Genomic DNA, 56841 nt, shown 5'->3' with positions numbered 1-56841 from the left:
ACGATGATGTACACGGCGTCGTACGAGAACGGCGCATACACCTGCATCGGCTGGTGGTAACGCGCTTCGTAGCGCTTCGCGAACGCCGCGCCGCCCGGCATCTTCTCGAGCGCGATGCCGGCCTCGGAGCACACGACGTTGTCGGACGCGGGGCCCGCGAGCTTCGGCAGGTCGGTCGAGCACACGCCGTCGCCGGCGAGGATCTTCGCGCGCATGCCGAGCTGGCGCGCCTGCTTCGCGAGCGGCCCGCCCGTCGCGTCCATCCCGCCGTACATGATCGCGTCCGGGTTCGCGCCCTTGATCTTCGTGAGGATCGCGCGGAAGTCGATCGCCTTGTCGTTGGTCGCATCGCGCGACACGACCTTCATTCCGGCGGCCTTCGCGGCCTTCTCGAACTCGGTCGCGAGACCCTGGCCGTACGCGGTCGAATCGTCGACCACCGCCACCGTCTTGATGTCCAGGTTCTTCGCCGCATACATCGCGAGCGCCGGCCCCTGCTGCGCGTCGGTCGCCACCACGCGATAGGTCGTCTTGAAGCCCTGCTGCGTGTACGTCGGGTTGGTCGCGGCCTGCGAGATCTGCACGACGCCACCATCGCGATAGACCCGCGACGCCGGAATCGACGTGCCCGAGTTGTGATGGCCGACGACGCCGACGACCTTGTCGTCGACGAGCCGCTGCGCGACCTGCGTCGCGGTGCGCGGATCACCCGCGTCGTCCTGCGCGTCGAGTTGCAGCGTGACCTGCTTGCCGCCGATCGTCAGGCCCTTCGCATTGATTTCCTCGACCGCGAGGCGCGCGCCGTTCTCGCTGTCCTTGCCGAGGTGCGCGATCGCGCCGGTCAGCGGTGCGACGTGGCCGATGCGCACGATCTCGTCCGCGTGTGCGGACAGCGCGCACGTGAGCGCCGCCGCTGCCGCGAATGCCGTCATGGAATGTCGAAGCATGTCTGTCTCCTGGTCAGTCTTGTGGGCCCCGTTCAACGCGGGACGGGTTGTGGTTCGGATGACGAATCGGTTTCGGTCAGTGATGCAGCGCGTCCCGCACCGCGGGCCGCATCCCCGTCGGCGGCACGGCTGCGGCGCCGCGCGTTACGCGCGCCCTTCGAATCCCAGCAGCACGTTGACCGCGTTGATGCCGATCTCGTCGACCATGTAGCCGCCTTCCATCACGAACAGCGTCGGTACGTCCAGGCGCGCGAGCGCCGCGCCGATGCGCAGGTAGTCGGGCGAACGCAGCCGGAAATGGCTGATCGGGTCGTGCTCGAACGTATCGACGCCGAGCGACACGACGAGCGCGTCGGGCGCATGCGCGGCGATCGCGGCGGCCGCGTGGTCGAGCGCCGCCGAGTAGGTGTCCCACAGCGTGCCCTTCGGCAGCGGCAGGTTCAGGTTGAACCCTTCGCCCGCGCCGATGCCGCGCTCGTCCGCGTAGCCGGAGAAGTACGGGTACGACACCGGCGGCTCGCCGTGGATCGACGCGAACAGCACATCCGCGCGGTCGTAGAAGATGTCCTGCGTGCCGTTGCCGTGATGGAAATCGACATCGAGCACCGCGACGCGCGCGGCGCCCTGTGCGACGCAGTGCTGCGCCGCGATCGCCGCGTTGTTCAGGTAGCAATAACCGCCCATATACTCGCGGCCCGCATGATGGCCGGGCGGGCGGCACAGCGCGAACGCCGCGCGCGCCGCGCCGCTCGACAGCAGGTCGGCGCCGGTGAGCGCCGAGTTCGCGCTCCCGCTCACGGCATCCCACGTGCCGGCGTTGATCGGCGCGCCCGCGTCCATCGCGTAGAAGCCGAGCTTGCCGTCGATGAACGCGGGCGCGGTGGCTGCGGCCGGCATCGCGCGCACCGGCCACACGAGCGGCAGCGCCTGGCAGGTGCGGCCCGTGGCGGCCCACTCGTCCCATGCGCCGGCGAGGAAATCGACGTAGCGGGCGCTGTGCGCGGCCGCGTAGTGGGCGCGGTCGAACGGCTTCGGCGCGATCACGTCGCCGAGGCCGGCGGCACGCACCTGCGCAAGCACCGTTTCGGCGCGAAGGGGGTTTTCGAACGAATCGGTGATCGCGCCGTCCTTCAGTTCGACGCCGCGATGCAGTTGGTGATCGCTGCTGTAGACCGTGAGCATGGTTGAGCGTTGCAGTGAGGGTGGCAACAGTTTATTGACGGCAATCGGCAATAGCTTTGCTTTCGACCCGCGCGTTTCGTACAATTTTGAGAAAACCGCCTACGGATTCCCGGAAATGAGCAAAAATCGCGCTTCGGCCGAACTGGATGGCGTCGACCGCGCCATGCTGCGCCTGCTGCAGGACGACGGCGCGCTGTCGAACGCGACGCTCGGCGAGAAGCTGTCGCTGAGCGTCACGCCGTGCTGGCGCCGCCGCAAGCGGCTCGAGGACGAAGGCGTGATCACCGGCTACCAGGCGAACCTCGACCGGCGCGCGCTCGGCATGAACGTGTTCGCGTTCGTGCAGGTGACGTTCAACATGCATTCCGGCCAGGATTCCGATCACTTCGAGGACGTGATGCGGCGTCACGACGAAGTGACGTCCTGCCACAAGATCACCGGCGCGGCCGACTACATCCTGCAGGTCGTCGCGGCCGATCTCGACGCGTACGCGGAATTCGTCGAGCACGTGCTGCGCAAGCAGGCCGGGGTGTCGTCGATCCAGTCGAGCCTCGCGTTGCGCGAAGTGAAGTTCTCGTCGCGCGTGCCGGTGCCAGGCGACTGACCGTTCATGCTGTTCCGCGCCCGTGCCCGGGCATCCGTTGTCGATCGTCATCCCATGGAGCGCTACCTGATGAAACGTCTTCTTCCGTCTGCTTCGCTGGCCGCCGCCATGGCCTGCGCGCTCGCGTTGAGCGCCTGTGCGGCGCAACCCACCGAGCCGGCCGCCGCGTCGGCGCCGGCCGAGGCTGCCGCGCCGCCCCCGCCGCCGATGCCCGGCAGCGATCGCGATCCGCACGGCTGCATCCCGTCGGCCGGCTATTCGTGGTGCGAACAAACGCAGCAATGCGAGCGCCCCTGGGAACTCGCGAAGCAGAAGGGCTTCGCGAATTCGGCGCAGGCGTACGAGCAGTTCTGCCGGAACACTTTCGCGAAGTGACGCAACATGGCATGACGTGATCGGGACGCGGTGCGACGCCGCGCCCGACACCCCCGATCCCGCGCAGTTATCCCCAGCTTTCCCGCTTCCCGCGACCGTCATTCCGGAAACCCGGACACACAAAAAACCCCACAAAAACAACGGCTTTTTTCGTTTGTGACACAGCAAACGAGTTCGGTTACATTACGCGCCCCTTGCCACCCCGCCTCCGCAAAACGCGTCGCGCGCGGCCTCATTCCACGCAGCCTGAAGCGTCTTCCGCTCAGGCTTGCCGCAAGGGCCCGGGCGCGTTGTGCGCCACTGTGACGCAGGCGCTTGCCTGCCCGCAGGCAGCCGATCCGAAGGTGTCCTTCCCGACGGCTTCGCGTGCGCAAATGCAACGGCGTGCGGCGTCGATCCGGAATTCCGGATTCGCGTGTCCGGATCTCCGGATCCGTGTTTCACCGCGATCGACACCCGCGCCGGGCGGCTTGGCAAACCGATGCATTCAAGTTGAAAAAGGGATCTGCTGTGATCAAAACGTTACGGGTAATACTGTCGGCGCTCGCGCTGTGCGTCGCGACATCGTCCGCGCATGCCGCCGATACGAAGAAGGTCGACGTCCTGCTGGTGGGCGGCGGCATCATGAGCTCGACGCTCGGCGTCTGGCTGCACGAGCTTCAACCTGACTGGTCGATGACGATGGTCGAGCGCCTCGACGGCGTCGCGCTGGAAAGCTCGAACGGCTGGAACAACGCCGGCACCGGCCACTCGGCGCTCGCCGAGCTGAACTACACGCCGGAGAAGGCGGACGGCAAGATCGACATCTCGAAAGCGATCGAGATCAACGAGTCGTTCCAGATCTCGCGCCAGTTCTGGGCGTGGCAGGTCAAGCAGGGCGTGCTGAAGAACCCGCACTCGTTCATCAACTCGACGCCGCACATGAGCTTCGTGTGGGGCGACGACAACGTCCGCTTCCTGAAGAAGCGCTACGAAGCACTGCAGGCGAGCCCGCTGTTCCGCGGCATGCAGTATTCGGAAGACTACGACCAGATCAAGCAGTGGGTGCCGCTGATGATGGAAGGCCGCGACCGCAACCAGAAGGTCGCGGCGACGTGGACGCCGATCGGCACCGACGTGAACTTCGGCGAGATCACGCGCCAGTTCGTCGGCTACCTGAAGACGCAGCCGAACTTCACGCTGTCGCTGTCGAGCGAAGTGCGCGAGATCTCGCGTAATGCCGACGGCACGTGGCACGTGAGCTGGGTCAAGCTGCACTCGGATGAACCGGCGCAGTCGGTCGACGCGAAGTTCGTGTTCATCGGCGCGGGCGGCGGTGCGCTGCACCTGCTGCAGGCATCGGGCATCCCCGAGGCGAAGGACTACGGCGCGTTCCCGGTCGGCGGCTCGTTCCTCGTGACGGACAACCCCGACGTCGTGAAGCAGCACTTGGCGAAGGCCTACGGCAAGGCGTCGGTCGGCTCGCCGCCGATGTCGGTGCCGCACCTCGACACGCGCATCATCGACGGCAAGAAGATCATCCTGTTCGGGCCGTTCGCGACGTTCTCGACCAAGTTCCTGAAGAACGGTTCGTACTTCGACCTCGCGAAGAGCACCAACCTGCACAACGTCGCGCCGATGATGCGCGTGGGCGTGGACGAATTCCCGCTGGTCCAGTACCTCGCCGGCCAGCTGATGCTGTCCGACGACGACCGCTTCAACGCGCTGAAGGAGTACTTCCCGAACGCGAAGAAGGAAGACTGGCGCCTGTGGCAAGCCGGCCAGCGCGTGCAGATCATCAAGCGCGACCCGGTCAAGGGCGGCGTGCTGAAGCTCGGCACCGAGATCGTCGCGTCGCAGGACGGCAGCATCGCGGGCCTGCTCGGCGCATCGCCGGGCGCGTCGACGGCCGCGCCGATCATGCTGAACCTGATGAAGAAGGTGTTCAAGGACAAGGTCGCGACGCCCGAGTGGCAGCAGAAGATCCGCCAGATCGTGCCGAGCTACGGCACGAAGCTGAACGACAGCCCGGCGAAGGTCGTCGAGGAATGGACGACCACCAGCGACGTGCTGCAGCTGTCGCCGCCGCCGAAGATCGACCTCGGCACGCCGTCGCAGGCCACCGGCACCGCGCCGGCCCGCCCGGCGAAGGCGGCGACCGACATGGCGCTGTAACGCGCCGAGCGCCGCGCGACACTCTCGCGCCGCACGACACGGCCGCCCTCCGGGGCGGCCGTTTTTCTTGGCGGGTCGCGGGCGAAACCGCCCGGCGGCCCGCCCGCTTCCGCTAGAATTGCGGCACGCGCGACCCTGTCGCCGCCCGATCCATCATCCGCATCGACGCAATCCAAGCGACGCCCGGTGCGGCCCGCGCCCAAGCCGCGCGAGCGCCGCCCGCCGTTGCCGCGCCCGCCCGGGCGCGCCATCAACCGAATTCAGCTGGAGAAAGACCGTGTTTACCTGCCGAAACCAGAGCTGCGGCACGCCGTGGGAGCAGTCCGACGTCGTCATCAAGGACGAAGGCCAGGGGCTGCTGTTCCGCTGCCCGCTGTGCGGCGCGCGCAACTACCTCGAACGCTTCGAGGACGACGAAGGCAAGGTCGTCTACGAGCAGATGGAAGGCCGCCCCTACCTCGGAGACCTGGAATGACCCAGCCGACCGCCACGCCGTTCAGCGCGCTGTCGTTGACGCCCGCCACGCTCGCCAACCTCGCGCAGCTCGGCTATGTCGACATGACGCCGATCCAGGCCGCGAGCCTGCCGGTCGCGCTGGCCGGCCAGGACCTGATCGCGCAGGCGAAGACGGGCAGCGGCAAGACCGCCGCGTTCTCGCTCGCGCTGCTGGCGCGCCTCGACGCGCGCCGCTTCGACGTGCAGGCGATGATCCTGTGCCCGACGCGCGAACTCGCCGACCAGGTCGCGCAGGAAGTGCGCCGCCTCGCGCGCGCCGAAGAGAACGTGAAGGTGCTGACGCTGTGCGGCGGCACGCCGATGCGCCCGCAGGCGCAGAGCCTCGAGCACGGCGCGCACATCGTCGTCGGCACGCCGGGCCGCATCATGGATCACCTCGATCGCGGCAACCTGAAGCTCGACGCGCTGAACACGCTGGTGCTCGACGAAGCCGACCGGATGCTCGACATGGGCTTCTTCGACGACATCGCCAAGGTCGCGCGGATGTGCCCGACCACGCGCCAGACGCTGCTGTTCTCCGCGACCTATCCGGACGGCATCGCGAAGCTGAGCCAGCAGTTCCTGCGCAACCCGAAGGAAATCAAGCTCGAAGAGCGCCACGACAACAGCAAGATCCGCCAGCGCTTCTACGAAGTGACGGAAGACGAGCGGCTGCATGCGGTGGGCCAGTTGCTGAACCACTACCGGCCGGTGAGCACGATCGCGTTCTGCAACACGAAGCAGCAGTGCCGCGACCTGCTCGACGTGCTGCACGCGCAGGGCTTCCACGCGCTCGCGCTGCACGGCGAGCTCGACCAGCGCGAACGCGACCAGGTGCTGATCCAGTTCGCGAACCGCAGCTGCTCGGTGCTGGTGGCCACCGACGTCGCCGCGCGCGGGCTCGACATCGCGCAGCTCGAAGCGGTGATCAACGTCGACGTGACGCCCGACCCCGAAGTGCACGTGCACCGTATCGGCCGCACCGGCCGCGCGGATCAGGACGGCTGGGCGCTGAGCCTGGCGAGCATGGACGAGATGGGCCGCGTCGGTGCGATCGAGCAGGCGCAGAAGCGCGACGTCGAATGGCATCCGCTCGCGGAACTGACGCCGGCCGACGACGGCGTGCTGACGCCGCCGATGGAAACGCTGCAGATCCTCGGCGGGCGCAAGGACAAGATCCGCCCGGGCGACGTGCTCGGCGCGCTGACCGGCGATGCCGGGTTCGACGGCAAGCAGATCGGCAAGATCAACGTGACCGAGTTCTCGACCTATGTCGCGCTCGAGCGCGGCGTGGCGCGCGATGCGCTGCGCAAGCTCAATGCCGGGAAAATCAAGGGCAAGCGGGTCAAGGTTCGGTTGATGGACGAAGAATAAGCGGTAACGTGGAGGCGTCGCGGCGGCATCGCCGCGCCGTGGCGCCTAAGCCGAACCTGAATCTGTCCCTGACCTTGCATCGCCCCGGACAACCTGCGGCCGTCGCCCCGCTTTCGGCAATCGGCCGCCGCCCCGTCAAGCCGCCCGCATCGCCTGCTTGCTACGCGAGCGCGGGATACCCATGCGCAGCAGCCTCCTGCTCGAACCGCGCAATCGCGTCATAGTCATCCGGCGACAGCCGTTCGAACCCTCTCAGCCGCAGCACGCGCGCCCGTTCCACATCGGTCGCCACCGCGCGGTCGAGCGCATCTCGCAAAGCAGCGACCTGCGGATCTTCGAGTGTTCGCGATGCGATGAGCGGCAAACCCGGCGCAGAGGCCGTCATCCCGACGATCCGGATGCCCTCCAGCAATTCGGGCAACGCGTCGCGCACATACGCTAACGTCACGCAGTCGATCGCCGCGCAATCGGCTTCCGCCGAAGCCAGCGCACGCAGCACGTTCAGGTGCGAGCCGAGCGCTGCAACCGATCCGAAGAATCGTCCGTCGCGCGCATGCGGCGCCACCGCATGCCGGAGCGCGTTCATCCCGCTGTGCGAATCCCGGCCGTTGAATGCGGCCCGCAGCCCGCGGCATGCGGCGAGCGTCGTCGCGCCGCCCGCATGCGCGCGTGCCGATACGACCAGCACGCTGCTGTAGTGTGCGCCGTGGCAACCGTCCGCATCGAACACGGGGGTTGCAATCAGTCGCACGACATCGCGCAAGCCCAGCATCCGGTACGGGTAGCCGCAGGTCTGCGACAGCAACAGATCGTCGCGCCGCCACAGCGCGTGCAGGTCGGCGAAGGGTTCGTCGGGAAGCGTGACATCGGCGGGCCCGCCCGCGTTCGCGAACGCATCGAGCGCGTCGCGCAGCAGTGCGCGCCACAGCGCATCGTGGCGCGGCGTCACGTTGTACATCGGCAGGGCAGCGATCCAGGGGCTCATGCGGGCATTCTACGCATCGACGCTCGCACAACGGAACCCGGTTCGATCTCTGTAAAACGGGGGCTGATCGTCGCGCAGCACGCCCGAAGCTTATCGGCCGCTCGACGATAAGCAAATGCGAATCGATTGGTTGGCCGCGCGGTGCGATCCCGGTACCGTCCTGATGCCTGCCCGAGCATCGCTACCGCACGTGATAACGGACAGGCCGACCGTGATCCGCGAGACACCTGCGCACCCGGGCCGAGCGCACCGGTTCAACCGCTCGTTCCCCGCACTGCCCGTTCAATCCGCCTCAACGCCATGGCCGAATACTTCGACGTCGACCACGCGCGTGCGATCGCCGCGCTCGACACCCGCTTCACCGCCCGCACCGAGTGGCCGACCTGGCTGCTGGTCGTCGCGATCTACGGCGGCTGGCTCGCCGTGCTGCTGCTCGTGCGCGACGGCACCCTGTCGCTCGCGGCCGGGACGCTGCCGCTGATCCTGCTCGGTGCGTGGCACCTGTCGCTACAGCACGAGCTGCTGCACGGCCACCCGACACGCTCCGCCCTCGTGAACAAGCTGCTCGGTTATCCGCCGCTGACGGTCTGGTATCCGTACACGCTGTATCGCGACACGCATCTCGACCATCACCGCGACGAAGACCTGACCGTGCCGGGCGTCGATCCCGAAACGAACTACGTCACGCGCGAACGCTGGGCGCAGCTGCCGCGCTGGCGCCGCGTGCTGACGGTTGCCCGCAAGACTTTCATCGGACGCTTCATCGCCGGGCCGCCGTTGAGCATCTTTGCGATGTGCATCGATGCATTCGCCGCGTTTCGTCGCGGCGACTTTCGCTATCTGCCGATGTGGGCGATGCATATCGCCTGCGTGGTTGCGCTGCTCGCGTGGCTGCAATGGGCGATCGGCGTGCCGTGGTGGTATTACCTGCTCGTGGTCACGTGGCCCGCGCTGTCGATCGCGATGATCCGCTCGCTGTACGAGCACCGCGCCGCGCCGCATCCGAAGGCGCGCATCGCGATCAATGAAGCCGGCTTCGCGATGCGGCTGCTGTACCTGAACAACAACTATCACCTCGTCCATCACGACCTGCCGAAGCTGCCGTGGTACGACCTGCCGCGTGCATACCGGATGCGCCGCGATGCGTATGCGCGGAAGTGCGGCGGCTTCGTGATTCGCGGCGGGTATCGCGAACTGCTCGCGCGCCATGCGTGGACGCCGACCGATACGCCCGTGCATCCGTTCGATCAGGGCACGGCGTCGTTGTCGACGGGGAGCGGTGTGAAGGTGGCGGTGGTCGACAAGGTGCTGCAGATCAGCACGTGACGTGCGGCGGAGCCGACGATTCGTCCGCCCCGCCGCGCATTCCTTACGAAACGCCAACATTCTTGCTCCCGCCCGCGCATTGCCAATTGCGTCGGCAATGCCCAGAATGGCGGCTCGTCCGGGGCTTCCAACAATCATTCGCCCCGGCTCTGCTCCCGGCCGCGCGCCGCATGCCCCCACGACGATGCAACCGAACACCCCGCCCGGCGCAATCCGCGCGATCGGCAACGACTGGTCCGTTTCCGCGATTACCGCGGGTTTTCTCGCGGTACTGATTTCCTACGCGGGCCCGCTCGCGATCTTCTTCCAGGCCGCGCAGGCCGCCCATGCGTCGAATGCGATGGTGTCGTCGTGGGTCTGGGCGATCTCGATCGGCGCGGGCATTTCGGGCCTGTTCGCGAGCTGGAAGCTGAAGGTGCCGGTCATCACCGCGTGGTCGGCGCCCGGCACCGCGCTGCTCGTCGGCCTGTTTCCGCAACTGACGCTCAACCAGGCCGTCGGCGCGTACATCACGGCCGCGCTGATCATCCTGCTGATCGGCGTGACCGGCTATTTCGACCGGCTGGTGCGCCACATTCCGCGCGGCATCGCGTGCGGGATGATGGCCGGCATCCTGCTGCCGTTCGGCACGCATGCGTTCGCCGCCGCGTCGGAGCAGCCCGCGCTCGCGTTCGGGATGATCGCGGCCTACGTGATCTTCAAGCGCCTGCTGCCGCGCTACAGCATCGTGCTCGTGCTGCTGACGGGCGCCGCGCTCGCGACGCTGCTCGGGATGACGCATCTCGGCAACGTGTCGGCGAGCCTCGCGCACCCGATCTTCATCGCGCCCGAATGGACGCTCGGCACGACGCTCAGCCTCGCGCTGCCGCTCGTGGTCGTCAGCCTCACCGGCCAGTTCCTGCCGGGCATGACGATCCTGCGCGTGTCCGGCTATCACACGCCCGCGCGGCCGATCATCACCGCAACCAGCGTGATGTCGCTCGCGGTCGCGTGCTTCGGCGGGATCACGATCGTCGTCGCGGCGATCACGGCCGCGCTCTGCACCGGCAAGGACGCGCACGAAGACCGGGACCGGCGCTACATCGCCGGGCTTGCGAACGGGGCGATCTACCTGATCGGCGGGCTCTTCGCGGGCACGATCGTCACGGTGTTCTTCGCGCTGCCGAAGGCGTTCGTCGCGATCCTCGCGGGGCTCGCGCTGATCGGCGCGATCGGCGCGAACGTGCACGGGATCTTCGAGGACGAGAACCACCGCGAGGCGTCGCTGATCACGTTCCTAGCAACCGCGTCGGGCATGACGTGGCTCGGGCTCGGCGCCGCGTTCTGGGGGATCGTGATCGGGTCGATTTCGTATGCGGTACTGAACAAGGTGCGGCGGCGGGCGTGATGGGTAACGCGCGTCGCTGCCTCGGCTAATCAGATGTGCAATATGCGCACGCACAGAAACGCCAAGAGCCAATGGGCAGCGACCACGCCAATGAGATATCCAGCAATGACAAGCGGCGCGCGCCGTCGCGCAAACAAGTAAAAACCGAGCACCGCAAAGAGAACCATCGGACCAAAGACGTATGAGAACAGTTTGATTGTGCTCTGTATGGTGATGGCGCAAGCATCCACGCCGCCGCCGCATTCGCCCACGCGCGGGACGCAGAGGCTCGAAAAGACTGAGCACAAATAGCTATCAATCAACGTCCATATGACGACACTAGCGACGCCAGCGAACCCGAATCCTGCGGTCCCCAAAAAACGGCGCATTACTTGATTTCCCAAAAGAGTATCTGCTTGGAATTGCGCAGGTCTGACCAACCGAAATCCGTGTCGGGAAGAAGTTCGTGCAGGCCAAAAGCCCTGCCGAACGTTGATATCACTCCAGGTACGCTGCTGACTGTCATTCGCGAGCCGTTCCACAAATCTATGTGACCACCACTCGCATTCGCGCTCGATTCGCCGCTGCGCGTCCAGTACCTGGAGAACTGTATGATACCGGTGCGTCCCTTGACCTTCGATTCCCAGTCCGCCCCAGTGATGTCCTCTGCTCTGGGAAGACCGGCGAAGGGCTGAAGCTGTAGCCATTTGCCCATCTCTTCGGCACGTGTTGCGGTCGGCTTGTCATCGAGCATGATTCGGCCGATGGTCTTTGCGCCCGACACGGGCTTTACCGTCTTCGAGTTGAATGACTTCATGCCGACGCCGACACGATGCAACGTGACGCTCATTCGAATGGCGCATTGATTTGTGTAGGCGGGGTTGTCATATGGCTTGCCCGACGGAAAGTTATCCCAAAGTTCCTTAAACGTGACGCCGGAAAGGGGGACTTCCTTCTCTGAACCTTGCGTGTTGTTCGAACGGATTTTGATGGGCGTAGGGTGTGGCACGCGTCATTCTCCGTGTTGTTTTACGAGAGCGTCGTCGCCCCAATAGATCGTGTAGTCGTCGGAGTTGTCGCCGGTGTGGATGCGGGGAAGACGGCCGCTCGCATCAAGACGCCCGTAATGCACGCGGCCATCCGAAGTTTCGATGTAGTACGGCATGCCTTCCGTCGCATGCTCGGTTGCCCTCACGCGTTCATCGTATGCGCCTTTTTTGACCGATGCGACACCACCGGTTGCCGTGCGGCTCGAAACGACCTCCCCGAAACCCTTTAGTCCATCACTGCACCATGCTTCACCGGCAAGTGAAGCCATGATGCGCGGTGGCATCGAGCAACTGCACAGCACGATGTCTTGGTCTAGTGCGACCTCACCTCGAAACTTGAGCCGATACGGACCACCCGCCTTTGCGATGATGCCAGTGTTTTTGCACGCATCGCAAAATGCGCTTCCGCCAATCAGGGCTGCTTGATGCCCACGTACAAGGAACGGTGGTCCGCTGTATGGCTGAATTGTCCCACCACTTGAAAGACTATCGCCTACAACTGCAATGCGTCGATTCATTGACTGATCCTCTCGAAAAGACCAATCCTAATCGCATCATGTATAGGTTCATCTCAATAACATTCGGACTACAGAGAACGTCGGCGATCCGCACCGGAGAGTAGCAGACGCAGTCCTGTACCTGCGACCGTGCCAGCAGCAGCGCATGACCCACATGCCGCCTGCAGACGGTTACTTCATTGCTGCGGCAACCGATCATGTGCTGTCGCCCGAGTCGTCCCGCTGGCTCACCGACACGATGCCGATAAGGTCATACACGGTGATCGCCACCACTGTTACCGCGCGTGCTGGCGCACCAGTTGCGCGAGCGCATCGGTCAGCGTCGTCGTGCCATACAGCCGTTCCGACACCCCCTCCTCGACGTCGATCTGCCCCGCGTTGTGCACATCGTAGAGATCGACGATCAACTGCGCATGGCGCTCGCTGAGGCCCGCGCGCAGCAGCGTCGCATTCCACGTCTCGCGCGGCAGCTCATGCGCGACGATGGCCCGGCCGGCCGCCGCGCCAAGCGTATCGGCGATCGCCGTCACGCTCACCCGCCGCGGCCCTTCGACGCTGACGATGCGCGGACCGTTGCCGCCTTCCGGCGCATCGAGCAGCAACCGCGCCGCGACGACGCCCACGTCGGGCGCCCAGACCGTCGGGAACACCTTGCCGACCGGATGGTGAAAGCTCGGCAGCACGCCGGTACCGAGCGCGACCGGCAGGATGCGCGTCCAGTTCTGCATATGCTCGGCCGAACGCAGCAGCGTCACGTGCGTCGGGATCGCCTTCAGCCGCTCTTCCAAGTGATGAAACAGACGCGTGATGCCCGTATTGCCGTCGCGCTCCGCACCGTAGTCCGACAGCGCGAGCAGCACCGGCGGCGGGTTGGCGGCGAGCGCGGCAGCCGCGACGTCGATCGTCCGCGTCATCGTCGCGGCCGGATCGGGGTCGGCGACCGGCACCGGGCACAGGATCTGCACGGCCCGCGCGCCGTCGATTGCCGATGCGACCGCGTTTGCGTCGGTCAGCTCGGCGATCACGACGTCGCAGCCAAGCTGCGCGAAACGTTCACGATGGCGTGCGTCGCGCAATACCGCGCGCACGGGATGGCCGGCGTTGCGTAGGGCCGTCACGGTCGACTGGCCGACGTTGCCGGATGCACCGAAGATCACGAACACGATTCGCTCCTTGGGGGAAGAAAGTGTAGTGATTGTCAGGTTGGGCGGCGGGAGCGGCGCGCAGGGAGAGATGAATACAGCAGGAAAGGATGACGGACTAGGTGGCGACTGCCACGCGAGTTGTCCGACGCATCGCCCGTCGTTTTGAGTCGTATAGTCTGCCGATCACATGCAGCAACACACCCGTAATCGATGAGCCGCTCACGTCCAAGGCATTGCGCTTCTGCAAGCCCATCAAAACGATGGGCGGCAAGGAGGCTTCCAGATGAGAACGAACGCGGCGATTGTCCAACAACCTGTTGGACAATCGCCGTGGGATCTGACGGGAGACCAGCCAAGCCCCCAAACCATTGCCATGTTTCATCGCCCCTCCCACTCAGGCCCGACCATCGATAGGAAGCCTCAGTGCTGCCCGAGCAAATGCGATACCGCGACGCACCACTGAACGATCGCGATTAACACATTGGCAGACGCCGCAATTCAGAAATAGAACTTGGCCGGAACACGATGGATGTGCGCACAACGGTCGAAGCGCTAGCAGATCGCGGAATTCGGATTCATTGCCTTGCACTTGGCGGTGTCGACCTGACGAGCGCGGCCGGCTGCGCTAACCAAGCAACAGCAGGACGAAGTGCGCCGGCAATTGAGTGGAGGGGCAAGCGTGGCAAGCCTCGCGAAACGCTACGGCACGCGCCGCCAAACGATCATGCGGGTTCGCGATTCGATCACGTCGCCCGCAATTTAGTGGTCCGGGCCTCAAATCACCTGGTCAAGCTGGACCAGACCAAGCAGACAGCATCAGATCGTCCAGAGGCGCCAATCCTTCCCTGGCCAGGGAAAATCAACAACCGGCAAGCTACGAGTTCGCGTCGCGGTGCTGGCTGTCGAAACTCCGCCTCGCTTCGCGGAAGCGGTCCGCATTCTCGACGATCCAGGTCCACAGCGGCACCATGCGAACGAGCAGGTCCATTCCCGTGTCGGATAACTCGTATTCGACTCTAGGGGACACCTCTTCGAAATCGTGACGGAGCACCAGGCCGTCACGTTCGAGTTGTCGTAACGTACGCGTCAACATCCGCTGCGTCACCCCGTGCATGCGCCTGCCGATTTCGGCGTGGCGCAGCCTGCCGTACACGCCGAGCGTGTGGATGACACCGAGCGACCAACGACTTCCGGCGTGCGCGAGCACCTCCCGCCGCAGCCCGTCATCGTCGTCTCGCAGGCCGTCGCACACGGTCTGCGAATATCGGAGAAGTTCGTCTCGATCCAACTATCTGGCTCCCAGTATCACGCATGTACCTTCTTTCATACACGTCCATGCACCGCTAGACTGCGTGCAACGCAATCCTCAGCAGGCTAGACGATGAACCAGACAGATCCTAACGCTACGTCTCAAAACATTCTCGTGCTCGGTGCCGGCGAACTCGGCCTCCCGGTGCTACGTAATCTTGCGCGTCGAGCGAAGGACGTCGCAGGCGCGAAGATCAGCGTACTGCTACGCGCGAGCGCCGTCGAGTCCAGTGCACCCGCCAAGCGGCATGATATCGCGGAGATTCGAGATTTCGGGATCGAGATCGTCGTTGGCGATTTCGTGAAGAGTTCCATCGATGAGCTCGCCGCCTTGTTCGCGCGATATGACACGGTAATCGGTTGCGCGGGCATTACAGCCGGAATCGACACGCCGATGAAGTTGGCGCGGGCTGCCTTGCAGGCACGCATCCCGCGGTACTTCCCATGGCAGTTCGGGGTCGATTTCGACGTGATCGGCCGCGGCAGTCCGCAGGACATCTTCGACGCACAGCTGGACGTGCGCGAATTTCTGCGCAGTCAGCACGAGACCGAGTGGGTCATCATCTCGACCGGCATGTTCATGAGCTACCTGTTCGAGCCGGAATTCGGTGTCGTCGACCTGCAAAACAACGCAGTCCACGCGCTGGGGAGCCTCGACACCGCCGTGACGCTGACGACGCCCGATGATATCGGTGCGCTGACCGCCGCGATCGTGTTCGCCCAGCCCCGTATCCGGAACGAGATCGTGTATCTGGCCGGCGACACCGTGACTTATGGGGACGTTGCCGACAAGCTGGAAGGGGGCCTGGGCCGGCAGTTCAGCCGTTCGGTGTGGAGCGAGCAGTATTTGCTGGATGAGCTGGCGCACGACCCGAACAACATGATGCGGAAGTATCGTGCGGCCTTTGCTCAGGGGCGGGGCGTCGCTTGGGACAAGCGTGGGACCTTCAATCAACGCCACGCCATTCCGGTCACTGACGTGGCATCGTGGATCAACTCGAACCTTACTTCGCGCCGCGGCGAGTAATCTCGAGTCCGACTATCTAGGCAGCCGGCATGAGGACAGGTTCACCGAACAGAAAACCGACGCCCGTGAGGGGGCAAACCAACTTTGCGACTCCCCTTTTCAACTCTGTCGCGGCGGCCGGTAGGTGGCGGGGCCGGGGAAATTCTTTGCGCGGAGCGTTCCAGATGCCGGTCAGTTCGGAGCGAACGGTATTGTTTTCGACCAACCGCTATCTCCAACGTTATCTCCAAGAAATTTGATGTTCCGGAGATAAGGTGGGAGATAGTCGAAGCCTTGCCAGATAAGCCTGACAAGCGAAAGAACGTACTTGTCTCCAACTCTCCAGAATTTTTTGCTTCTGGCGGCAACACGGGGAGACGCACGGCGCTCCCTCGACGTGTCCGGCCTATGCACCGTTGCCTGTTGGTATTTCTGTTGATATCTCTTGTAATTCTTAGCCGGCAATCACCGCATAGTCTAGAGAGATGAATTCTGTCGGGACACCCCGCATCCCCGGTGGGGCCATCGCACCGCTATGCCCCACACCCGCTACCTTCGCCGTCATACGCGAGCCGCAGCCCGCCCCGCGCCCCCGACCGCGCAATCTCGGTCGGCGTCGCGCCCAGCACGCGATTCATCCAGTTCGCCATGTGGCTCTGATGCGCAAACCCGGCCTCGAGCGCGATCTGGCTGATGCTGAGCCGGCCTTCGAGCAGCAACGCCTTCGCGCGCTCGACCCGGCGCCGCACGACGTACTGGTGCACCGGCATCCCGAGCGTTTCGCGGAACAGCACCTTGAAATGCGGCACGCTGATCGACACGAGCGCCGCGAGTTCGGCCAGCGTCATGCGCCGCTCCAGGTTCGCTTCGACGTAGTCGATCACGCGCGCGGCCGCCTTCGGCGCGAGCGTGCGGCGGCGCTCGCGGAATGCAGGCTGGCCGTCGACCAGCCGCGCGACGAGCGCCGTGCACAGGCTTTCCGCATAGAGCGGATCCGACGCGTCTTCCGCTTCGAGTTCGGCGGCCATCGCCCACGCGATGTGCTGCAGGCGCGGGTCACGCACCTGCAGCCGGCGGCGGATCTGCCCCTGCGACGGCTTCAGTTCGAGCTGTTCGACGGTTCGCCGCACGAAGGTGTCGCTGAGCGCGATATGGAGGATCTGGCAGTCGGCGCTGTCGGTCCACTGGCCGGGCAGGCCGGCCGGAATCACGTCGACGTCGCCATGCGCCTGGATGCGCGACACGCGCTCGCCGTCGCACACGCAATCCGCGCGAACGGGCGACCCGATATGCACGCCGATCCGGTGATGCTCGGCCGCCGGAATCCGGTAGGTGCCCGCGCGGATGGCCAGCAGCGACGCGCCGAAGCCCTGCCAGCCGAGCCCGCGGCTCGAGCGCAGGCTGACCGGGACGCCGTTGTCCGTCGGCGCCGCGAGAATCGCATCGCTCATGGCCTTCCTCCAGTGGATCGGGATGTCGAACGCGCATTGTGACGCGTTTTCGGGCGGTCTGCCGGGCCTGCCAGCGGCCCGCCCGGGTCGAGCAGAAAAAGATCATCCGTTCCTGCTCAGGGCCATCCTTGCGTGCGCGCCGGCGGGCGCCGCGCCGCTTACGATGGCCCCATCCGACACCTACGGAGACCGTCATGCCCCATCAGTGCCTCGTGCAACGCGCCGCGTTCACCGCGCGCTCGCCTTCCGCCGCCAATCGCCCCTCGTCCGGCCCCCGCAACGACCGCACCGCCTTCGCCACCGTCATCGCCTGGTGCCTGCGCATCGTCGGCTGGACCCGGCTCGAACGGCTGCTCGCATCGATCCCCGACAGCAACGACGACTTCGGGCTCGTCTGACCGGCCGGTCAACGCATCCGCCTACTTGCGCCGCCGCTCGTGCGGCGCCACCGTCGCGCCGTCGATCACCGGCGCGCCCTGCTTGATCAGGAAATCGCGGAACAGCCCCGTGACCTGCGAAATGCGCCGGTCGGCGAGCGTAACCACATACCACTCGCGCTCGATCGGGTTGCCGGGGAACGGCAGTTGCCCGAGCAGCCCGGTGCGCAGTTCGAGTGCACACGCGTGCAACGACAGGAACGCCACGCCGAGCCCCGCTTCGGCCATCTGCTTGATCGCCTCGTTGCTCGACAGTTCGGAGCCCACATGGAACCGGTAACCCGCGTTCTTGAACAGGCTCTCGACCGTCGAGCGCGTCCCCGCGCCGCGTTCGCGCACGAGCAGGTGCGCGGATTCGAGATCCTTCAGCGCGACGCGCTTGCGCTGCATCAGCGGATGGCCAGGCGCCGCGACGAACACCATCGGATGCTTCGCGAACTCGACCGCATGCGTGCGCAGTTCCTTCGGCGCGCTGCCCATCACCGCGAGATCGATTTCATGCGTGGCGAGCATGCGGATGATGTCGTCGCGATTACCCACCTTGAAATAAGTCTTCACATGCGGACGCGTCGCGGTGAATTTCACGAGCAGCGGCGGAATCAGGTACTCGGCCGTCGTGATCGCGCCGATCCGCAGCGTGCCGCCGAGATCGCCCGTCAGCGCGGCCACTTCGTCGCCGGCCTCGCTCCACAGATGCAGGATCTCGCGCGCATAGCGCGACACGATCTCGCCGGCGGCGGTCAGCTGCACGCCGCGCCCCACCCGCTGCAGCAACGCGGCACCCACCGCCTCCTCGAGCAGGCGCACCTGCAGCGACACGGCCGGCTGCGTCAGGTTCAGTTCCTCGGCCGCCCGCGACACGCTGCCGAGCCGCGCAATCATGTCCAGCGCCTTCAGCTGCCGGAACGTCGCGGTCTTTCCTATAAGTGAATACATATGAGTCGCTTATAAACATTAAATTGTTCGAGTGGGTTCGAAACTATATCGTCGGTTCTTGAGCAATGTCATCCGAATCGTCATTAAAGCGGGAGCCCTACATGGACAACACCACGCCCAACCTTGCAACGGACCGCGCCCCGCGCCTGCCGCGCATCGTGATCGTCGGCGGCGGCGCCGGCGGCCTGCACCTCGCCACGCGTCTCGGCGATACGGTCGGACGCCGCGGGCAAGCCGAAGTCGTGCTTGTCGACCGCTATCCGACGCACTTCTGGAAGCCGCTGCTGCACGAAGCCGCATCGGGCCATCGCGACCCGGCCTCGCACACGATCGAATACGCGGCGCAAGCGAAGCGCCACGGGTTCCGCTTCGTGCAGGGCGCGCTGCAACAGGTCGACCGCGCGGCACGCACGGCGACGATCGCGGCCGTGCACGACGTGGACGGCACGGAAATCCTGCCGCAGCGCGAGCTCGGCTATGACGATCTCGTGCTCGCCGTCGGCAGCGTGACGAACTTCTTCAATGTGCCGGGTGCGGCGCGCCACGCGCTGCCGCTAGAAAACCTCGACCAGGCCGAGGATTTCCGCCGGAAGTTCCTCGCGGCCTGCACGAAGGCGAATCACCTGGCCGAGCAGCAGCCCGCGCGGCGCGCGGCGCCGATCTGCATCAACGTGATCGGTGCGGGCGCGACGGGCGTCGAGCTGGCAGCGGCATTGCGCGATGCGATCCAGCAACTGACGACGTACCGCTTCAAGGCGCTGGTGTCCGCGCGCGACGTGCACATCCGGTTGATCGAAGGCGGCCCGCGCATCCTGCCGGCGCTCGACGAGCGGCTGTCCGGCAAGATGCATGCGCAGCTTCGCGCGCTGAACGTCGACGTGCTGACCGATACCCGCGTGGCGGAAGTCGGCGCGGATGCCGTGACGACCTCGACCGGCGAACGGCTCGCGAGCGACATCACGATCTGGGCGGCCGGCGTGGCGGGCCCCGCGTTCCTGCGGCAGATCGGCGACATCGCGCTCAACCGCTCGAACCAGGTGATCGTGACCGATACGCTGCAGACGCCGGACGATCCGCACGTGTATGCGTTCGGCGACTGCGCCGCCTGCCCGACGGGCGTCGCGAACGGCTTCCTGCCGCCGCGCGCGCAGGTCGCTTATCAGCAGGCCGTGTACCTGGTCAACGCGTTCGCGCGCCGCGTCGCCGGCAAGCCGGTGGACGGCTTCACGTTCCGCGATGCGGGCACCGTCGTGTCGCTCGGGCATGCGGGCGCCGTGTACCAGGCCGACATCAGCGTGCGTTCGCGCTCGCTGATCGTCGACGGGCTGGCCGCGATCGGGCTGTACAAGTTCCTGTATCGCAAGCACCTGTTCAGCGTGGTCGGCGTGAAGCGTGCGCTGTTCCAGTCGCTGAGCCACTGGCTGCAAAGCCGCAATCAGCCGTCGATCAAGCTGCACTGATCACGCCTGTTCATACGCGGGATCGGAAGACGGCATATCGGGCGTGCATCGCTCGATATGCCGTTTTTTCATATGCACATGCGCGGTGCATTCACCACGTGCGCGAATCTGGTGCATCACATCGAAGGCCGTCGATACGATGCGATGCGCGCGGAACAGACCGTGCGAAACGCATCCCGCGCCCACATTGGGTCGACGCCCCATTCATTAGTCGAATCGTATGGGTCGGCTATAAATATTAATTGGTCGCGTTTTCCGGAACGACGCTAAGGTGTGTGGCATTCCCGTCGGCGAACGGATCATCACGTCTCTGAAGAGGAATCACCGTGGTCATCGAAGCCATCGTCACCCGTCTCGACGCAGCATTCGCGCAAATCGAAGCAACACCGGATTCGCATGAATCGCGCCATCAACGCGACGCGATCATCCAGTGGCTCGACCGAGCATCGGAAGAAGGATATCGACTCGGTCTCGTCACGACGCTGCCGGCCGCACGGCTCAGCGACATGTTCGAAGGCCAGTTCGGCCGCGCGAACCTCGACCGCTTCTCGGTCGTCGTCACGGACGCCAATCAGCAGGACTCCGGATCAAACCAGCATCCCTTCGACGTCGCGCTGCAGGCACTCGGCGTGCCGCCCGAACGCGCGGTGGCGATTGCGAGCAGCGAACCGGAGCGCCGCGAAGCCGAGCATTTCGGCCTGTCGCGCTGCGTGAACATCACCGACACCGTGCGCTCGATCGCATCGGCCGGCCTGCACTGAACGCCGGCACACGGGCCGGCGGTGGCCGGCCATCCACGATCCCGCGGCAATCCGACGATTGCCCGACCGAATCCTGACATTCTACTGTCAAAGTCGCTTGCAACACTTCCGGGCTTGACCGATCACTCCCGGAGACGGGACGACGCGAACCTGCCTCGTCCCGCCCGTTGCACGCCACGATGACACGCCCGATCCGCACCGCCACCGCCCTCGCGATTACCTGCCTGCTGCTCGCTGCCTGCGGCGGGGACGACTCGACACCACCCGCGGCCTCTGCCGACAACAGCGGTTCGACGCCCGCACCGCAACCGCAGCCACAGCCCAAGCCGACACCCGCGACTTACTACCAGACGAAGACGCCGTACCGCCCGCAGCAGGACGCCGCGACGTACGAAGCGCCGCCCGCCGGCTACGCGCCCGTCTATACGGAACTCGTCGCGCGCCACGGCTCGCGTGGATTGTCAGGCTTCAAGTACGACGGCGCGATCTACGCGATGCTGGTCAAGGCCGAGGCCGACGGCGCACTGACCACGCTCGGCGCGCAGCTCAAGGCCGACACCTACGCGATGATGAAGGCCAATGCGCTGCTCGGCTATGGCGTGGCGGGCATCTCGACGCCCGGGTACGGCAATCTCACGCAAACCGGCATCCGCGAACACCAGCAACTCGCCGCGCGGCTCGCGCAGCGGCTGCCCGCCTTGTTCGCGGCCGGCAACCGGCAGGTCGTCGTCGTCAACTCGGGCCAGGATCGCGCGGTCGACAGCTCGACGTATTTCTCCGCGTCGCTCGTGGCCGCGCGGCCGGCGCTGGCCACGGCGATCACGCTGCCGGCCGCGCCGTCCGGCTATCCCGCGAACGCGCCAGTCGCGCAGCCGGCCGGCACCAACCGCTTCCTGCTGTATTTCCACGCGCTGAAGCCGGCCACCGATCTCGTGACCGACACCGGCAATCCGTACTACGCGACCTACCAGGCAAGCCAGGCATACCAGGCCTATGCGAACGACGCGACGGTGGCCGCGAAGCTCAACGCGATCAAGGCCGCGCCACAGGCGGCCGACGTCGCGCAGACGGTGCTGTCCGCGCTCGTGTCGCAGGCCTTCATCGCGAAGCTCGGCGCCGACGGCTACACGTTCGCGAACACGGGCACCTACGCATTCACGTCGGCGGACGGCAAGTTCACCAACACGCTGAAGGGCGACGGCAAGACGAAGATCGCAACGGCCGTCGATGCGGTGAACGTGCTGTACAACCTGCTGCAGGTCGCGCCCGCGATGACCGCGGAAACCGGCGGCGTCACGATGGAAAAGTACATCGGCGCGGAGCAGGCGCAGTATCTCGCGTATCTGCAGGATGCCGAGGACTACTACCAGAAGGGGCCCGGCATCCAGGAAGCGAACCCCGTCACGTACCGGATGGCGAAGGTCCTGCAGGACGATTTCTTCGGCGAAGTCGATGCGATCGCGCGCGGCGACCTGACCCGCGCCGCGAAGCTGCGCTTCACGCACGCGGAGATCGTGATTCCGTTCGCGTCGCTCATGAACCTGAAGAACGTGTTCGTGCCGACGCCGCAGGCGCAGACTTACACGTACGCGAGCAATCCGTGGCGCGGTGATCAGGTGTCACCGATGGCTGCGAACATGCAGTGGGATGTCTACCGCAACGGCTCGCGACTCATCGTGAAGATGCTGTACAACGAGCGCGAAACGGATTTCCAGGCCGCGTGCGACGGCGCGAAGATCGCGCCGGGCAGCCACTTCTATGACTACGCGGGGTTGAAGCAGTGTTACGGGTATCAGTGAGGTGACGCGGGCAGCGGATGACGCAACCCGCTCACCCCGCTACCCGCCGGCGCTCTCCGGCTCGACCAGCATCACCTCGATGCGCTCCTTGCCTTTCCCGGTATTCCTGCGCTTGAGCGTCAGCATGCCGATCTCGCCGGTCGACGCCGGATGCGTGCCGCCGCACGCCATCGTCGCGAAGCCGTCGACACGCCAGAACCGGCGTTGCGCATCGACATCGCTGAAATCGGTCACGATGCGCAGGTCGCGCTTCGACAGGTCGGCTGCAGCCGATTCGATCTCGGGAAACAGCGGCGCCACGCTCGTGTCGCTCGCGAAATCGATGCGCGCCTTGTCCGGCCCGATATGCGCGCCGATGCGCGCGATGCCGGGCCTGAGCCGATAGACCAGCTGCAGCACCATTTCAGCCGCGAAGTGCAGACGCATCAGCCGGTACCGCCGCGTCCAGTCGATGCGCCAGGTCACGCGATCGCCGACGCTCAGCGCATGATCGTGCGGCAGCGTATAGACGATGTCGAGGGCCTGCTTGTCGGCCTGGATGACCGGATAGCCGCCCAGTGACCCCGCGTCGCTTTCCTGCCCACCGGAAAACGCAAAGAAGATGGTGGCGTCCACCCGCACGCGATCGCCGTCGACGTGGCTGACGACGGTATCCAGCGTCGTCCGGTAGGGATCGTCCCAGAATACTTTCTTCGTCATTGCCCGCCGCGCCTTTCGCCGAGGAAAGCACGCAGGTTAGCCGGATCGCGTACCGGTGGCTTGTACGATCTTGCGCCCTGGCGCCGACGCATCCTCGTCGGGCATCGCACACGAGGTTGTCGCCGTCTCCTCCTCGCCCTTGCGCTCGACACTCCACGTATGGATCGGCCGATGCCCCGGCCGCTCCCATTCGGGCGGCATCCACAGGTGTTTCAGCCGCTGCAGGACGGGCCCGGGTGCGAACACGTCGCGCCACATGTCGACGAATTCGTGCAGGTTGAGCACCAGGAAGTTGGTCGAACGAATCTGCTGCGTGATCCCGTAGTCGACCGGCTCCGTTTCCTCGACATACGTGCCGAACAGTCGATCGAAGATGATCAGCACGCCGCCGTAGTTCCTGTCGATATAACGCGGATTGCGGCCATGATGCGCGCGATGGTTCGACGGCGTATCGAACACGTACTCGAACCCGCGCGGCAGCCGCCCGATCGCTTCGGTATGCACGAAGTACTGGTACGCGAGATCGACCGCGAGCAGGAACAGCACGACGGCCGGTGGGATGCCGAGCCACACCGGCGGCAGGTAGAACACGAACACGCCGACGAACGCGTTCAGCAGCGACTGCCGCATCGCCGTCGTGAAGTTCATCACTTCACCGCTGTGATGCGGCACGTGCGCGGCCCAGAACCAGCGCACGCGATGCGACGTGCGATGAAACCAGTAGTAGCAGAACTCCACGACGACGAAGATCGGCACGATCGTGAAGCCGTTCACCGGCACGTCGAACAGCCGGTGCCGGTAGACCCACGCGAAGATCGCGCCCGTGAACAGGAGCCCCATCACGGTCTCGGCCACCTGGTAGCCGGCGCCGAGCGACAGGTTCGCGGCGATCTCCTTCCAGCGAAACGGCTCGCGGCGGCCGCGCCCGGTCATCACCGCGTATTCGATCGCGAACGCGATCAGGAAGACCGGCGTCATGCCGATCAGCAGCACCTGCTTCCAGTCCACGTCGTTACCCAGGAACGCATGGAGCCACGTCGTCAACTCGGTCGGCATGTTCGCGGCCTCGATCAAGAACTGATCGGCAGTATGGTCGCGCGCGGGTCGTCCCGCGTTGACACTTGCCGACGATTACTTGACACTTTCCGCCATGCCCGCCGCCTCCCCGCTATCGACGCAGCGCGTCTACTACTCGAGCACCTACGTGCGGCTGCTGTTCGACTATCTGTCCGAGCAGGGCAAGGATGCCGCGCGCGTGCTCGGCGAGGCGCGGCCGCCCGAGGACGATCGCGGGCTCACGCTGTATGCGAGCGCTCACTGGCGGCGCCTGCTCGAATGCGCGGTGCGCGCGCTCGACGATCCGCTGCTCGGCCTGCACGTCGGCCAGCGAATCACGCCGGCCCATCTCGGTGCGCTCGGCTATGCGCTGCATGCGTGCCGCGATGCCGGCGCCGCGCTCGCGCGCTGGCAGCAATACGAACACCTGATCGCGAACGTCGCGCGCATGGAGGTGCGGGTCGAGGCGACGTCGGTCGCGATCGAATGGCACGACGCGCCTGAGCCGCTCGGCCCGCTCGTCGACGAAGTGGCGCTGACGGCCATCGTCCAGTTCGCACGCAACATCACCGGCACGCATCACGGGCCCGACGAGGTCTGCTTCGTGCATCCGTCGCCCGGCGACGAACAACCGTACATCGACTATTTCGGCTGCCCGGTGCGATTCGGCCAGCCGGTGAACCGCCTTGCGTTCCCGCTGCACCTGCTCATGCAGCCGCTGCGCCAGCCGGATGACGCGCTGCTGCAGATGATGGAACGCCAGGCGAGCGCGCTGCTTGCCGAGCTGCGGCAGACGGACGATCTCGAACAGTCGGTGCGCGAAGCCGTCGCGCGCCTGCTGACGCAGGGCGAAGCGAGCCTCGAACAGATCGCCGCGAACCTGCATGTGTCGTCGCGCACGCTGCATCGACGGCTTGCCGAACTCGGGCTCAACTTCCGGATACTGCGCGAGGACACGCGGCGGCGGCTCGCGATCGACCACCTGAACGATCCTCGGCTGACGCTCGCGGAAGTCGCCTGGTTGCTCGGCTATTCGGAACACAGCGCCTTTACGCGCGCCTTCCGGCGCTGGACCGGCGAATCGCCGCAGCAGTGGCGCAGCCGGCAACCGGCGCGGGCAGCGAACGTCGCGCGCGGCTGAGCGCGGTGCGCAAGCGTGCTACCGACGAACTCGCGTCCGCCCGCGCGGTCGAACGAGCATCGCCGGAGAATCCCATGAAACGCGTTGCCCCTGTTGCTCTCCTGACCCTGCTGGCCGCCGTCAGCTTGCCGGCCGCCGCCGGTGCGCCGTCCGGCAGCGCCGAGCCGGCGCCCGTTCAAGCGCACGCGAAAAACTGCGTGCCGTCCCGCGACGCCACGCCCGACGCCCGCTCACCGTCGAAGGCGCCGCCGATCCGCGTGTGCGTCAGCGATGCCAATACGCAACTGAACCTGCCGTGGTTCCTGACCGATGTGCTCACCGCGGTGGACACGCATCAATCGGGCGGTGATTTGCTGCGCAAGATGCGCAACGATTTCTGAAGCGCGGCCCGCGCGACGCGCCGGCACCGTATCGTTCACTCATCTCCGGACGCCTGCAGCACCTGCACGAACGTGCCGACCATGCCGGCCCATATCGCGGGATCGGCAATGCTGCACAGCAGCGCGAGCAACTCCTTTCGTTCACCTTTCGAAAGCGGGCCACGTTCACCGCTGATGGTGTTGTAGTGCGGCGTGCCGCGCGCAGCGAGCGCGCGATTGAGCGAGTAGTTGCTGGCTTTCCCGTTCACGGCAATCCGGATCCACAGCGAACCGCCATCGGCCGCGGCTGCGCCATCGGTCACGATGACCGTGGGCGCGGTATTTTCTTCCATCCCGAAGCTCCGGCGAGACGTGCGACCGTGGCGCGCGGCGACTGATCACCGGCCGTCGGCAGGTCGACGAAGACAGCATCCCGAAAGAATGTTTCTTGTCGAGACACAATGACAAAACTACACCAATAGTTGAATAACAATATTTCGTAATCTCTCATCACATCTTATACTTGCCGCGCACCATCCTCGTGCCAAGAGACGGTGTTTTTTTGTCCCGGCCGCAAGACCATGCGGCCGGGGTTTTTTCGGTGTGCTACGTCTATGTACATGTGCTGCATGTTTATACAGGCGAGCCTCCGGAACGATTGGCCGATTGCAACGGGTCTGCCGCAAATGCCCGTCGCGACCGTAGCATCGATCGCATTGCGATCCCGGCACGCACCGCGCATGGCCCGAACCCGGCATGACGCATGCGCCGGGGTGTATCGACCGGTTCGACTCGCCTCTTCATACACACAACACCCAAGGCGACCGCGGGAATGTCAGCGTTCACGCCAGGCTCGAAGGCCGTTTTCCAGCACAGCGGCGCATGGCCGCGGGTCGCCTTTTTCGCCGCCGTAATCGTTTGCGTGCTCGTGCCGGCATTCGCGATCGCGCTTGCCGACCGCTACGCGCGCGATACCGTCACCGAGCATGAACGCGTCATCGCGAACGACATCGTCGCCTCGGTGGACCGCATCCTGGACGGCGCGCGCCTGCGGCATGTGGACGAACTGACCGCGCTCGTCGGGCGGCCATGCCCGGCGGTATTCCGGACGCTCGCCGAGATAGGCACGCGCCTGCGCTATCTGCGCGCCGTCGCGCTGGTGCACGAGGGCCGTGTCATGTGCTCGTCGGCGCTGGGGGCGATCGACCTGCCGCTCGGCGCATATACCCACGAGCCGGAACCGGGCTCGACGCTCGTCACGCTGCTGCGCCAGACGCCGTTCCAGCAAGGCATCCCGGTGCTGCCCGTGTTTTACGCGACCGCACCCGGCGCGGGGGTGCTCTACCTGATCGAAGGCGACTACGTGGCCGACGCGCTCGCGCACGGCGCCCGCTACGGGACGGAAACCGCGACGCTGTCGATCGCGGGTTCGGGCCATCTCGACCAGCACGGGAAGTTCACGCCGGAGTCGGCCACGGAGCCCTTGGTTGGAAGCACGATCGTGTCACCCCGCTGGCCGTTCACGGTGCGGGTTGCCGCATCCGCGCACTATGCGTCGCAGGTCCGGCAGCACTATCGGCTGATCGCCATCACGATCGTGCTGCTGGCGGACGGCCTCGTGATGGCGGCCTACCTGCTGGCGATGGCGCCGCGCCGGCTGCTGCTGAAGGCCGTGCGCAACGCGCTCAGGCGCGACGAGCTCCATGTCGTGTACCAGCCGATCGTCGATGTCGAGACGCGCAGGACCGTCGGCGTCGAGGCGCTGCTGCGCTGGCAGCACCCCAAGTGGGGGGCCATCAGCCCGGCCGTGTTCATCCCGCAGGTCGAATCGAGCGCGGTGCTGCCGAAAGTGACCGAATTCGTGCTGCGGACAGCCGTGTCGGAACTATCCGCGCTGACGCCGTGCGCGCCGCTGCGCATCGCCGTCAACATCGCGCCGAAGGATCTCGAGCGCACGCGGTTCGTGTCCGTCGTCGAGGAGGCGATCCGCGCGCTGCCGCCCGGCTTTACGCTGGTGCTCGAAGTCACCGAGCGCATCCTGCTCGAGAAGAATGCGCGGACCACCGCGATGTTCCATGCGCTGCGAGCGAAAGGCGCGAAGTTCGCGATCGACGATTTCGGCACGCATCACAGCAATCTCGACTTGCTGTCACGCTTTCCGTTCGACTACGTGAAGATCGATCGCCAGTTCGTCTCGCAACTGAACGGCGGCAGTGCCGGGTTGATCGAAGGGATCGCGTCCGTGGCGCATCACTACGACCTGAAGATCATCGCGGAAGGCGTGGAAACGGAAGCGCAGCATCGCGCGCTGCATACGGTCGGGATTCAGTATGCGCAGGGGTATCTGTATCAGCGGCCGCAGCGGCTGGAGCATTTGAAGCAGGATTTTGCGTGGGTGGCGGTGTAGCGGCGTGGCCGCCGGCACGATCCCGCATGACTGACGCCGGCTCGACGCCGACCGGCACCCGCGTGCCGCCCGTGCGAGCGCGGCCACGCTCAGACATGCTCCCGCAGGTAGCGGATGCACTTCATCCGCAAACTCGACCGGTCTGCCAGCGCATCCCGTGGCGCGCCCGTCCCCGTCGATTCAGCGTCGTCGACCGGGCGGGCCGCCTTCGCGATCTGAAGGGAAGCATGCCCTATCCAGACACGATCGCGCCAATCGCATTTCGCACGATGGATAACCAGCCAGCCTTGCAGCGATTCGACGAGTTGAAACGACGACAGCCACTCGTGCGTCTTCCGTTGCGTCACGAGTTGCAATACGACGAGGAAATAGAGCAGATCCACGTACTTCGTCGTGACACGCATGGTTCGCCCTTGGGTTGTCGATGCTCGCGAGCGCGTCGTCGTCAGCTCATCCCTGGACGCTGAGCGCCTTCTCCAGCGCGGCAATCAACTTGAACGCATCGTCGCGTCCGATCAGAAAACCGCGGCTGGTGTACTCGCATCCGAACGCATAGAAGCTCGGCAGCAGCGTCACCATGTCCTTCTGCCGATCGAGATCGACCTGGCATCTGGTCAGCGGGAAAAACGGGGGCGCCTCGGCCGGCATGGTGTACATGATGCCCTCCTAGTACATTTTGCGCGGTGGCAACATGCGCTTCGCGCGCAAGCGCTGTCTGGCCACGGCGCTCGCCTTTTTCCGCTTGCGTTCCGTCGTGGGCTTTTCATAGCCCGTGCGACTGCGCAACTCCCGAATCAGCCCGGTTTTCTCGATATCGCGCCGAAATCGTCGCAGCGCGACATCGATCGGTTCGTTGACCTTCAGCGTAACGGTTGTCATGGTGATCCTGTTTTCGAATGGTTGAACGGCACACTAGCCGAGTCGTGTCATGACGGCACTCGCGATCTCGTCGGACTCGAACTCCGAATATCCGGCTCCGATCGACAACGCGCGTACCGCCACGAACATTTGCAGTTCCTGCTGATGGCACCGCGCTGAATCGCCGATCCCGGTGGGCAGGACGGCGTCGGTCCTGATGACCTCATGCCGCCTGATCAGGCCGAGCAGTTCATCGATGATCATTTCGTCCTCCGAATTGACAACACATCGCGTTGCCTTGGCGGTTTGCCTCAAGGCGTGCCGGAAAAGAAGCCTTGCTTGTCGCGATTGTCGTCGATGATGTTTTCCGCGTAGCGCAGCGAAGCACGACGTGCATCGCCGGCACTGCCGAACGGGGCGTTGTCGCGCAACCTGAAAGTCTGGCTGTGCGTCAGCGTATCGCCGCGCAGGCAAATCTTGACTGCCGCATCGAAACCGGCATCGTAGTTGTGCGGGCTGCCATCCAGCGCCGGCGCGTGAGGGTAAATCAGTGGATAGATCTCGAATCCACGGTAGACATGCATGCTCATGACAAGCTCCTGGCGTCCGGCCGCGACGAATCGCACGGGCGAACAGGGCCGGCCAGCATCCCCGTAACGGGGCGGGCCAGTGAGGTGAAAGGGACAACGTTGCAGCGCGGAGGCGGGGCGATGCAGCAAACAGGTAGATGGAGGAGCGAACGACCGGCTTACCAGGGTCGATCGGATGAACCCATCATACGCGCATCATTTGCCGACCGTCCAACTTATTCCGGATGACGCACAAAACCCATGGACGCGCCGCCGGTACACGATGTCGGGTTGCGAGGTGTCGCGCGGAGCGCGTCGCCTTGTCCCGACGAAGACGGTCACGATCGGGCCGGCGTCGCCAGAATCGCTCTCCCGGCGAAGCAGCCGGTGGCCGCCTCTCGACTGACGGAATGATCCGGATCGCTATTGCGGAGCCGGCGTGCGCTTTTTCGGACGCGATTGCGTATCCAGGGCCGGCTTCGGCGGCACGTGGCGCAAGGAGCGGCGATTGCGCGCCGCTCCGTGAACGAGGCGGACGGCTCAGGGCGATTACAGCGGGGTGATGTTCGATGCCTGCAGGCCTTTGGGGCCGCTCTTCGTTTCGTAGCTGACTTTCTGGCCTTCGGCGAGGGTCTTGAAGCCGTCGCCGCGAATCTCGGAGAAGTGCGCGAACAGATCGTCGCCGCCCTTGTCGGGCGTGATGAAGCCGAAGCCCTTGCCATCGTTGAACCACTTGACGGTACCGGTATCCATGTTAGATCTCCTGAAAATGAACGTGCGTAACGCACCCTGACGGGTCCGGGAAAAGAATCAAGGAGGGGGAGGACAACGAATACCGCAGGCTACGGTCGATGATGAGCAGCAATCGCGCTTCTTGAATACTTCACCGACCGACAGTACGTGCCATCACAGAGCGTGTCAAGCGCTTTCGGCGCAAGGGCGGACTGCGCCGCCGCCGTCCGGGCGTCACCGATCGACGCTTCGACGGGACGCGCATTCGTCGACCACGGCCATCCCTGCGGCGACATCAGAGGGTGGCCAGCAAACACAGTTGATGCTCTGTCTCGGTTCCATTGATCAGCGCAAAGAACCCGGTCTCCCGACGCTCGACCACCGAAAGGCCCTCGGCGGCGGAGAAGACGTTCCACGCAACGTCATCGACATGCGCGAACCCTCCACGCGCGCGCGCGAACGCGCGCAACATCGGGCTCGCTTCGCGGCGGAGCACCAGGCGGTCCGCATTCAATACATAGGGGGGCCAGCCGGCACGAAGGACGAGGTAGCAGGGAATGGAGCTGCGATCGATTTTCATGGGGGCGCCGTTTCGTCCGGATCCGGTTCGTGCAAGCCAGGGCACTGCCTGCTTCAAAGTCGACGCCACATCCACCATGCCGACCCGGGGCATCGATGCCCCCGCACGCCCCAACGCCCGGACGATGTCACGCCCGAATGCGAGGACTGTTCCATGGAACCGGCGACAAGGCTAGCCCCACTATACGCGCTGCCGCTGTCGCGCACACCTTCGCGGCGACCCGGCAGCAAGGAACCCGTGTGATTCAGTTTGTCATGGTTCCGATTCGATCCGGCCCCTCAAACGACTCGCGCGCGACAACCTGAAGCTACGGCGACGGCATGCCCTGCGGGGTTTCAACCGTGTCGCGGCTCACGGACGCGTAGAACACGCGGAACCACACCCAACAAGCCACAAAGGCACTGCCAAGAACCACGATCGCCATCGTTCCGGACAACACGCCCGCCCCCAGCATGCCGCCAAGCAACTGCACCGCCAAATAGAACACCACCGAAGTGGATGCCATCGCCGCGAGCGACGCGCCCAGCAGACGCCAGCCGTGCAGTCGCACGAGGTCGCGAGGCAGGCCGAGTCGCGTTCCCGCAAAGACCAATACCGCGGGAACGGCAACCGCGCCAACGTAGCCGAACATCATGCGCGCGAGGTCATCGTCAAAATAGTCGAGCAACATCGGCACCGTCGTCGTCATCAAGAGCAGACATACGCTGGCGAACAGCCACGCCGCGAGGCCGGCAATGGGCCGCGCCGCGCGACCTCGCGGCGCCTCGGGGAGCGCATCGTGGCGAAACATGCGCGTGACGAGCCGCCATGCGAACCAGGCTACGAGCGTATAAAGGGCGGCGCTCACCGGCGCGATGAGGTTCACGATGACCGTCAGACGGGTGCCATTTCTGGCCAGACTCAGCAGCGCCACCTGGACGATGAATATCTGTGCGATCTGCCAGACCAGCAGGCATAACGCATAGCTCGCGAGCAGCCTCGCGGGGCGACGGAACGCAAGCTGATCGCGATGCTCCCCGTGCCATCGGACAATCAGATAAACCAGGCCCGTTCGAAACACCAGGTTCTGGATGAAACTGGCCAGTTGCAACGCCAGCATCCGCGTGTCCAACGAGAACCTCGTCAACTGCACGTAGAGACCGGATAGAAACAGCAGCGTGATGATGAACGCTGCGATGAGTGCCGCCGCACCGGGTAGCGAGACGGGCCGAGTGGGTGAATTCATGTGGACTCCGGGGTCGATGAGGTAATCAGCCGTGCGATGTCGGGCTGCCGGGAAGCGGTAGTCCCGTCGCGGGGTCGCGATGCTTGGCTTTTGCCAATTCGTTGATGAGTTCGCCCGAGGGTTTCGGGGGCGGTGTGGCGGCGTCTTGATCCTTTTGCCACTGGAATGTGCCGTCCCACGCAGGGAGCTTTGCAGGCGGCAACGGAACGATCTTGTCCAAGTCGGGGACCTTGGGGTTACGGCCGTCATTGGCTCGAAGAAATTTCCCGATGACGTTGTATCGGTGAACACGCTCAGGATCAACGTGAAGGTCAAGATTGCTTACCGGGTCGTTCCCGCCACTTACATCAAACGCGCTCTCGAGCAAGAGCGCCGATTGACTGCTGCCTGCCGCAACACTCATTTGAAATGCTTTGGCAGCATCACTGAATTTCTTGTCGGTCTGAAGACTCACGCCAAGGTAGTTCGCCGCCTCGGCATGACCCTGCTCCGCTGCACATTGAAACATCTGAAGAGCGATGTCAGGCGCAGCGTCGACTGGATCAAGCAAGTTCGCAACGTAATATTAAGCATCGGCGCTGCCCAGATCAGCCGCTTTACGAATATACCGGCGCGCGGCATCTTCATCGCGCTGGAGGCCATAGCCGTTCAGCAGGTAGTGGCCAATATCGTAATAGCCGCTAGCGACACCCGCCGTGATCAACTGCTCGGCAAGCTCGACACTCTCCTTCTCGGCGTCAGGTGACGACGCTGCCCCGGACGAAATCAGAATTTGTAGATTGTGATTGGCCTTGTAATGCCCGAGCGCTGCTGCAATCCGGTAGTAGCGAGCGACGTCGTTGAGACCTTTCTGCGCTTCTTCTTTCTCAAGATACCGGGCGTATTGAAATAATTTGTCCGCCTCCGGATCGAGAGGGGGCAGATGATCGACCTCGTGGACGCAGGCGAAGGCCAGATTCAGACGTACCGCGCTCACATCAGGTAACGGACTCGCGGCGTTTTCGCTCTTCGAGCAAGCTGCCAGCAGACACGAAATCAGGAGGACGATACGCGTTCTGCGCATGATTGATCGAGCCTGTTTCGCGTGGCCGCAATCGAGCTAGCGATAGCGGCCACGCAGCATTGTGGATTGAGTCGATCAAACCTGATCAAGGTATGCCACAAGTTCCCACGAAACCTGTTCGACGTGCTGGCGCGTACCCATCATGCTGTCGAGTATCGCCATCTTTCTCGGTTCATGCACGATGACGGACGGCAATGCGTCTCCCTTCAGAAATCGACGTTCCGTATCGCCGGTCTGACCGCTACCGAGTTTCGCGCACCATACTCCGTCTTCCGGGCAAGGTTGGCCGGTGCGCGCCACTGCACCCAACGGCAGGCGGGACGCGACATTTTCTGGTTGCTCGACCTGTGACGTCTTGTCTGCCGATCCCGGAAGCGGCAACCCGGTCGCAGGATCGAGATGCTTGGCTTTCGCCATCTCGTTGATGAACTCATCCGAAGGCTTCTGAGGCGGCGTAGCTGCGTCTTGCTCCTTTTGCCATTGGAATGTGCCGTCCCAAGGTGGCAGCTTCGCGGGTGGCAATGGAACGATCTTGTCGATATCGAGAACCTTGGGGTTCCTGGTTTCATGATCGGTCAGGAATTTCCAGATAGCTTCGTAGCGCTTTGATCGCTCGGTGTCCACCGAGAGGCCCAAGTAATAGAGTTCGTCTTTGGGCGACGAAGAAACAAATCCATTTTTTAAATACGAGGCAGAGGTTACATCCCCGGCCCGAACTCCTGACTGAAATATTTTCACCGCCATTTGATAATTTGCTTGCTCCTGAAGATTAATTCCGAGCACCCCGGCAGCCTCGCCATAGCCTTGATCAGTAGCGCACTGTCGCATCTGCCTAGCAATATCGGGAGCCCGATCGTGTGGCGCAAGTTGCTCAGCGACGTAGGTTTGGGCCTCAGGATTTCCCAAGTCGGCCGCCTTCCTGAAATACCGCAAGGCCATCTCGGTGTCTTGCTTTAACCCATAGCCTATTTCAAGGTAGTGCCCGATGTCGTAATAGCCACCAGGAACGCCATCATTGACTAATTTTTTTGCAAGCTCAACAGTTTCCTTTGCTCCATCCGGGGAATTGGCCATCCCTTGAGAAATCAATTTCTGCGCATTAGAATTAGCCTTATAGTGGCCATACGCTGCAGCAATTCGATAGTATCGAACGATCTCATTGAAATCCTTTGGACCATCAAGTTTCTGTAAATACCGTCCATACTGAAACAACTGATCTGCCTTCGGATCAAGCGGTGCAAGGTGTTCGGCCTCATGGACGCACGTGAATGATAGATTGGCCCGTACGGCCGACATATCGGGTAGATTCGATTCCACTGAGTCTTCCTTTGGGGTGCAGGCACACGCCAGCAACACAACCGCATAAATTGAGAGCGACTTTCTCATTTTTCAATCTTTGTAGGAGCGTTCGTTTGACATGCGCATGAAACGAACGATTGAAGCGTATGGGGATTTAACGCCGTGTCTTGAGCTGGACATCGTTCGACGTCGACACGCAGTCGATCATGAACAGGTAATCTCGACCGATACGGGACTGCCCATATACCCGATGGGGGATCAGAACATTGCTGCCAAGCGGAGTATCAAGTTTGAGAAGCCGCTCCTGCTGGGCCAGCCCTCCCGTAATCGCCCCGATCACGCCGTGCGCATCCATAGCGCCTCTCTCAGAATTATGTTGTTCTTGACTGACGATTCTACGAATGACGATTCTGTGACGTCAATCGGGCGGAATTCAAATAATTGAAAACTGTAACTATTCATTCATCCATATGAATGGCTTTAGTAATTTAACCCTGCTGCTCCGCACAACCCATTCGCACCTGTATCCCGGTAGCACAGTGACCCTCGGCAATGATGCGCCGCGCAATGCGACGCCGCATCCCGCCGTCATCGAATTCGCGGACGGATCCGGCGCCACAGCCATGCTTTCCCGCGTCGACGATGACGCGCTCGAACTCGCCGTCGACGAATACGTCACGCAGAAGCGCCACAAGGTCGTCGCGCGCCGCTGGCTGCTACGGCCTGCCGATACCACGCGTACGGCATGGCGTGTCGCCGAGCGGCTGCCCGCCGCCTGACTTTCGCACCCGCACGACGCCCACCAGCGGCGATGCCCGCCCCCTTACGCCCTGTCATGATCGTTTGCCTCGCGTCCGTTGCCGGCCCCTCGCAGAATGCGGTGACGTCGTGACGCTCTCGCGGCCGGCGCCTGCGGTTCCCCCGCCCAAGCGCTAAAATCCGCCGCCTGGGCATCCACCACGAGCAAGCGTTTTGACGGCGTTCGAGCAGGGTTTCATCCTCACCCGCCACTGGCGGGACACCGCATCCGGCATCGAGATCGAGTTCTGGCTGGCAACCGAACACGGTCCGCGCCGCGTACGGTTGCGCCCGCAGGAAGCCGTCGCGTTCATTCCGGCCGAACAGCAGGCGCTCGCCGAACGCGCGCTGGCCGGCGAGCGCGAGGCCGAGTTGCGCCCGCTCGCGCTGCGCGACTTCCGGCAACGCCCGGTCGTCGGCCTCTATTGCAAGCGCTATCGCCATCTGTCCGGGCTGCAGAAGCGTCTCGCGGCAGCCGGCGTCGACGTCTACGAAGCCGACGTGCAGCCGCCCGACCGCTACGCGATGGAGCGCTTCATCACCGCGTGCGTGCAGTTTCGCGGACAACCCGGCCCCGACGGCACGCTGGCCGGCGCCGAGCTGAAAACCGCCGACGGCTATCGCCCGGCGCTGCGCTGCGTGTCGCTCGACATCGAAACCAGCGTGCACGGCGAGCTGTATTCGATCGCGCTCGAAGGCTGCGGGCAACGGCAGGTCTACATGCTCGGCCCGCCGAACGGAGGCGACAGCGACGCAGCAAACGCCGTCGACTTCAACCTCGACTACTGCGACACCCGGCCCGCGATGCTCGCGCGGCTCAACGAATGGTTCGACGAACACGATCCCGATGCGGTGATCGGCTGGAACCTCGTGCAGTTCGACCTGCGCATCCTGCATGCCCATTCGGAGCAATACGGGATCCCGCTGAAGCTCGGGCGTGGCGGCAGCGTGCTCGACTGGCGCGCGCACGGCCAGCAGCCCGACCACTTCTTCGCGGGCGCGGCCGGCCGGCTGATCCTCGACGGCATCGACATGCTGAAATCCGCGACGTGGACGTTCCCGTCGTTCAGCCTCGAATACGTGTCGCAGGCGCTGCTCGGCGAAGGCAAGTCGATCGACAACCCGTACCAGCGGATGGACGAGATCCAGCGCCGCTTCGATCACGACAAGCCGGCGCTCGCGCGCTACAACCTGAAGGACTGCGAGCTCGTCACGCGCATCTTCGACAAGGCCGACCTGTTGTCCTTCGCGCTCGAACGCGCGAGCGTGACGGGCCTCGCGGCCGATCGCACCGGCGGGTCGGTCGCGGCCTTCACGCATCTGTACCTGCCGCGCATGCACCGGCTCGGCTATGTCGCGCCGAACCTCGGCGACGTGACGGGGCAGAACAGCCCCGGCGGCTTCGTGATGGATTCGCGCCCCGGGCTGTACGACTCGGTGCTCGTGTTCGACTACAAGAGCCTCTATCCGTCGATCATCCGCACGTTCCTGATCGATCCGGTCGGGCTGATCGAAGGGCTCGCGCATCCCGGCGACGACGCGTCGGTGCCCGGCTTTCTCGGCGCGCGCTTCTCGCGTACCGCGCACTGCCTGCCCGATATCGTGCGCCGCGTGTGGGAAGGCCGCGACGACGCGAAGCGGCAGCGCAACGCGCCGCTGTCGCAGGCGCTGAAGATCATCATGAATTCGTTCTACGGCGTGCTCGGCTCGACGGGCTGCCGCTTCTTCGATCCGCGCCTCGCGTCTTCGATCACGATGCGCGGCCACGAGATCATGCACCGCACGCGCGAGCTGATCGAAGCGCAGGGGTACGAAGTGATCTATGGAGACACCGATTCGACGTTCGTGTGGCTCGGCCGCGCGCACGATGACGACGAAGCCGGCACCAAGGGCCGTGCACTCGTCGAGCACGTGAACCGCTGGTGGCAAACGCACCTGCGCGAAACCTTCGGGCTCGAGAGCGCGCTGGAGCTGCAATACGAGCGGCACTACCGCCGCTTCCTGATGCCGACCGTGCGCGGCGCGGAAGAAGGCAGCAAGAAGCGCTACGCGGGCCTCGCGGCAGCGGCCGACGGCGGCGAAGACCTCGTCTTCAAGGGGCTCGAAACGGTGCGCACCGACTGGACGCCGCTCGCGCAGCAGTTCCAGCGCGAGTTGTACCGTCGCGTGTTCAGCCGCGAGCCGTACCAGGATTTCATCCGCGACACCGTGCGGCGTACGCTGGCCGGCGAATTCGACGACCAGCTCGTCTACCGCAAGCGCGTGCGCCGGCCGCTGCGCGAGTACGAGCGCAACGTGCCGCCGCACGTGCGCGCGGCGCGGATCGCCGACGACTTCAACCAGGCACAGGGCCGACCGCTGCAGTATCAGCGCGGCGGCTGGATCAGCTACGTGATGACGACGGCCGGCCCCGAGCCGCTCGAAACGATGCGTTCGCCGATCGACTACGCGTTCTACCTGAGCCGCCAGTTGCAGCCGGTGGCCGACGCGATCCTGCCGTTCCTGCGCGACGACTTCGAGCGCGTGATCTCCGGGCAGGGGCAGTTGTTCCAGGAGTAGCCCTGCCATGTCGGGCAAGGGAGACACGGCGGGCCGGTTAAAATACCGCGCTGCTGCGCGTCCTGCCGCAGCCGAAGGAGATTCATCATGACCGCACGTCGCGGAACAGCGGTCGCCATCGCGCCCGGCCACGAGGCAGCCAGCCTGTCGAACGCCCAGAAAGCATTCAATACGCTCGTCCAGCAGATCGAGAAGCGGCGCGAGCGGCTCGGCGCGTGGGAAGCGGCGATGCCGGCCTTCCAGAAGAAATTCGTCGACGAGCTGTTGCCGCTCGAACAGACGTCCACCGCGCTGCGGATCCGGTTGCTCAATCAGCTCGACGACGCGTATCTGCAGAAAGGATTGAGCAAGGCGGAACAGCACACCCTGTCCGGGATGATCGCCAGCATGGCGCGCGACTTGCTCGACTTCAGCGACGACGCGCAGTTGAAGGCCATCCACGCCCGGCACGGCGCCGCCGATCACGGCAGCAACGCAGCAGCCGAGCCGGTGCCGAAGCCGAAGTCGGAACCGACGCCCGGCGTGACGAAGGAAGACGATCTCGACGCGCTGTCGCCCGAAGAACTCATGGCGCGCATGCAGGCCGACCTGGACGCGCAGTTCGAGCGGGACATGGCCGAGCACGCGGCCCGCGAGGCACAGCGCGCCAAGCGCAAGAAAGCGCCCCGGCAATCGGCCGCGCTGGCGAAGCGCGAAGCCGAGCAGGCCGAAGCGAGCCGGTCGATCCGCGAGGTCTACCGGAAGCTGGCGAGCGCGCTGCACCCCGATCGCGAGACCGATCCCCAGGAACAGGAACGCAAGACCGTGCTGATGCAGCGGGTCAACCACGCTTACGCGAACGGCAAGCTCCTGCAACTGCTGGAGCTGCAACTGGAGATCGAACAGATCGACCGGCACGCGATCAACGGCCTCGGCGAGGATCGGCTCGCGCGCTACAACGGCATCCTCGAAGATCAGCTTCGCGAGCTGGACCAGGAGATCCAGGACGTCGAGACCGGTTTCCGGCGGACTTACGGGATCGCGCCGTCGGTCAAGGTCGCGCCCGATACCATCATGCGCATGCTCACGCGCGACATCGCCGGCACGCAGCGCAGCATCCACGACCTGAACCTGACGCTGCGCGAGTTCGACGATCCGGCGAACGTCAAGGAATGGCTGAAGGACATGAAGCGCCAGCGGGCCTTTCCGCGTTTCGACGACTAGCCGTGCCGGGCAGGCATGCGTCTGCCCGCCGAACATCGCGTGCGTAGCCGGTCTGACGCAACGGCGGCGTGCCCCGCATCGATCGGCATTCCACGCGAGTCAACCCACCCGGAACCGGGCACCAAGGACGCCGTATTTCCCCCACTGTCACGGATTCAGGAACACAGTTGGACAGGAATCGGCATTTATCCGGCCGATCCGGGTTCCTAAACTTGTCTCGTCGGTTCAGCCAGCCGCCATCGCGCCGAACCGCAACGAAACCGCCTGAGGAAACCGTGAAATCCATCATCGTCACCATCGCCACCGTCGCCGCTACCGCCACCGCCCTCCTCGCCGCACCGGCCGTGTCGTACGCGCAGTCGTCGCACTCGACGCTCACGCGGGCGCAGGTTCGCCAGGAATTGTTCGACCTCGAATCGGTCGGCTACGAGCCGATCGCCGCTGATGGCGACAACTATCCGGGTGACATCGTCGCCGCGCAGGAACGCCTGGCCGCCAAGCGGCTGGCCGAGCGCAAGAGCGCCGAGGCGGCCTACGGGTCGAACGGTGTGCCCGGCACGGATTCAGGCGCGCCGGCGGTTGCGGTGGTGAAGCCGTAACGTAACGCCGCTCCGCACGGCCACGCATCGACGCAGGCGAGCGGCCACGACACCCGGCCGCCGCGCTGCGCCGCGCTCGCCCGTTCGGGCGAACCGCCGCTTCACGTCACGCCCGGTGCCCCGAGATCGGCCCCGCTTCACCGGTCAGGTTGAAGATGCTGTCGATCCACGCGAGAAACGTCGAGAACGTGAAATCCGACCCCTGCTGCGTGCGGAACGCCTTCATCACCGGTGTCTCAGCCGGGTCCTGCTGGTTCAGCAGGTTGTCGACGAAGGTGCCGATATCCGCGTCGATGCCGTGCTCGTGGATCCCCGACCCGGTGAAGCTGACCGCCGTCACCTGGTGGTTGGCGATGAAGTCGTTGCGTGCCCCCGGCATGAAGTAGCCGAAGTTCGGCAACGGGTTCAGCGTCTGCTTCAGCCCGTCCAGCTCCTGCTCGAACATCGCGAGCGACAGTGAATCCTTCGTCGCGTCGTCGGGCGCCGCGATCACGGCCGGCACGAACGCGCGATAGTGATACGCGGCGATGATCTTGTCGCGCTGGTAGCTCGAGAAGCCGAAGCGGTCGTGCGGGAATGTCGCCGACAGCGCCGCATACGCGCTCCCCATGTTGCCCGGATCGAAATGGCGGGTCAGCCGGCTGTTCACGGTGATCATCCCGTCGGGGCCCGTCATCCCCCACTCGGTGCGCACGCGGTCGTACAGGCCGACCGACGGATGCGTGGCCGCGTCCGCGTCGAACGGCGTGTTGAAGACCGTGCCGGCGTCGTCGAGCAGCGAACTATGCGCCTGCGGCTGCAACGTGTTGCGCAGCGTCGCGTAGTTCGCGAGCGTGCCGTAGCCGCCCGCGCTCATCCCGTACACGAGCAGCCGGTTCGGCTTGCCGAAGCCGTGCGACGTCAGCCACTGCGCGACGGCCTGGATGTTCTTCAGCCCGCTGTAGTGCTGCAATCGCCAGTCGCCGCTCGGCGACGTGTAGTTGCGCACCGCGCTGCCCATGTGGATATCTCCGGTGCAATAGGGCACGAAAACCTGTGTCCACTGCTGCGTCTCGACCTTCGGTTCGCCGACGAGAATATGCGCGAGATCCATCCGCGTGAGCAGCGGCGACAGGAACGACGACAACAGGCTCTGGTTCGCGGTGCCGTTCATGTAGTTGTGCGGAATGCCGTCCGGGTTGAAGCCGCCGAGGCCGGCCTCGGCGCCGGTCGACGTCTGCGTGCAGGTGCCGTAGTCCCAGCACGCGCCGCCCGGCTCCATCATGTACAGCAGGTTGTCCGACTGCGCGCGATTGACGTAGAAGCGCATCGGCGTGCCGTTGCCGCACGACGCACCGGTGCTCTCCGGCAACGTCACTTCGTACCACGAATAATACGGAACTGCCGGATCCGGCATCGTCGTATCGGCGGCGTGACCGTTCAGTGCCGCGCAACCGAGCAGCGTGGCAACGGCCGCGCGCAGCAGGCTTCGTGCTGTAGACATCTCCCCTCCTTGTCGATGGACATAACGCGGCCGCCAGGCTTCGCCTCGGCGTCGCGGATTCGGCGCTCAGTGCACGCCGGACGATGAAGCGCCGTCGAACAGCTGGACCCGCAACGCCTGCAGGCGCTGCGCGATGGCGGCTTGTTGCTGGTCGGGATCGGGAACGCTCGCCTGAACCTGCCGGACGACGTCGCGGCTCTGCTGTTCGTACGAGAGATAGCGCGGGTCCTGCGCCGGCGACGGGCCGACCGTCTGCCGCGCATAGGCGTCCCATTGCGCACGCATCGACCGGATCGCCGCGCCGCGCGTCGCGGGATCGGCTTCGGTATCGGTGAGCAGCGCCGCGCTCAGCGCCTCGGCCTGCACCGGCACGATCTCGTTGCGCGCGACATGGTCGGGGAGTGCGTCGAGAATCCGGTGCGCGAGCGCGGCGCGCTCGGCTTGCGGCATGCTGTTGCGGCGATCCCCATACGCGGCAACCTCGTCGCGAAAGCGCGCGAACGCGACGATGCGCTTCACTTCGGCATCCGCGTCGGGGCGCCCCGCGAGGCTGCGGCGCAGCGCGTCGACGTCGAGCCGCCGCTCCTCGGGGCCAGGCGTCGCGGCGCCGGTGCCGAACGCATCGGCGGTGCCTGGCTGCGCGCTCGCCATCGTGGTCGCTGCTGTGCCGGACGACGCGGCTTGCGCCGGCGTCGCCGCTTCATATCGCCAGACTGCAACGACGACCACGCCGATCGCCGCGATCGCGACCGTGCGCCGCCAGAGTGCCCTGTTCTTCTTCACGTCGCCTCCTCGTCACGTCATGCCGTTCTTCGCCGGTGCATCCGCGAGTAGGTTCTAGGTCGAATCCGGCATCCCGTCAAAAGCGGATCTAGAACGCCGGCACTAAACCTGCTCGCAGCGGCCTCGCCCCGCAAGACGTTTGAAACGCGTTTCGTGGTCGTTCGGCCAGGCGCGCCATGTCGCACGTCACGCCCGTCCGGCGGCGGTTCGGGCCGATACGTACCGTGTGCGCCGCGACACCAAGCAAGCAGCGATCCAGCCGCACGGCGTGCGGTGGTCACAGATGGGCGTGACCGATACGGATGGCCGGATAAGACCCGTCGAACGACCCGCTGAGCGCTTGGTCGTCATTTTGGCCAGCCCTATGCTGGTTTCCGACACGCGCCGAACGGTCGGCGCGACGCCCACCCCACCCAGCCGAGCCCGTTCCATGAGCCGTGCAGACCTTCCGCATCGCGCACCCGCCGCCGTCCACGACTATCCGACCTATCGCGACGCGCTCGCGGGCCGCCGGCTACCTGCCGCATTCGTCGACCTCGACTGCCTCGACGCGAACCTCGCCGACCTGAAGCGCCGCGCACGCGGCCTGCCGATCCGGCTCGCGACGAAGTCGGTGCGCTCGCGCGAGCTGATCGGCGCGGTGCTCGCCGCCGGCCCGTTCATGCAGGGGCTGCTGTGCTACTCGGCCGCGGAAGCCGCATGGCTCGCGGACGGCGGGTTCGACGACATCGTCGTCGCGTATCCGACCGTCGAGCCCGACGACCTGCGCGCGGTCGCCGCCCAACTGAGGCGCGGCCGCTCGATCACGCTGATGGTCGACGCCGCCGCGCAGGTCGACGCGATCGACCGCATCGCCCACGACGAGCGCGTGACGATCCCGCTCGCGATCGATCTCGACATGTCGTCCGCGTATCCGGGCCTGTACTTCGGCATGTACCGCTCGCCGGTGCGCGACGCGGCCAGCGCACTCGCGCTCGCGAACCGCATCGCCGAGCGGCAGCACGTGCGGCTCGACGGGTTGATGGGCTATGAAGGACAGATCGCCGGCGTGGCCGACACGGAGCCTGGCAGCAGCGCCCGCAACGCGCTGGTGCGGCACCTGAAGCGCCGCTCGGCGCGCGAGATCAACGCGCGCCGCCAGGCGGCCGTGCAGGCGCTCGCGGCCGCCGGCCACGCGCTGCGCTTCGTGAACGGCGGCGGCACCGGCAGCATCGAGAGCACGCTCGACGACGCATCGGTCACCGAGCTTGCGGCCGGCTCCGGCCTCTACGCGCCGGCGCTGTTCGATCACTACGCGGCGTTTCACGCGCAGCCGGCCGCCGGCTTCGCGCTGCCGGTCGTGCGGATTCCGCAACCGGGCATCGTGACCTGTTCGGGCGGCGGCTATATCGCATCGGGGCCGGCCGGCAAGAGCCGCCTGCCGAGGCCGTGGCTGCCGGCCGGCTGCACGCTGATCGACAACGAAGGCGCGGGCGAGGTGCAAACGCCCGTGCGCGTGCCGCGCGGCGTCGCACCGGCGATTGGCGATCCGATCCTGTTCCGCCACGCGAAGGCCGGTGAGCTGTGCGAGCGCTTCAACACGCTGCTGCTGATCCGCGGCGGCCGCGTGGTCGGCGAGGCGCCCACCTATCGCGGCGAAGGCAAGAGCTTTTTCTAGCGGGCCGCGCGGCCCGTCGTTCAAAACCGGTCAACCCGTTCAACCTATTCAAACGACAACCACGGAGACAAAGCCATGTGGCGCAACTGGTCGGGATATGTCTGCAGTCCTGATGCAACCGTGTCGACGCCTGCGTCGCCCGCCGGGCTCGCGGCCGTGCTGCGCGACGCGGCGGCCGCCGGCGCCACCGTGCGCGCGGCCGGCGCCGGTCATTCGTTCTCGCCGCTCGTGCAGACCGACGACGTGATCCTGTCGCTCGACGCGATGCAGGGCGTGATCGACGTCGACCGCGACCGGCGCGTCGCGCGCGTGCAGGCCGGCACGCGGCTGTGGGCACTCGGCCCGGCGCTCGCCGCGCACGGCCTCGCGATGGAGAACCTCGGCGACATCAACGTGCAGTCGCTCGCCGGCGCGACCAGCACCGGCACGCACGGCACCGGCATCACGCTCGGCAACCTGTCGACGCAGATCGACAGCCTGACCTTCATGTGCGCGGACGGCAGCGAGATCCGCGCGAGCGCCGACACGCATCCCGACCTGTTCGCCGGCGGCCGGATCGGGCTCGGCGCGCTCGGCGTGCTGACGGAGATCGGCCTGCGCCTCGTGCCCGCGTTCAAACTGCGCCTCGAGCGCGGCGGGATGCAGCTCGACGACTGCCTCGCGCAAGCGGATGCGCTGATCGCGAAGCATCGGTCGTTCGAGTTCTACTGGTTCCCGCATACGGACACCGTGCTGACCAAGGCATGGGACATGACCGACGAACCGGCCGACGCGGTGCACTGGGCGAGCCGCGCATCCGAGTCGTTCCTCGAGAACACGGTGTTCGGCGCGCTGTGCGGGCTCGGCCGGCGCGTGCCGACGCTGTGCCCGGCGCTGAGCCGGCTGTGCGCATCGACGGTGTCGGCCGGCCGCCACGTGGATGCGAGCTACGCGATGCTGTCGACGGTGCGCCGCGTGCGCTTCAACGAAATGGAATGGTCGGTGCCGGCCGAACGCGGCGCCGATGCGCTGCGCGAGATCCGCGCGTTCATCGCGCGCCGCAGCTTCCCGCTGATGTTCCCGCTCGAATACCGCTGGGTGCGCGGCGACGATATCTGGCTGAGCCCCGACTACGGCCGCGACAGCGTGCGTATCTCGGTGCACCAGTATCGAGGGATGCCGTTCGACGCGTACTTCTCGGGCGTGCAGGCGATCTGCCGCAATCACGGCGGGCGGCCGCACTGGGGCAAGGTGCATGCGATGAAGGCCGCCGAGCTGGCGGCGTGCTATCCGCATTGGGACGATTTCCTCGCGCTGCGCGAACGGATGGACCCGCATGGCCGCTTCCTGACGCCGTACCTGCGCACGCTATTCGGCCTGCCGCAACGCGCAAGCGTAGCCTCAGCCGCGTGCGCCACACCGGCCCGCCGAGGGACACACCCGATGCACGAAACGGCCGGCATCGCACAAGATCGGCCGCGATCCAACCAGGAGGCCTCATGAGCACCGCCACCCTGCATGCCGCCGCACAGTCGCGCCCCGATCCGTCGACCGGCGCCGTCGTTCGTCTCGCGTTCGCGTTCGCCGCGGCCACCAACGGCCTGATCCTGTCGCCGTTCCTCGTCGCGGCCGTGATGACGCGCTTCAGGCTCGACGAAGGCACCGCGACCGCGCTCGTCAGCGCCGAGATCCTCGGCATCGCGATCAGTTGCGCACTGCTGTCGCACCGGATCGCGCGCGCCGCGCGGCCGTTCACACTGGCCGGCCTGGTCGGCACGATCGCCGGGCAGGCGCTCAGCGCGGTCGCGCCCGGCATCGTGTCCGCGGCGCTCGCGCGCGGGATGACGGGGCTGTTCGAAGGGATGCTGTTCGTCGTCGTCGCGTCCGGCGTGTCGCAGCGCGCGTCGACCGACCGCCTGTGGGGGCAAATCAACCTGCTCGCGGGCGTCATCAATGGCGGCATCCTCGTGCTGATCTCCGCGTTGCCGGCCGCCTCGCTCGGGCGCGGGGTGTTCGCGCTGCTGGCGGCCGTCGTCGCCGTGCTGGCGCCCGCGATCCGCGGCATCGACGCATTCGCGAGCGCCCCCGCGCAGACCCACGCGCACGCCGGCACGCTGCCGTGGCGGCCGGTGATCGCGATCTGGGTCGTGACCGCGCTCGTCTACGGCGTGCAGGCATCGCAATGGGCGATCGCCGGCTTCGTCGGCGAGCGTGCCGGGCTGTCGCCGACGACGATCGGCGTGCTGCTGTCGGTGTCGTCGCTGCTCGGCTTCGTCGGCGCGGCGATTCCGTCGCATCCGGCCAGCCACAAGCACCGCCTCGCGCTGATCTGGGCCGCGCAGCTTGCGATGATCGCGTCGATCGAATGGTTCTTCAGCGCGCGCGGCGGCAGCGCGTACTTCCTGAGCCAGTTCGTGCTGAACAGCGCGTTCTTCGTGATCGTGCCGTTCCTCACCGGGATGCTGTCCGACGTCGACCCGGACGGCTCGCTGGTCGCGCGCACGCTCGTCGTCACGTTCTTCGCGGCCGGCATCGGCACCGCGCTGTCCGGTGCGCTGCTCGGCCGCTTCGGCGGCTCGCGCGTCGCCCACGTGCTGTGCGTGGCCGTGCTGGCCGCCGCCCCGTTCGTGCGGCTCGCGCTGCGCCGCGCGGCGCCCGGCGCGGTGGCGCGCGCGTCGACGTCGCCCTGACCGCAGTGCGACATGGCGTGGCCGCGACGCACCACGCGAATGGCCGCCGCGGCCGTGGCCCATGCAAATTCGGCTTTCACCATTCGTTTCCGGCGGGTCGAGCCGCCGCCCCTTTTCGATGCGGAGTCCAGAACAATGAATCGTCACGATAGCGTTCGCGCCGCGTGCTGCGCGATGATGATCCTGGCCAGTACCGGCGCGCACGCGCAAAGCAACGTGACGCTGTACGGCGTGATCGATGCGGGCATCCGCTACGAAACCCACGGCGTGTCCTACGGCGCCGACGGCGCGCCGGTGTCGACGGGCCGCAAGATCTCGATGGCCGACGGCGGCGGCCTGACGGAAAGCTACTGGGGCCTCAAGGGGCAGGAGGATCTCGGCGGCGGGCTGTCCGCGCAGTTCAACGTGGAAAGCCACTTCGGCCCGAACAGCGGTGCGATCGTGCCGGCCGGCGCGCCGAACTTCTTCGAGGTCGCGTATGTGGGGCTCACGTCGACGTCGCTCGGCCAGCTCGCGCTGGGGCGCCAGTACAACGTGCCGTTCGAGATGGTGTCGCTGACTTACGGCTCGAACCTGTGGGCCGGCCCGCAGGATCCGTACTTCAACCTGTTCAAGCCCGAGCAGACGATGCTCGCGGGCTCGCGCACCAGCAACATGATCCAGTACGGCGCGCAGCTCGGCAGCCTGTACCTGCTCGCGCAGTACGCGCCGGGCGGCCATGCGGGCGGCGGCGTGCTGGGCGGCCAGGCCGGTGCGGCGATCGCGTATGCGCCGGACAAGGGGCCGTTCACGGTCGGCGCGTCGTTCATGCGCAGCTGGGACGACGTCACGCACGCGAAATTCGACATCTACGGCGGCGGCGGCTCCGTCACGCTCGGCAACGCGACCGTCAACGCCGGCTATATCGAGAACGCGCGCGACAACGACTTCACGTCGTTCGCGAACGGCCCGTTCAGCTCGACCGATCTCGCCGCGCTCGGCATCATCTCGCCCGCGCAGGTGGTCGATCCGTCGACGCCCGGCGGGTTCCGGCGCCGCAAGATGGCGCTCGCGGGGCTGACCTACCGGTTCACGTCGGCGTTCACGGCCGCCGTCAACGCATGGTGGACCACGCAGTCGGGCTACACGCCGGACTTCGACGGCCGCGCGCGCCAGTTCCAGGTGATCGCCGGCTACAGCCTGTCGAAGCGCAGCATGCTCTATGCGGAAGTCGACTACGCGATCTATCGCGGCGGCCTGGTCGGCGCGCAGCTGGTCGGCATCAATGGGCAGTCGCCGAGCACGAGCACCACGCAGCTCGGCGCGACGGTCGGCCTGCGCCACTACTTCTGACGCGGAGCCGCGCGGGATGTGGGCAATCGCGGCCGGGGCGGCACCGGGTTTCCGGCCGGGCGGGACGAGTACAATCCATGGAAAAAAATACGGAGCATCCATGGACGAACCCGACCGTTATACGACGGCGAATCTGCCGGTCCATCTGTTGCGGTGCCTCGCGGAGACAAGCAAGGAACTGGGCATCGACCCCACGCGGCTGTGCCTCGGGCTCGGCTTCGACGTCGCGGACCTGTCGAATCCGTCGTGCCGGATTTCCTTGCGCCAGGCGAGCACGATGATCCGCCGCGCGCTCGAGATGGCGCCGGGGCGGGCGCTCGGCCTCGAACTCGGCACGAGCGAGACGATCGCGTCGATCGGCCTGGTCGGCTATGCGATGCTGACGAGCCCGACGCTGAAGGAGGCGATCGCGGTCGGGATGGAACTGCAGCGCCACACGGGGCCGCTGTTGCGCTTCGACGTGACGTCGGATGCACGCACGCTGTCGATCCGCGCGACCAACGTCTTCCTCGAACCCGACATCGAGGCGTTCCTCGTCGAGGAAGCGTTCGGCAGCTTCATGAAGATCGGGCGCTCGCTCGTCGGCCCCGCGTTCCAGCCGAAGGGCGTCGATCTCAGCTACCCGCCGCCGGCCTATGCGGAACAATACGCGCGTGTGTTCCCGTGCCCGGTGCGGTTCGAACAGGAGCAGAACCTGTTCTCGTGCGACGCCGCGCTCGGCAACCGCCCGATCGCGACCCACGACCCGCTCGCGCATCGCCAGACGCTCGAATTCCTGCAGGACGCGCTGCCGCCCGAACCCGAAGGCACCGAATTTCTCGAATCGATCGAACGGATCATGCGGCGCGACCTGCGGCACGCGCCGTCGCTCGCGGCGATCGCCGCGCAGCTGTGCATGAGCGAGCGCACACTCCGGCGGCGGCTCGCCGATCAGGGCGTGTCGTATCAGACGGTGATCGACACGATCCGCCGCAAGCGCGCATTCACGCTGCTGAGCAACCCGCGGCTGTCGATCGAGGACGTCGCGCACGAAGTCGGGTTCAGCGACGCGCACAACTTCCGGCGCGCGTTCAAGCGGTGGACGGGGCATGGGCCGAGAGAGGGCATCGGCCGTCACGCGGCCGGATCTTCGACATAGCCCTTGCGCAGCTTCTCCGCCACCAGCTTGTCCATCTCGCGTCGCGCCCGTTCGACAGTTGCGAATTGCTTCAGGTTGGCTTGCCCGTTCGTCCCGATACGGCCGTAGGTCACGTTCAGCTCGGTGCCTCGCACGCTGGCGCGCCAGAACTTGCTGGAGGTGCCTTGCTCGAACCGCAGCGATCGCACCCATTCCGTCGTCACGCCGGCCTCCGCCACGGTCGCCTGCTCCGCAGCCGTCGAGCCATGCGCCGACGTCTGAACGGATGACATCGGCAATTCGATTTCCTGGTCGAGCGCACGATCTTCGCCATCCGCGAGCATCGCCTCGATGCGTGCCAGCACCGCGGCCGAGTCATCCAGCCAGTCTTTCCCGGGGATGTCGAGCACGCGCCAGCCGAAGCCGCGCAGAATGCCGGGCCGGAATACGTAGCGTTCCGCCGTATCGGCCACGGCATTGGCCGGGTTGTCGAGCAGGATGGCCAGCGCATAGTCCTGCTTCGACGCACCGACGATCGCCAGGTCGCAGCGGAATTGCGAACGGCCGACATCAACGTCGACCCGATGGCCGCGCGCGCGCAACGCTTCGGCCAGTGCGTCACGAATGGCGTCGGACGACGTCCGTCGCGCGAAGGCATCGCGCGCACCTTGATTCAGCGCACCGAGCACGGCCTGCGCACGGTCGAACTGGCCTGTGGCGCTGGCCTGCGCAAATTGCAGAAACGCGCGCAGGGCGGCCGCGCCGTCGTTGTGCACGTTGGTAATCGCGTCGGCCTGGATGGTCGAGACGACGGCCATCCGGTGCCTTGCGCGGCTGAAGATGACGTTGAGCCGCTTCTCGCCGCCGCGCTGGTTGATCGGCCCGAAATTCATCAGCATCTTGCCGTCGGGACCCGGCGCGTAGCAGATACTGAGGATGATCACGTCGCGCTCGTCGCCCTGGACGTTTTCCAGGTTCTTGACGAATAGGCCGTTGAACTGGTCGTCGTCCTCGCGCACGTATTCGCGCTCCAGTCGCGCGGCGAAATCGGCGTCCTCGGCCGCCAGCGCCTCCAGCGCGGTTTCGATCGCGCGCTGCTGTGCCTCGGAAAACGCGACGATCCCGAGGCTCAGGCCCGTCTCCCGGCGCAGCATCTCCCGTACGACCGACGCAATGTAACGTGCTTCGGGTGCGTTGCTGCGCTCGACGTACACGCCGTCGTCGAGCCGGTGGAAACTGATCGGCCGCGCGAGCAGCGCATCGGTACCCGCTATGCCTGCGTCGTCCTGGCTCGATCGCACCGGCTTCACGTCATCGTCGGCTCGCTCGAGCATCCGATCGGGGATCGTCACGAGACGACCGTCGTAGAACGCCGCATTGGAAAAACTGATCAACGCTTCGTGCCGGCTGCGGTAGTGCCACGCCAGAAGCGTCGCGGGCAGATTGCGCGCCGCCTGATTCAGCAGGCTGTCGGAGTCGAGATTGATGGCGATGCGCTCGCCTTCCTCCTCGATTACGATCTCGTCCTCGCCCTCCGTGCCCGCAGCCGTGAAAAAGCTCGTGGGAGGCAACTGCATCTCGTCGCCGACCACCACGACCTGCCGGGCACGGCTGAGCGCGGGCACGGATTCCTCGGTGGGAATCTGGCTGGCCTCGTCGAAGATCACCACGTCGAACAGATCGGGCGACAGCGGCAGCGTATCCGATACGGATAGCGGACTCATCAGCCAGACCGGTTTCAGATCATTGACGACCATGCCCGTTTCGTCGTCGGCGAGATCGCGGATCGAGCGGTGTCGCATGCTCTTGCCGAATTCGTGTTCGAGCTCGCGCCGGCCGGTCGCGTAGCGCTTCTTGAAGGTCTTGCCGTCGGCATCGAGTTGCGTGGCCGACAGCGAAGACTGGCGCACGTGCTCGGCAAACTGCCGATGCAACGTCGCGCTCACCACCTGGGCGTTCACGGCCAGCAGTTCGTGCTGGATCCGGCCGGCAGCGCGCGCAGCCTGGGCCAGCGCCGCGCCGCCGAATCGCGCGAGCACCGGATTCTCGCGCTCCAGCCTGCGCAACGCCTCGTCGGCAATCAGTGCCTCCATCTCCACGGGCGCGAGATCGATGGACTGAAGCGTCGCCGCATACGCGGGAGCGGCCGCATGCACGGCGCGCAGCAGCGGCAGCAAGTCAGGCAGGTCGTCCAGCCCCTCCCGAAGGTCGCGTAGCGCTTCGGCAATGTCGGCCAACGACACGTCGTCGTCCATGACCAGGTTTTCGCGGACGCGGCGCGCCAGCTTGTCGAGCGCCTCGCGTGCACCGGCATCGAGACGCGCCGCGGCAAGCGGATCGACGGCCTGACGCAGATGCGCGATCCGGTCGCGCAGATCGCCGTCCGAATCCAGGCGGGTTTCCAGTTCGGCCAGCGCGTGCAGGAACGCACCCATCTCGCTCACGCCGTAGCGCTTGCGGCATTCGACATCGGCTGCGTCGAGCGCGGCCGCCGCCGCCTGCTCGGCGGCAAGCTGCTCCAGTACCTTGACGTAACCGGGATGCACCGCATGCTGCCCGAAATCGTAGCGACGCCGGAGCTCGCCGCGCAACCGCCACCATGCCGGCTGCAGCCAACGCATCGCCGACGTCTCGAACCGGCGCGCGAGCGCCAGCGCGGACGCGGTATCGCCCGGCGACAGCTTGTCTCGCCAGTGCACGGTGGCGGCGCGCGCGGCAGTCAGCGCCGCCGCGTGCGCGGACAGCGCGTCGCGAACTTCCCGCAATGCCGCCTGCGCGGACGAGGCCGGCTCGAGCACGTCGAGATGCGCGGCGAGACCCGTATCGATCAGCCACTGGCTGTCGGCGGCGATCGCGCATGCACGCGGCAGTGCCGTGTCATGCCCGATCGACGCCACCGCGTGGTCGAGCACCGGATCGAGCAGGTCGAACAGCGCCTCGGCGTCCCGGCACAGCTGCTCGGCCCGTCCGAATGCGCGTTCGTCGGCCAGCAGCGCCGCCGACAGCCGCGCGAAGGGTTGCGAAGCCAGACTGTTCGCGCCGAACCGCTCGCGCATCGCACGATGTACACGCTGGGTCAGCTCTCCGTGCTGATCCCAGACCGCAAGCGCCGGCAGGCGCTCCCGCAACGCGAACCCCACGTCCGGCGCAACCGGCAGCGCAGCCAGCCGGCGCAGCAAGGTACGTACGCTGGCGCCCAACGCGTCGGGCGTCTCCGCCATCACGGCTTCAAACGCATCGATGCGTTGCTGCTGCACGTCGAGCGCATCGATCAGTGTCGCGCGCCGTGCGTGCAGCGCTTCGCTGTCGTGCGATTGGGCGATCCAGCGCTCGTAGCAGGTCTTCAGATCGGCGATGAACGCCTTCTTGTCGGTCTGCGAGTCATGGATCAGGCAACACAGCGCGTCCAGCCCGCTCTGCTTGAGCCGGTGGAACACCACGTCCAGCGCCGCGCGCTTTTCACATACGAACAGCACACGCTCGCCGCGCCCCGCGTAATCCGCGATGAGGTTAGTGATGGTCTGCGACTTGCCGGTGCCGGGCGGGCCTTGAATGATGAAGCTGCGCTGGCCGCGGGCCAGGCTCACCGACGCATTCTGGGTTGCATCGGACGCCACCACGTTCCACTGCTCGCCTGCCGGCAGCGGGGTGGCAGCGGACGTTTCCACCTCGCGCGGCTCGATCGAGAACACGCGGTCGAACGCCGGATTCGCGCTGGTCTCCTCGAGCAGTTGCGCGTAGTCGCGTACCAGCGACATCTTCCTGTAGTTGAAGTTGGCCAGCGTTACCTGCGTCAGGTCGAGATCCCACGCGTAGCGATGCCCCTCCGACTCCTGCAGCACGTAACCCTGCCGCTCGTCGACGGCCTCGCCCGCCGCGTCGGCCATCTGCGGTCGACGCAGGCTGGCGCCCGGCGCGGCGCCGGCCTCGAAACGCTGCGGCAGTTCGCTCGGCCGCACCCATTCCTCGAACAGCGCACGGCCGAGCGGGCGGTAGTCGTCCTGCGCGTAGCTGAACGACGGCAGCCGGCTGCTGCGCGCATCGCCGGCCCGCGCGGCGGGCTTGCGTCGCCGGTATTGCTGCATGCGCTGCAGCGCCTTCTGGCGCACCATGCGAATCGACGCCCTGTCGACGAGCCGAAGCTCGACCGACGGCTCGGAACGCCGGATCTGCGCCAGGATGTCCGCATGAATCTCGGCCAGCGTGATCTTGCCCAGATCGACCGTTTCGGGCAGCCGGATGTCGTAGAGCTGGCTCAGGTGGTGCCGCAACACCGGATTGAATTCGGCGTCACCGCCGGTGCACTGGATCACGTACTGATCGCGCACGCCCTTGCGCTTGACGAGTTCGACCGGCAACCAGAGCAGCGGCGACACGATACGCTCGTCGGGAGTCTCCTTCAGGTTGTGCCAGCGCAGGAACGCGACCACGAGACGCAGGTTGCTGAAGCCGAACTCGGCACGTTCGCGGCGCGTATCGGCGATCAGCCGGTCGAGCGACGCCGGCAGGTAGGGCTGATCGTCGAACCGCAGCCATTGCTGCAACGGCACGGCCTTGCCGGCCACGAGGTCGGCCGCGAACGGCCCGCCCCACGTGCAGATGTGCTCCGGACGCACGCTTTCGATCTGCAGCATCAGCGGCACGCTGGCAACGGTCAGGTTGACGGTCGCCGCGGTCGGACGGAAATGCAGCAGCCGGTTGCGACGCGACAGATCGAACAGCCGGTCACGCAGGTGCGTCAGCACGGCGCCACGGCGCGATGCCGCGCCCGTCGCCCCCGCCAGCGCACGCTCGACGTCCAGGCCGAGCGGCTGCTCGCGCCAGGTGCGCAGCCGCATCGCCAGGGCCGCCACGTCAGTCGCACGGTCATGGCGGTTCACCTCCGTCATCTCGACGATCACCGCCGCAACGATCGGATGCAGCCGCTCGTGCAGCACGAACAGATTGCGCCGATGCGCAACGAACGCTTGCAGGTCGCTCCCCGTTTCGAAGTTCAGCCCGCATGCGAGGCTCGCCAGTACCATCCCCAGCGCGAACACGTCGGTGATCTCGTCGTGATGGCCGATCGATCGTTCCCAGCTCGCGTAGCCGGGCAAAAAGACCGGACGCTCGATCGGCGCCGCCGCATCGAGCTGCAACGCGAGATCGGTCTGGCTGTGCTGGCCGTCGGGCGTGGAGTCCAGCCGCAGCGCGCCGACGATGTTCAGGCCCGATGCCGGATGCGGCTGCACGCGATGCACGGCGCCGACATCCATCTGCGGCATGTCGCCTTCGGGGCGTCGCAGCGCCAGCCGACCCGCTTCGTCGATCACGATGCCGTCGGCATCGAGCGCCGCCACCTTATCCCGCGCATGCAGTTCGGCAACCTGCCCGAACAGCGGCAGCACCAGGACGAGCACATCATCGGTCGGCAAGGCCGCGCCGGCCTGCGCGGCAATCAGCGTGCGCAGCGTGCGCGGCGCACCGTCGGCGATCCTGTCGGTCATGCGTCCTTCTCCTGGGCCAGTTGCCGCTTGTAGCGTTCGAGTTCGCGCTTGCCGAGGCCCGCGTCGCGCCGAAGGTTGAGTTGCAATGCATCCAGGCTGCCGAGCGCCCGGGCAACCTGCCCGGCACGCAGCAACGCAACGTCCCGCTGATCGGGGTCCGCCAGCGCAAGATCCATCATCAGCGCATTCAGATAGCCGCGCACGCTGTCGTCGGCGCCCACCGCCTCGAACGCGTCCGGGCCGGCAACGGGTTCGTCGTCACGCCAATCCGGAAACAGCATGCGAACCTGGGCCAGCACGGCATCGCTCGCCAGCGACGCGCCGTCGAGATAGTGCGCAACGAACCCGCGCGTCAGTGCCTGCAGACGCGCCTGGCCTGGCAAATCGAGCCGCTCCAGCGAAAGCGGACCGTGCAGACGCGCGTCGATCCAGTCGTCGAGGCTGGCCTCGCCGTCCCACCACAAGGCGAGCGCGCGTGCACGGATGAAGGTCTCGGGATGGCTCAACGCGGCACTGGCGCCGGATTCGTTCGATTCGACTTCGGCGGCCTGGCGCAAATATGCGGCGGCATCGACCGTACTGATGCCCGTCTGCACCTTCACGAGTGTCGAAACGGCCGGTGCGACCGCGCCGGCCGCCATTGCGCCCCCGCGATCGGCGAAGAGTTCGGTGTGCAACGCGTAACGCCGGAACGTCTCGCGGTGACTGTCGGCTCCGCCGGGTGCGGCCACCGCGTCGTTGAGGATCCGGTCTGCCGTCAGGAACCTGCCACCGTCGAGCGACCACAGCAGATAGTGCGCGAGCTCGTGCCCGAGGATCGCCAGCAGCTCGAGAGACGACAGGCGCTCGAGCACGGCCCCCTGCAACAGGATGTGAATCTCGCCCGGTACGAAAACGAGCGACGCATTCATCTGGGTACCCGGCGATTGGTAGAGCGTGGCCGGCACACCGACGATCCCCAGTCGCTCCATCGCCAGCGCCAGCGCGGCATGGACATCGCCGTGGGCGTCCGCATCGATCCGGTAGGTTTCACGCAGCAACGACGCTCGCAGCGATTCGAGCTGTTCTGCATGGGTCGTGCGCTCGCCGGTCCAGCGCCAGACGTCCGGCTCGTGCCGGTACAAATAGTCCGCCACGGCTTCGTGGTAGGCGAGAGGCGCCAGTGCGCCTCGGTTCGGGGCGTGAGAGTCCATGCGAGGCACTCCGTTCGGGAAGTGCTGATTCTACCGATGGAATGCGTCGCCGCAACTGTCGATGACGAGCCGTCGCACCCGCACGCGCGAAACCGGACGCGCGTCGAATCGATTCGATGACGATCGCCACGCGCAATGCGAGGCTGAACGTGGCGAAGGTGTTGGCGCGAACACTCCCGGTAGCGGCACTCGCACGCCTCGGCCGGCATACCTGCCGGATGCGCGGGCCCCCTCCGATCGTTCTGCATCGGAGCAGCCCGCACCGATCACGGCATCTGCTCACCCAGGCGAAGCTGGTTCGTCACCTGCGTCACCCCGTCGACTTGCCGGGCCGCCTCCACGGCCATCGCGGCCTGCTGGCCGTCGCTCACGCCACCGCGCAGCGTCACGACGCCGCTCCGGACACGCACCATGATGCGCGTCGCATTCAGCCCGCGCGTGCGAGCGAGTGCGGCGCTGACACGACGCGTCAGGCGCCGGTCTTCGGCCCGCCGCGCGTTGTCCGCCGATACCCCGCTGGCAACGGTTGTCGACGCCGGATCCGATGCCGCTCGCGCGGCGCCGGCGACGGCCACGATGCCGAGTGCCACGACGATCGCGCCCCATCCACGTTGCAATGCTTTCATTGAGTCTCCCTTCACATACGAAAAATGACGGCGACCGACGCTCAGAACTTCGTCATCAGGCCAATCGATGCCCCCGTCATGCCGCTGCCGCCGGGCCGCAAGCCGATGGCCGCGATATTGGTCGGATCGGTGCGGTACGCACCGGAGAAGCCGTTTCGATCGAACTCCGCATAGATCTCGGTGCGCTTCGACAGGAAGTATTCGACGACCGCATACGTCGTGAGCTTGTGCCCGTCCGCATCGCGCCGATTGCCGAGATTGCTGCCGATGTCGTCGTACATGCCGGCCGTGAACTGCAGGAACGGTGTGGCCTGATAGACGACACCCAGCGCGGGAATCTTGTCGCGGCGATGCGGCCGGTTCGCGTTCGCGCTCGATACGTCGAGGGCCGAGTAGCTCGCATAGAGCCGGCCGGCACCGATCTGCCAGGTCCCGCCCGCCATCCAGGTCTGCGCGTACTGCGTCGCGTCGGCGCTGTACGTCTTCGCGTAGGACGCGCCGCCGAGCACCGTCTGGTACTGGTACATCGCCGCAGCGGAAAAATTGGTTCCGGCGCGCGTATTGCCGGCGACGCCGCCGGGCGAATAGCTCGCCGCAACACGCAGGCCGCCCAGTTCGGCAATGTACTTGATCGTGTTGTTGAAGCGGGAATCGAGCGTGAACGGATTGC

54 protein-coding genes and 2 pseudogenes (2 of these 56 cut by a window edge) are annotated in these 56841 nt (G+C 65.8%); 25 read left to right on the top strand and 31 right to left on the bottom strand.

The features are described 5' to 3' along the window. Together CFB39_RS18520 and CFB39_RS18515 are read right to left on the bottom strand one after the other, a co-directional pair. A protein-coding gene (locus tag CFB39_RS18520) for a branched-chain amino acid ABC transporter substrate-binding protein (protein WP_089473924.1) crosses the window boundary here: on the bottom strand, nucleotides 1–947 show its 5' portion. It extends 187 nt beyond the left edge of the window; the window shows 947 of its 1134 coding nt (coding positions 1–947); it begins with the start codon at nucleotides 945–947; its stop codon lies off the left edge, out of view. 144 nt (nucleotides 948–1091) lie between these two features. Next, nucleotides 1092–2129: a histone deacetylase family protein gene (locus CFB39_RS18515; RefSeq protein WP_089473923.1), complete on the bottom strand. Its 1038-nt coding sequence runs from the start codon at nucleotides 2127–2129 to the stop codon at nucleotides 1092–1094. A 115-nt stretch (nucleotides 2130–2244) separates the two neighbouring features. Here CFB39_RS18515 and CFB39_RS18510 point away from each other — a divergent pair, with 115 nt between their 5' ends. From CFB39_RS18510 to dbpA, 5 genes are all read left to right on the top strand, one after another. After that, nucleotides 2245–2733: an Lrp/AsnC family transcriptional regulator gene (locus CFB39_RS18510; protein ID WP_089428572.1), complete on the top strand. Its 489-nt coding sequence runs from the start codon at nucleotides 2245–2247 to the stop codon at nucleotides 2731–2733. A 69-nt stretch (nucleotides 2734–2802) separates the two neighbouring features. Continuing rightward, nucleotides 2803–3108, top strand: a complete 306-nt coding sequence (locus CFB39_RS18505; protein WP_089475590.1) for a hypothetical protein — start codon at nucleotides 2803–2805, stop codon at nucleotides 3106–3108. A 510-nt stretch (nucleotides 3109–3618) separates the two neighbouring features. Further along, nucleotides 3619–5262: a malate dehydrogenase (quinone) gene (gene mqo, locus CFB39_RS18500; protein WP_089473922.1), complete on the top strand. Its 1644-nt coding sequence runs from the start codon at nucleotides 3619–3621 to the stop codon at nucleotides 5260–5262. Nucleotides 5263–5539: 277 nt separating this feature from the next. Beyond that, a complete protein-coding gene (locus tag CFB39_RS18495; RefSeq protein WP_011356541.1) occupies nucleotides 5540–5737 on the top strand; it encodes a hypothetical protein in 198 nt (65 codons plus the stop codon). Continuing rightward, the gene (dbpA, locus tag CFB39_RS18490; protein WP_039344267.1) at nucleotides 5734–7131 is read left to right on the top strand and encodes an ATP-dependent RNA helicase DbpA; all 1398 of its coding nucleotides are present in this window, start codon (nucleotides 5734–5736) and stop codon (nucleotides 7129–7131) included. The genes CFB39_RS18495 and dbpA overlap by 4 nt, the downstream gene beginning before the upstream one ends. 160 nt (nucleotides 7132–7291) lie before the next feature. On the opposite strand, the gene CFB39_RS18485 is transcribed toward dbpA, so the two are convergent. After that, nucleotides 7292–8116 carry a phosphate/phosphite/phosphonate ABC transporter substrate-binding protein gene (locus CFB39_RS18485; RefSeq protein WP_089473921.1) on the bottom strand — a complete coding sequence of 275 codons (825 nt, stop codon included), beginning with the start codon at nucleotides 8114–8116 and terminating at the stop codon, nucleotides 7292–7294. Nucleotides 8117–8416: 300 nt separating this feature from the next. On the opposite strand from CFB39_RS18485, the gene CFB39_RS18475 reads away from it, so the two are divergent. Beyond that, on the top strand, nucleotides 8417–9442 hold the full coding sequence (locus CFB39_RS18475) for a fatty acid desaturase (RefSeq protein WP_089473920.1): 1026 nt from the start codon (nucleotides 8417–8419) through the stop codon (nucleotides 9440–9442). 184 nt (nucleotides 9443–9626) lie between these two features. Continuing rightward, entirely contained in the window at nucleotides 9627–10829 is a 1203-nt protein-coding gene (locus tag CFB39_RS18470) for a benzoate/H(+) symporter BenE family transporter (RefSeq protein ID WP_089473919.1), read from the top strand. Nucleotides 10830–10858: 29 nt separating this feature from the next. Here the strand turns inward: CFB39_RS18470 and CFB39_RS18465 are convergent, their stop codons facing one another. The 4 genes from CFB39_RS18465 to CFB39_RS18450 all read right to left on the bottom strand — a co-directional run bounded on the left by CFB39_RS18465 (nucleotide 10859) and on the right by CFB39_RS18450 (nucleotide 13538). After that, a complete protein-coding gene (locus tag CFB39_RS18465) occupies nucleotides 10859–11197 on the bottom strand; it encodes a hypothetical protein (protein WP_089473918.1) in 339 nt (112 codons plus the stop codon). Then, nucleotides 11197–11817, bottom strand: coding sequence for a type VI secretion system amidase effector protein Tae4 (locus CFB39_RS18460; protein WP_089473917.1), 621 nt, complete (start codon nucleotides 11815–11817; stop codon nucleotides 11197–11199). The genes CFB39_RS18465 and CFB39_RS18460 overlap by 1 nt, the downstream gene beginning before the upstream one ends. Nucleotides 11818–11820: 3 nt before the next feature. Then, the gene (locus tag CFB39_RS18455; protein ID WP_089473916.1) at nucleotides 11821–12375 is read right to left on the bottom strand and encodes a PAAR domain-containing protein; all 555 of its coding nucleotides are present in this window, start codon (nucleotides 12373–12375) and stop codon (nucleotides 11821–11823) included. Between the two features lie 275 nt (nucleotides 12376–12650). Then, nucleotides 12651–13538 (bottom strand): NAD(P)H-binding protein, encoded by an 888-nt coding sequence (locus tag CFB39_RS18450; protein WP_089473915.1) that lies wholly within the window; start codon nucleotides 13536–13538, stop codon nucleotides 12651–12653. A gap of 492 nt (nucleotides 13539–14030) precedes the next feature. Between CFB39_RS18450 and CFB39_RS18445 the strand changes: the two are divergent. Then, nucleotides 14031–14283, top strand: a pseudogene (locus CFB39_RS18445) (recombinase family protein); the annotation flags it as partial. 111 nt (nucleotides 14284–14394) lie between these two features. Here CFB39_RS18445 and CFB39_RS18440 read toward each other — a convergent pair. Next, nucleotides 14395–14808 (bottom strand): helix-turn-helix domain-containing protein, encoded by a 414-nt coding sequence (locus tag CFB39_RS18440; protein ID WP_089473914.1) that lies wholly within the window; start codon nucleotides 14806–14808, stop codon nucleotides 14395–14397. 93 nt (nucleotides 14809–14901) lie between these two features. On the opposite strand from CFB39_RS18440, the gene CFB39_RS18435 reads away from it, so the two are divergent. Beyond that, entirely contained in the window at nucleotides 14902–15855 is a 954-nt protein-coding gene (locus CFB39_RS18435) for an aromatic alcohol reductase (RefSeq protein WP_089473913.1), read from the top strand. A gap of 512 nt (nucleotides 15856–16367) precedes the next feature. Here CFB39_RS18435 and CFB39_RS18430 read toward each other — a convergent pair. After that, nucleotides 16368–17285, bottom strand: coding sequence for an AraC family transcriptional regulator (locus CFB39_RS18430; protein WP_089473912.1), 918 nt, complete (start codon nucleotides 17283–17285; stop codon nucleotides 16368–16370). Nucleotides 17286–17479: 194 nt separating this feature from the next. On the opposite strand from CFB39_RS18430, the gene CFB39_RS18425 reads away from it, so the two are divergent. Further along, the gene (locus tag CFB39_RS18425; protein WP_179257693.1) at nucleotides 17480–17683 is read left to right on the top strand and encodes a hypothetical protein; all 204 of its coding nucleotides are present in this window, start codon (nucleotides 17480–17482) and stop codon (nucleotides 17681–17683) included. A gap of 21 nt (nucleotides 17684–17704) precedes the next feature. Here CFB39_RS18425 and CFB39_RS18420 read toward each other — a convergent pair whose 3' ends face one another. Beyond that, a complete protein-coding gene (locus tag CFB39_RS18420; RefSeq protein WP_046548935.1) occupies nucleotides 17705–18658 on the bottom strand; it encodes a LysR family transcriptional regulator in 954 nt (317 codons plus the stop codon). A 101-nt stretch (nucleotides 18659–18759) separates the two neighbouring features. On the opposite strand from CFB39_RS18420, the gene CFB39_RS18415 reads away from it, so the two are divergent. From CFB39_RS18415 to CFB39_RS18400, 3 genes are all read left to right on the top strand, one after another. Continuing rightward, complete coding sequence (locus tag CFB39_RS18415) at nucleotides 18760–20118, top strand: NAD(P)/FAD-dependent oxidoreductase (RefSeq protein WP_089473910.1); 1359 nt, start codon at nucleotides 18760–18762, stop codon at nucleotides 20116–20118. 326 nt (nucleotides 20119–20444) lie between these two features. Next, nucleotides 20445–20879, top strand: coding sequence for a phosphatase (locus CFB39_RS18405; protein WP_043178987.1), 435 nt, complete (start codon nucleotides 20445–20447; stop codon nucleotides 20877–20879). Nucleotides 20880–21058: 179 nt separating this feature from the next. Continuing rightward, nucleotides 21059–22678, top strand: a complete 1620-nt coding sequence (locus tag CFB39_RS18400; RefSeq protein ID WP_089475589.1) for a histidine-type phosphatase — start codon at nucleotides 21059–21061, stop codon at nucleotides 22676–22678. 39 nt (nucleotides 22679–22717) lie between these two features. Here CFB39_RS18400 and CFB39_RS18395 read toward each other — a convergent pair whose 3' ends face one another. Continuing rightward, nucleotides 22718–23377, bottom strand: a complete 660-nt coding sequence (locus CFB39_RS18395; protein WP_089473908.1) for an alanyl-tRNA editing protein — start codon at nucleotides 23375–23377, stop codon at nucleotides 22718–22720. A 36-nt stretch (nucleotides 23378–23413) separates the two neighbouring features. Beyond that, nucleotides 23414–24433, bottom strand: a complete 1020-nt coding sequence (locus tag CFB39_RS18390) for a sterol desaturase family protein (protein ID WP_089475588.1) — start codon at nucleotides 24431–24433, stop codon at nucleotides 23414–23416. A gap of 94 nt (nucleotides 24434–24527) precedes the next feature. Here CFB39_RS18390 and CFB39_RS18385 point away from each other — a divergent pair, with 94 nt between their 5' ends. Beyond that, a complete protein-coding gene (locus CFB39_RS18385) occupies nucleotides 24528–25574 on the top strand; it encodes an AraC family transcriptional regulator (RefSeq protein ID WP_089473907.1) in 1047 nt (348 codons plus the stop codon). A 74-nt stretch (nucleotides 25575–25648) separates the two neighbouring features. Then, nucleotides 25649–25954 (top strand): hypothetical protein, encoded by a 306-nt coding sequence (locus CFB39_RS18380; RefSeq protein WP_089475587.1) that lies wholly within the window; start codon nucleotides 25649–25651, stop codon nucleotides 25952–25954. Between the two features lie 35 nt (nucleotides 25955–25989). On the opposite strand, the gene CFB39_RS18375 is transcribed toward CFB39_RS18380, so the two are convergent. Further along, nucleotides 25990–26286: a hypothetical protein gene (locus CFB39_RS18375; protein ID WP_089473906.1), complete on the bottom strand. Its 297-nt coding sequence runs from the start codon at nucleotides 26284–26286 to the stop codon at nucleotides 25990–25992. Nucleotides 26287–26765: 479 nt separating this feature from the next. Here CFB39_RS18375 and CFB39_RS18370 point away from each other — a divergent pair, with 479 nt between their 5' ends. After that, complete coding sequence (locus CFB39_RS18370; RefSeq protein ID WP_089473905.1) at nucleotides 26766–28340, top strand: EAL domain-containing protein; 1575 nt, start codon at nucleotides 26766–26768, stop codon at nucleotides 28338–28340. 89 nt (nucleotides 28341–28429) lie between these two features. Here the strand turns inward: CFB39_RS18370 and CFB39_RS18365 are convergent, their stop codons facing one another. The 12 genes and pseudogenes from CFB39_RS18365 to CFB39_RS18315 form a co-directional block, all read right to left on the bottom strand. Beyond that, entirely contained in the window at nucleotides 28430–28723 is a 294-nt protein-coding gene (locus CFB39_RS18365; protein WP_144030273.1) for a hypothetical protein, read from the bottom strand. A 67-nt stretch (nucleotides 28724–28790) separates the two neighbouring features. After that, nucleotides 28791–28997 carry a hypothetical protein gene (locus tag CFB39_RS18360; protein WP_089473903.1) on the bottom strand — a complete coding sequence of 69 codons (207 nt, stop codon included), beginning with the start codon at nucleotides 28995–28997 and terminating at the stop codon, nucleotides 28791–28793. A gap of 9 nt (nucleotides 28998–29006) precedes the next feature. After that, complete coding sequence (gene rpsU, locus CFB39_RS18355) at nucleotides 29007–29219, bottom strand: 30S ribosomal protein S21 (protein WP_006754722.1); 213 nt, start codon at nucleotides 29217–29219, stop codon at nucleotides 29007–29009. A gap of 33 nt (nucleotides 29220–29252) precedes the next feature. Continuing rightward, nucleotides 29253–29462, bottom strand: a complete 210-nt coding sequence (locus CFB39_RS18350) for a hypothetical protein (protein WP_089428588.1) — start codon at nucleotides 29460–29462, stop codon at nucleotides 29253–29255. Nucleotides 29463–29509: 47 nt separating this feature from the next. Next, nucleotides 29510–29788, bottom strand: a complete 279-nt coding sequence (locus tag CFB39_RS18345) for a hypothetical protein (protein ID WP_089473902.1) — start codon at nucleotides 29786–29788, stop codon at nucleotides 29510–29512. 528 nt (nucleotides 29789–30316) lie between these two features. Next, on the bottom strand, nucleotides 30317–30520 hold the full coding sequence (locus tag CFB39_RS18340; RefSeq protein ID WP_089428591.1) for a cold-shock protein: 204 nt from the start codon (nucleotides 30518–30520) through the stop codon (nucleotides 30317–30319). 274 nt (nucleotides 30521–30794) lie between these two features. Beyond that, entirely contained in the window at nucleotides 30795–31079 is a 285-nt protein-coding gene (locus tag CFB39_RS18335; protein ID WP_089429199.1) for a hypothetical protein, read from the bottom strand. 307 nt (nucleotides 31080–31386) lie between these two features. Then, on the bottom strand, nucleotides 31387–32304 hold the full coding sequence (locus CFB39_RS18330) for a hypothetical protein (protein WP_089473901.1): 918 nt from the start codon (nucleotides 32302–32304) through the stop codon (nucleotides 31387–31389). Between the two features lie 25 nt (nucleotides 32305–32329). Next, a complete protein-coding gene (locus tag CFB39_RS41160) occupies nucleotides 32330–32854 on the bottom strand; it encodes a DUF6396 domain-containing protein (protein WP_306426927.1) in 525 nt (174 codons plus the stop codon). A 15-nt stretch (nucleotides 32855–32869) separates the two neighbouring features. Next, nucleotides 32870–33367, bottom strand: coding sequence for a tetratricopeptide repeat protein (locus CFB39_RS41155; protein WP_306426926.1), 498 nt, complete (start codon nucleotides 33365–33367; stop codon nucleotides 32870–32872). 75 nt (nucleotides 33368–33442) lie between these two features. Beyond that, the gene (locus CFB39_RS18320; protein WP_179257691.1) at nucleotides 33443–34753 is read right to left on the bottom strand and encodes a sel1 repeat family protein; all 1311 of its coding nucleotides are present in this window, start codon (nucleotides 34751–34753) and stop codon (nucleotides 33443–33445) included. Nucleotides 34754–34832: 79 nt separating this feature from the next. Further along, nucleotides 34833–35021 (bottom strand): annotated as a pseudogene (locus CFB39_RS18315) (hypothetical protein); the annotation flags it as partial. A 115-nt stretch (nucleotides 35022–35136) separates the two neighbouring features. Here CFB39_RS18315 and CFB39_RS18310 point away from each other — a divergent pair. The 4 genes from CFB39_RS18310 to CFB39_RS18295 all read left to right on the top strand — a co-directional run bounded on the left by CFB39_RS18310 (nucleotide 35137) and on the right by CFB39_RS18295 (nucleotide 39825). Next, complete coding sequence (locus CFB39_RS18310; protein ID WP_089473899.1) at nucleotides 35137–35445, top strand: hypothetical protein; 309 nt, start codon at nucleotides 35137–35139, stop codon at nucleotides 35443–35445. 193 nt (nucleotides 35446–35638) lie between these two features. Next, complete coding sequence (locus tag CFB39_RS18305; RefSeq protein WP_089473898.1) at nucleotides 35639–38023, top strand: DNA polymerase II; 2385 nt, start codon at nucleotides 35639–35641, stop codon at nucleotides 38021–38023. Between the two features lie 87 nt (nucleotides 38024–38110). Further along, nucleotides 38111–39226, top strand: a complete 1116-nt coding sequence (locus CFB39_RS18300; protein WP_089473897.1) for a J domain-containing protein — start codon at nucleotides 38111–38113, stop codon at nucleotides 39224–39226. Between the two features lie 275 nt (nucleotides 39227–39501). Then, the gene (locus CFB39_RS18295) at nucleotides 39502–39825 is read left to right on the top strand and encodes a DUF4148 domain-containing protein (RefSeq protein WP_089428596.1); all 324 of its coding nucleotides are present in this window, start codon (nucleotides 39502–39504) and stop codon (nucleotides 39823–39825) included. A 106-nt stretch (nucleotides 39826–39931) separates the two neighbouring features. On the opposite strand, the gene CFB39_RS18290 is transcribed toward CFB39_RS18295, so the two are convergent. Together CFB39_RS18290 and plcR are read right to left on the bottom strand one after the other, a co-directional pair. Next, nucleotides 39932–41308, bottom strand: coding sequence for a pectin acetylesterase-family hydrolase (locus CFB39_RS18290; RefSeq protein WP_089473896.1), 1377 nt, complete (start codon nucleotides 41306–41308; stop codon nucleotides 39932–39934). A gap of 66 nt (nucleotides 41309–41374) precedes the next feature. Then, nucleotides 41375–42091, bottom strand: a complete 717-nt coding sequence (gene plcR, locus CFB39_RS18285) for a phospholipase C accessory protein PlcR (protein ID WP_089473895.1) — start codon at nucleotides 42089–42091, stop codon at nucleotides 41375–41377. Nucleotides 42092–42521: 430 nt separating this feature from the next. Here plcR and CFB39_RS18280 point away from each other — a divergent pair, with 430 nt between their 5' ends. The 5 genes from CFB39_RS18280 (at nucleotide 42522) to CFB39_RS18260 (ending at nucleotide 48887) form a co-directional block, all read left to right on the top strand. Then, on the top strand, nucleotides 42522–43748 hold the full coding sequence (locus tag CFB39_RS18280; RefSeq protein WP_089473894.1) for an amino acid deaminase/aldolase: 1227 nt from the start codon (nucleotides 42522–42524) through the stop codon (nucleotides 43746–43748). Between the two features lie 75 nt (nucleotides 43749–43823). Then, on the top strand, nucleotides 43824–45230 hold the full coding sequence (locus CFB39_RS18275; protein ID WP_089473893.1) for a D-arabinono-1,4-lactone oxidase: 1407 nt from the start codon (nucleotides 43824–43826) through the stop codon (nucleotides 45228–45230). Further along, complete coding sequence (locus CFB39_RS18270; protein WP_089473892.1) at nucleotides 45227–46417, top strand: MFS transporter; 1191 nt, start codon at nucleotides 45227–45229, stop codon at nucleotides 46415–46417. Before CFB39_RS18275 ends, CFB39_RS18270 begins: the two co-directional genes overlap by 4 nt. Before the next feature lie 135 nt (nucleotides 46418–46552). After that, nucleotides 46553–47749, top strand: coding sequence for a porin (locus CFB39_RS18265; RefSeq protein WP_089428602.1), 1197 nt, complete (start codon nucleotides 46553–46555; stop codon nucleotides 47747–47749). A gap of 100 nt (nucleotides 47750–47849) precedes the next feature. Then, nucleotides 47850–48887 (top strand): AraC family transcriptional regulator, encoded by a 1038-nt coding sequence (locus tag CFB39_RS18260; RefSeq protein WP_089473891.1) that lies wholly within the window; start codon nucleotides 47850–47852, stop codon nucleotides 48885–48887. Here the strand turns inward: CFB39_RS18260 and CFB39_RS18255 are convergent. The 4 genes from CFB39_RS18255 to CFB39_RS18240 all read right to left on the bottom strand — a co-directional run. Then, nucleotides 48863–54352 (bottom strand): AAA domain-containing protein, encoded by a 5490-nt coding sequence (locus tag CFB39_RS18255; protein ID WP_089473890.1) that lies wholly within the window; start codon nucleotides 54350–54352, stop codon nucleotides 48863–48865. The genes CFB39_RS18260 and CFB39_RS18255 overlap by 25 nt on opposite strands. Beyond that, on the bottom strand, nucleotides 54349–55545 hold the full coding sequence (locus CFB39_RS18250) for a hydrolase (protein WP_089473889.1): 1197 nt from the start codon (nucleotides 55543–55545) through the stop codon (nucleotides 54349–54351). The genes CFB39_RS18255 and CFB39_RS18250 overlap by 4 nt, the downstream gene beginning before the upstream one ends. 266 nt (nucleotides 55546–55811) lie before the next feature. Then, nucleotides 55812–56171 (bottom strand): BON domain-containing protein, encoded by a 360-nt coding sequence (locus CFB39_RS18245; RefSeq protein WP_089428604.1) that lies wholly within the window; start codon nucleotides 56169–56171, stop codon nucleotides 55812–55814. A 41-nt stretch (nucleotides 56172–56212) separates the two neighbouring features. Further along, nucleotides 56213–56841: the 3' portion of a porin gene (locus CFB39_RS18240; RefSeq protein WP_089473888.1), read on the bottom strand. Its footprint extends 430 nt past the window's final position; 629 of the gene's 1059 nt are visible here — the last part of the coding sequence; its start codon lies off the right edge, out of view — the gene reads right to left on this strand; it ends in the stop codon at nucleotides 56213–56215.

Source organism: Burkholderia sp. AU6039, assembly GCF_002223365.1.
Lineage (GTDB): Bacteria > Pseudomonadota > Gammaproteobacteria > Burkholderiales > Burkholderiaceae > Burkholderia.
This window is presented reverse-complemented; position numbering and strand designations above follow the sequence as displayed.

Bases quoted from the DNA above. Each gene is read 5' to 3' on its own strand.
- CFB39_RS18465 (WP_089473918.1), bottom strand. From the start codon at position 11,197: ATGCGCCGTTTTTTGGGGACCGCAGGATTCGGGTTCGCTGGCGTCGCT.
- CFB39_RS18380 (WP_089475587.1), top strand. From the start codon at position 25,649: ATGAAACGCGTTGCCCCTGTTGCTCTCCTGACCCTGCTGGCCGCCGTC.
- CFB39_RS18335 (WP_089429199.1), bottom strand. From the start codon at position 31,079: ATGAAAATCGATCGCAGCTCCATTCCCTGCTACCTCGTCCTTCGTGCC.
- CFB39_RS18400 (WP_089475589.1), top strand. From the start codon at position 21,059: ATGACACGCCCGATCCGCACCGCCACCGCCCTCGCGATTACCTGCCTG.
- CFB39_RS18260 (WP_089473891.1), top strand. From the start codon at position 47,850: ATGGACGAACCCGACCGTTATACGACGGCGAATCTGCCGGTCCATCTG.
- CFB39_RS18290 (WP_089473896.1), bottom strand. From the start codon at position 41,308: ATGTCTACAGCACGAAGCCTGCTGCGCGCGGCCGTTGCCACGCTGCTC.
- CFB39_RS18505 (WP_089475590.1), top strand. From the start codon at position 2,803: ATGAAACGTCTTCTTCCGTCTGCTTCGCTGGCCGCCGCCATGGCCTGC.
- CFB39_RS18435 (WP_089473913.1), top strand. From the start codon at position 14,902: ATGAACCAGACAGATCCTAACGCTACGTCTCAAAACATTCTCGTGCTC.
- CFB39_RS18390 (WP_089475588.1), bottom strand. From the start codon at position 24,433: ATGCCGACCGAGTTGACGACGTGGCTCCATGCGTTCCTGGGTAACGAC.
- CFB39_RS18310 (WP_089473899.1), top strand. From the start codon at position 35,137: ATGAATGGCTTTAGTAATTTAACCCTGCTGCTCCGCACAACCCATTCG.
- CFB39_RS18385 (WP_089473907.1), top strand. From the start codon at position 24,528: ATGCCCGCCGCCTCCCCGCTATCGACGCAGCGCGTCTACTACTCGAGC.
- CFB39_RS18280 (WP_089473894.1), top strand. From the start codon at position 42,522: ATGAGCCGTGCAGACCTTCCGCATCGCGCACCCGCCGCCGTCCACGAC.
- CFB39_RS18250 (WP_089473889.1), bottom strand. From the start codon at position 55,545: ATGGACTCTCACGCCCCGAACCGAGGCGCACTGGCGCCTCTCGCCTAC.
- CFB39_RS18485 (WP_089473921.1), bottom strand. From the start codon at position 8,116: ATGAGCCCCTGGATCGCTGCCCTGCCGATGTACAACGTGACGCCGCGC.
- CFB39_RS18270 (WP_089473892.1), top strand. From the start codon at position 45,227: ATGAGCACCGCCACCCTGCATGCCGCCGCACAGTCGCGCCCCGATCCG.
- CFB39_RS18430 (WP_089473912.1), bottom strand. From the start codon at position 17,285: ATGAGCGATGCGATTCTCGCGGCGCCGACGGACAACGGCGTCCCGGTC.
- CFB39_RS18350 (WP_089428588.1), bottom strand. From the start codon at position 29,462: ATGATCATCGATGAACTGCTCGGCCTGATCAGGCGGCATGAGGTCATC.
- CFB39_RS18300 (WP_089473897.1), top strand. From the start codon at position 38,111: ATGACCGCACGTCGCGGAACAGCGGTCGCCATCGCGCCCGGCCACGAG.
- CFB39_RS18360 (WP_089473903.1), bottom strand. From the start codon at position 28,997: ATGTACACCATGCCGGCCGAGGCGCCCCCGTTTTTCCCGCTGACCAGA.
- rpsU (WP_006754722.1), bottom strand. From the start codon at position 29,219: ATGACAACCGTTACGCTGAAGGTCAACGAACCGATCGATGTCGCGCTG.
- CFB39_RS18255 (WP_089473890.1), bottom strand. From the start codon at position 54,352: ATGACCGACAGGATCGCCGACGGTGCGCCGCGCACGCTGCGCACGCTG.
- CFB39_RS18420 (WP_046548935.1), bottom strand. From the start codon at position 18,658: ATGTATTCACTTATAGGAAAGACCGCGACGTTCCGGCAGCTGAAGGCG.
- CFB39_RS18330 (WP_089473901.1), bottom strand. From the start codon at position 32,304: ATGAATTCACCCACTCGGCCCGTCTCGCTACCCGGTGCGGCGGCACTC.
- CFB39_RS18510 (WP_089428572.1), top strand. From the start codon at position 2,245: ATGAGCAAAAATCGCGCTTCGGCCGAACTGGATGGCGTCGACCGCGCC.
- CFB39_RS18470 (WP_089473919.1), top strand. From the start codon at position 9,627: ATGCAACCGAACACCCCGCCCGGCGCAATCCGCGCGATCGGCAACGAC.
- CFB39_RS18515 (WP_089473923.1), bottom strand. From the start codon at position 2,129: ATGCTCACGGTCTACAGCAGCGATCACCAACTGCATCGCGGCGTCGAA.
- CFB39_RS18425 (WP_179257693.1), top strand. From the start codon at position 17,480: ATGCCCCATCAGTGCCTCGTGCAACGCGCCGCGTTCACCGCGCGCTCG.
- CFB39_RS18475 (WP_089473920.1), top strand. From the start codon at position 8,417: ATGGCCGAATACTTCGACGTCGACCACGCGCGTGCGATCGCCGCGCTC.
- CFB39_RS18375 (WP_089473906.1), bottom strand. From the start codon at position 26,286: ATGGAAGAAAATACCGCGCCCACGGTCATCGTGACCGATGGCGCAGCC.
- CFB39_RS18370 (WP_089473905.1), top strand. From the start codon at position 26,766: ATGTCAGCGTTCACGCCAGGCTCGAAGGCCGTTTTCCAGCACAGCGGC.
- CFB39_RS18275 (WP_089473893.1), top strand. From the start codon at position 43,824: ATGTGGCGCAACTGGTCGGGATATGTCTGCAGTCCTGATGCAACCGTG.
- dbpA (WP_039344267.1), top strand. From the start codon at position 5,734: ATGACCCAGCCGACCGCCACGCCGTTCAGCGCGCTGTCGTTGACGCCC.
- CFB39_RS18395 (WP_089473908.1), bottom strand. From the start codon at position 23,377: ATGACGAAGAAAGTATTCTGGGACGATCCCTACCGGACGACGCTGGAT.
- CFB39_RS18265 (WP_089428602.1), top strand. From the start codon at position 46,553: ATGAATCGTCACGATAGCGTTCGCGCCGCGTGCTGCGCGATGATGATC.
- CFB39_RS18320 (WP_179257691.1), bottom strand. From the start codon at position 34,753: ATGAGAAAGTCGCTCTCAATTTATGCGGTTGTGTTGCTGGCGTGTGCC.
- CFB39_RS18415 (WP_089473910.1), top strand. From the start codon at position 18,760: ATGGACAACACCACGCCCAACCTTGCAACGGACCGCGCCCCGCGCCTG.
- CFB39_RS18245 (WP_089428604.1), bottom strand. From the start codon at position 56,171: ATGAAAGCATTGCAACGTGGATGGGGCGCGATCGTCGTGGCACTCGGC.
- CFB39_RS41155 (WP_306426926.1), bottom strand. From the start codon at position 33,367: ATGCGCAGAACGCGTATCGTCCTCCTGATTTCGTGTCTGCTGGCAGCT.
- CFB39_RS18455 (WP_089473916.1), bottom strand. From the start codon at position 12,375: ATGAATCGACGCATTGCAGTTGTAGGCGATAGTCTTTCAAGTGGTGGG.
- CFB39_RS18340 (WP_089428591.1), bottom strand. From the start codon at position 30,520: ATGGATACCGGTACCGTCAAGTGGTTCAACGATGGCAAGGGCTTCGGC.
- CFB39_RS18345 (WP_089473902.1), bottom strand. From the start codon at position 29,788: ATGAGCATGCATGTCTACCGTGGATTCGAGATCTATCCACTGATTTAC.